We start from the raw sequence: 44,463 nt of genomic DNA on the forward strand, positions 1-44,463 counted from the left end.
TATTCCATTGGGAGTAGGCATCATCATCTCTCCTTGGAACTTCCCGCTTGCGATCATGGCCGGTACAACCGTTGCGGCAATCGTGGCAGGAAATACTGTTCTATTAAAACCAGCTTCTACCACTCCTGTAGTGGCAGCGAAATTCGTTGAAGTGATGGAAGAAGCAGGCCTTCCGAAGGGCGTCCTAAACTTCGTACCGGGCAGCGGTGCAGAAGTGGGCGACTACTTGGTTGACCATAGAGATACCCGCTTTATCTCCTTCACAGGTTCACGTGATGTTGGTCTTCGCATCAACGAGCGCGCATCTAAATTAAACGAAGGGCAAATCTGGCTGAAGCGTGTTATCGCGGAAATGGGCGGTAAGGACACGATCGTTGTTGATAAAGAAGCAGATCTTGAATTGGCAGCTACTTCTATCGTGGCATCTGCATTCGGCTTCTCAGGACAAAAGTGCTCTGCGTGTTCACGTGCCGTAATCGTGGAAGATGTGTACGATCAAGTATTGAACCGTGTTGTCGAGTTAACAAACGAATTAACTCAGGGCAATCCGGAAGATCAAAGCCATTTCATGGGCCCTGTCATCGACCAGGGTGCATTTGACAAAATCATGAGCTACATTGAAATCGGCAAAGAAGAAGGCAAGCTGATGACAGGCGGAGAAGGAGACAATTCCAAAGGCTTCTTCATTAAACCAACTGTATTCGCTGACCTTGCGCCAGATGCACGCTTAATGCAGGAAGAAATTTTTGGACCGGTAGTCGGCTTCACAAAAGCAAAAGATTTCGACCATGCGCTTGAAATTGCGAACAACACGGAGTATGGCTTAACTGGTGCTGTCATCACGAAGAACCGTGAGCACATCCAAAAAGCACGCGAAGATTTCCATGTTGGAAACCTATACTTCAACCGCGGCTGTACAGGTGCGATCGTTGGCTACCAGCCATTCGGCGGCTTCAATATGTCAGGAACTGACTCAAAAGCGGGCGGCCCTGACTACATTCTGCTTCATATGCAGGCGAAGACAACTTCTGAAATGTACTAAGAAAAGCGGAAGCGCCTTGCCCACGAAGGAACACAGACTAAGAGCGCCACGTCCTGTGGCAACGTCAGCATGACCTGCATCCTGCGGGCCTCAGGCATAAGGCGGTTCCTGTAAGAAGGTGTTCTTCCTTCTGAAAGGAAACGGCTTATGACCCCGAGTCCCTAGGAGCCGCAACTAGACAAGCTTGTGACCTCGAGGGGTAGGCGCTGGAGCTAGACAGTTATCGTTCAAAAAATTTATACTTTCTTATTTTGTCATATAAAAAATCCCTCTTCACAAAAAATGAAGAGGGATTTTTTTATGCTTATTTCTTTAAAATGGATTTAAACTGATTGTATTGCTCTTGTACTTCTTTTGAAGGTTCCTTGTCTAGAAGGCTGACGATGATAATCGCTAAACCAGCAAACAAGAAGCCAGGCGCCAATTCATAAAGGTCGAAAATGCCGCCGGTAATTTGTTTCCAGGCAATAACGGTAACAGCACCAACAACAATACCTGCGAGAGCGCCGTTTCGTGTCATGCGCTTCCAGAAAAGGCTCAGGATGATGACTGGCCCGAAGGAAGCACCGAATCCGGCCCAGGCATAACTAACAAGTTCCAATACCTTGCTTTCAGGGTTATACCCTAAAAAGATTGCAATAACTGCAATGCCCAATACAGCAATTCTGCCAACAATCATTTCTTCCTTCTTGGAAGCATTTCTTCTGAAGATAGATTTATAGAAATCCTGTGCCAATGCACTTGAAGAAACGAGCAATTGGGAGTCAACTGTGCTCATGATTGCTGAGAGAATGGCTGCTAATAAAAATCCTGCTACCCATGGATTAAATAAAACTTGAGAAAACATGATAAATACCGTTTCAGAATTCTTCAGTGGGGTATCTGCAAAGTAAGCAATACCTGCGAATCCTACAAAAAGAGCTCCGAAAAGGGAAAGAACCATCCACGTCATTCCAATGAAGCGCGCTTTTGGAACATCATTTGTTGACTTTAATCCCATAAAACGGACAAGGATATGCGGCTGTCCAAAATAGCCAAGTCCCCATGCCAATAGGGAAGCAACGCCAACAAAAGTGGCACCGGATGCAACATCCAGATGAGTTGGATCAATTGTACCGATTTGCTCTAAAGTCTCATTCCATCCGCCAAGTTCCTGGATCGCAACCATTGGAATAATAATCAAAGCAAGGAACATTAAAATACCTTGGATGAAATCTGTCCAGCTGGCAGCCAAAAATCCGCCAAAGAAAGTATAAGACAGAATTACTGCTGCTCCGACCCAAAGTGCAACCGTGTAATCCATTCCAAATGAATTTTCTAATAGAATGGCTCCGCCAACTAGGCTGGAGGAAGTATAGAAAGTGAAAAAGATTAGTATAACAACTGCAGAAACTACACGAAGCATTTTAGAGGTGTCATGGAATCTGTTTTCGAAATAACCGGGAACAGTAATAGAATCATTGGCTACTTCTGTGTAGACACGCAATGGCTTAGCTACAAATTGCCAGTTCAGATAAGCGCCGACTGCTAAACCGATCGGAAGCCAAATTTCGCCCATACCGCCTAAATAAACAGCACCAGGCAAACCAAGCATTAACCAGCCGCTCATATCGGATGCCCCGGCACTTAAGGCTGCAACTCCGGCTCCAAGGCGTCTTCCGCCTAAAACATAATCTGATAAATCTTTGGTCATTCGAGCTGCAAGGAAACCAATAAGCAGCATGCCGACCAGATAAACAATAATCGCAATTAACGTGGGTACATTTATATCCATAATTTATTTATCCTCTCCTCTTTCAGTAAAGTAAGTGATGCCTGATAATACAATCAAAAGTGGCATTGGAATCATAAGCCATAGCCATGTTGCTGTAGTGAAATCCATATGTTCACCTCCATCCTAAAAATCCATCCTAAAAAATGATCCCCCTAAAATACATACGTGGAAAAAGTCCCCTTTATACAGTAACATACAGTTTGGTGTTTGTGAAAAATTTGAATCGGGGTAAGAATCGCAATGAAAAGACGTTAATTATCATAACATAATAAAGTATTAGGGACAAAAAAGCTACGAAGCTATAAATATATAAATGTATAAAAATACATAAAATCGCATTAATTTGCTCTTATACTACTCATATCAACATATCTATTCATTGAAATTTATAAAATTAAGTTGACAAAAAGCAGAGGCTTTTCATGGAAAACCAAAAGAGACCTATCCTTTTTATAGGCCTCTTAAGGGTTAAATATTTAGCTTTTTTATTACTTTTTTTAATGAATTTTCGGTATTTATGTTCTTAAAATCGATCCCAAGCTGGACAGCTGTTTGGGCAACTTCTGGGCGGATTCCGAGCAAAGTTGACTGGACGCCGATGAGTTGCAATGAGCTCATAACCTGGAAAATCTGGTGGGCGACCATTGTGTCGACCATTACCACTCCTGAAAGGTCAATGATTAAATGGGAAATTTCCAATTTCACACTTTGCTGCAGGGTATACTCCAGAATATATTTAGCTCGCTCTGTATCAATATCACCAATCAGCGGCAAAAGCCCGACTTCAGAGGATAGAGGAATAACCGGTGTGCTGAGTTCTTTGATTAATGAAGATTGTGCACTTAATCGGTTCAGTAAGATATCCATAAAGTTCTCCGTAAAGGTTTCCATCACGTAATCTAATGTATAGTCAATCGTTTCCTGCCAATGAAAGATATCTTTTACCTCAATATTCTGATCGGCTTTTTCTGAAAAGAGCTTTATATGTTTCCAATAAACCTTCCGGAACACACCTAAATTTCTCTGGACTTCTACCAATGATGTGCGGGATTTTACACGGTCGGCGGAAGTTTGCTTTGTCCAATTTGAAATCGTTTCTTTCATTTCCTCTTCTGTTTGAAGGAGGGATTTGGCTACAGTCCTTATATATTGTGTATTTTGCTCATCAATCTTTTTTACGGTTTCAAGAGGAGCTTCAGCAGAATAGTCCGATCCGATTTTAACAGCCTGCCAGCTTCTCCAATCTTTTGTCATTTCAGTTGCGTGTTCAACTATATATTCATATAAAGCCCTGGTTTTATCAGCCATAAAATCTCCTTTATTATGGATTTGCGCCTATGAAAGGTCTCTTATTTTCCCTTTATTATACCAGATCCGGTCAGTTGTCAAAAAAAGGGGTGTGCAAAATTAATATTAAATTTTCCGAAAAATTTATAAAAAAAGGGTTCCCATTCTGAAATCTCTGTTATATAATACAAAACATAGATAAATAATTGTTTTATAACAACATAGATTAGTAGTACAACAGAATTAACTTTATTTGTTGTACTATATAACAGAATTATCACCTGGGGGTTTGCTGAAGGATTGATATTTTCTAAATTAAAGGAGGATTTAATCAAATGGCAGATGAAAGAGTGCGTCAATTAGAGGAAAGCTGGGAAATGAATGAACGTTGGAATGGGATTGAAAGGCCGTATACTGCGGAGGATGTAATCAAGTTAAGAGGATCGATCGATATTGAACATACATTAGCCCGCCGTGGTGCAGAGAAGCTTTGGAAGCTGGTGAATGAGGAAGACTTCGTGAATGCATTGGGGGCTTTAACAGGCAACCAGGCTGTCCAGCAGGTGAAGGCCGGACTGAAAGCTATATACTTAAGCGGCTGGCAGGTAGCTGCCGATGCCAATCTTTCTGGAAATATGTATCCGGACCAAAGTTTATATCCGGCAAACAGTGTTCCTAGTGTAGTAAAAAGAATCAATCAGGCGCTGCAGCGTGCAGACCAGATTCATCATATGGAAGGCGATGAGTCTATTGATTGGTTTGCGCCGATCGTGGCAGATGCGGAAGCTGGCTTCGGGGGTCAGCTGAATGTATTCGAGCTTATGAAAGGCATGATTGAATCTGGTGCCGGCGGCGTTCATTTTGAAGATCAGCTGTCCTCTGAGAAAAAATGCGGACACCTTGGCGGAAAAGTACTGCTTCCAACACAGACAGCCGTTAAAAATTTAATTTCTGCGAGATTGGCCGCAGATGTTATGGGCGTTCCGACAGTGATTGTAGCCCGTACGGATGCTAATGCAGCCGACTTGATCACCAGCGATGTTGACCCTTATGACGCACCATTCATTACAGGAGAACGTACTCCTGAGGGATTCTTCCGAACTAAGGCGGGACTCGACCAAGCGATCGCTCGGGGGCTGGCTTACGCTCCTTATGCAGATTTGGTGTGGTGTGAAACATCCGAGCCGGACCTTGAAGAAGCAAGGCGCTTTGCTGAAGCCATCCATGAAAAATTCCCTGGTAAGCTGTTAGCCTATAACTGCTCTCCATCCTTTAACTGGAAAAAGAAGTTGGATGACGAAACAATTGCGAAATTCCAAGTGGAGCTCGGTAAAATGGGCTACAAATTCCAATTCGTTACGTTAGCAGGCTTCCATGCCTTGAACCACAGCATGTTCGAATTGGCTCGAGGTTATAAAGACCGCGGAATGGCTGCGTACTCTGAGCTGCAGCAGGCCGAGTTCACAAGCGAGCAGCATGGATATACAGCAACAAGGCACCAGCGTGAAGTTGGAACCGGATATTTCGACCAGGTTTCCATGGTTATTACAGGCGGGACGTCTTCCACAACCGCTTTAAAAGGGTCCACTGAGGAAGAGCAATTCACAGCTGAAAAGCAGGAAGCTTAGTCCTATTGCTTCATTTTAACCGTTAGCAACTTAATTTTTTTACCTGTATATTCTCCATTTACCCCTCTCTTCATTGAAGAGAGGTTTTTTTTAGTTTAAGAAGGAAAAGATTAAACTAGCACAGCTTATGAAGCAGAAACATACATAATATATAGGCACGATTGGAAGTTTGAAAAGAGGAATGCCTCTATATACAATGGAATCAGGGCAATCAGAGTGAGGACGGAGGTGGTACAGTGGCTGAAAATATAGATGATTATCTCCAGCAGGGGATTTACGGGCAAAAACAGACAAAGCCTGATGAGCGGAGGAAGTTTTTGGGGACACTTCGGGAGCGGATTGTCATTGCGCTGAAGCAGCCGCAGGTACGAGAGGACGGAATTTATCCGCAAGTGGAAGAAGCATTGAAAAATAACAGCCAGGCACATCTTTACCTGAATGGGAATATGAGTTACTCCTACTTATCGAAATATATAAAGGCGGCTTCGAAATATAAGGTCGAATATACAATTGTCACCAACAAAGAACATAACTCAGAAATTGGTTTGGTGCTTGCACATGATTATGCAATTGACAAACCGGACATATATGTCGAGAGGAAAACAGTAAAGGCAGAGACTAAAAAGGCATCAGGAAAAAAAGGCGGTATTTTTGCAAAGATCTTTAAGCGGGGCAAATAGATAAATGAGCAGCGTGATGATAGGCGCCGCACATTTTTAATTAGAAAGGTTGGATTATTGCTTTTTATTAAAATTGGATTTGGTTTTTAAAATTTTACCGGCCGATTTTATTAAAATACCGGCCAAAAACATACATTTACCGGCCAATTTCGATAAAATACCGGCCAAACTGCCTGATTTACCGGCCTATTAGGTTTTAAGATAATAGCAGCTGGCCCGGAATACTTATTTCGATCACTTTTTGATTTTATCAGTTGGAATTTTAATATAACGGTCACTTTCCTAATTTTATCGGTCAAATTTTAACTATATCGGTCAGCTGCTGATACAGCGGGCCTTTAATCGATCCCTGAATTGTTCTGAAGCCTCCTTCAGGGCGAGAAGTCCCCATGCATTCTCTTATTTCAAAGGCTTTAAATATGAACGCGGATCCAGATCAGAGCCCTCGATTACAATCGCTGTCATGCCTAGATATGAACCTGACTCGTGTTCCTCTCCTTCAGTCCAATAAACAGCAGTTCCTTTCTCGACGGCAACTTGCTCGCCGCCGGCTGTTTTGACCCAGCCCTCTCCATCAACAATGAGGAAAAGCTGCGGGCATGTGGCTGGATGCATGCCTAGAACGCTATTGACATTAAGGTGGATACAGCCAATCGTAGCTGTCGTGTTTCTTAGAATCGGATTAATGCTGGCGTTATGGCTGTTGAACTGCGTGATCTCCCTGCTTGACTCTGCATCAAAGCGGAAAAGTTCCATAATATGACCTCCTGTAAAAATAATCACAACCACCATAGTTATTAGGCTTTACTGTTCATTTATCCTGCATGATCACAAGCAAACACACAATTTGTTCAACTCATGGTAAAATAAGCAGAAGATTGTTGAAACAGCTGGCGCGCGTGTTGCTTTAACGCGCGAAAGTTTGGTATGATCATAATTATTGTGCTTTGGCAGAAATTAATTTTTGGAGGTGGCATTTATGTCGAGAATTTCAACCGATCAGGTGAAGCATGTCGCGCACCTAGCGCGACTTGCGATTACTGAGGAAGAGGCTGCTACGTTTACTGAGCAGCTGGACAGGATGATTTCGTTTGCAGAGCTGCTAAATGAGCTGGATACAGATAATGTAGAACCGACATCCCATGTGCTTGATATGAAAAATGTGATGAGAGAAGACAAGGCAGAAAAGGGGCTTCCGCAGGAGGAAGTTCTGAAGAATGCACCGGAACATCAGGATGGCTATATCAAAGTGCCGTCCATTATGGAGTAGGGAGGGGACAATGGTGAGTTTATTTGACCATAAGGTATCGGAGCTTCATCAGCTTTTACATAAAAAAGAAATTACAGTATCCGACCTTGTCAGTGAGTCGTACAAGCGGATCGGCGAAGTAGAGGACAAGGTACAGGCTTTTTTAACGCTGGATGAAGAAAAGGCCCGTGAGAAGGCTAAAAAAATGGATGAAAAGATCGGTACAGACGAGGCAAAAGGTCTTCTGTTCGGCATGCCGATCGGTGTGAAAGATAATATCGTTACAAAAGGGCTGCGCACAACCAGTGCAAGTAAAATCCTTGAGAATTTTGATCCGATCTATGATGCAACTGTTGCTTCCAAATTACATAATGCAGAAACCATTACAATCGGAAAATTAAATATGGATGAATTTGCAATGGGATCATCCAATGAAAACTCCGGTTTTAAAGCGACCCGCAACCCTTGGAACCTGGAAAGGGTTCCTGGCGGTTCTTCAGGCGGTTCGGCAGCTTCTGTTGCAGCGAGAGAGGTTCTATTTTCGCTTGGATCTGACACAGGCGGTTCCATTAGACAGCCTGCTTCCTACTGCGGCGTTGTTGGTTTGAAGCCGACATATGGTCGGGTATCACGCTTTGGCTTGATTGCATTTGCATCTTCACTGGATCAGATTGGACCCATCACTCGCTCAGTTGAAGATAACGCTTATTTGCTTCAAGCGATTTCTGGGTTAGACCCAATGGATTCCACATCAGCGAATGTTGATGTCCCAAGCTATGCAGAAGCGTTGACAGGGGATGTTAAAGGCCTAAAAATTGCTGTACCGAAGGAATATCTGGCGGAAGGCGTAAATGAAGAAGTACGCCAATCTGTTTTGGATGCCTTGAAGGTACTTGAGAAATTGGGAGCTACTTGGGAAGAGGTTTCGCTACCGCATTCGAAATATGCGCTGGCAACCTATTATCTGCTATCTTCTTCGGAGGCGTCTGCTAACCTGGCCCGCTTTGATGGCGTGCGCTACGGCTACCGGACTCCAGAACCTGAGAATTTAATTGATTTGTATAAAAAGACAAGAGCGGAAGGCTTTGGCGATGAAGTAAAGCGACGTATAATGCTTGGAACATTCGCCTTAAGCTCCGGCTATTATGATGCTTATTATAAAAAAGCACAAAAAGCCCGGACGCTTATTAAACAGGACTTTGAAAATGTCTTCGAAAAGTATGATGTTATTATTGGGCCGACAGCACCGACACCTGCCTTTAAAATCGGCGAAAATATGTCTGACCCGCTGACCATGTATGCGAATGATATCTTAACGATTCCGGTTAACCTTGCCGGTGTACCGGGGATTAGCGTTCCGTGCGGATTCTCCAATGGATTGCCGCTTGGCCTGCAAATTATCGGTAAGCATTTTGATGAGAGCACAGTTTATCGTGTAGCGCATGCATTTGAACAGGCAACTGATTATCATAAACAAAAACCGGGACTGTAAGGGGGGGAAATTCATGAAATATGAAACGGTTATCGGACTTGAAGTGCATGTAGAGCTAAAAACAGATTCAAAAATTTTCTCGGCAAGCCCAAACCATTTTGGAGCGGAACCGAACTCAAATACAACTGTGGTTGATCTTGGGTATCCGGGAGTGCTGCCGGTTATTAATAAAAAGGCTGTAGAATTCGGCATGAAGGCGTCAATGGCGTTAAACTGTGAAATTGCGCCAGTTACAAAATTTGACCGGAAGAACTATTTTTACCCTGACAATCCGAAAGCCTATCAGATTTCACAATTTGATAAGCCAATCGGCGAGCATGGCTGGATTGAAATCGAAGTGGACGGCTATAAGAAAAAGATTGGCATTACTCGCATACATCTTGAAGAGGATGCAGGAAAGCTTTCTCATGAAAAAGGATATTCTTTGGTAGACTATAACCGCCAGGGTACGCCATTGGTCGAAATCGTATCTGAACCGGATATCCGCACACCAAATGAAGCATACGCTTATCTGGAAAAACTGAAATCGATTATCCAATATACAGGTGTTTCCGATTGTAAAATGGAAGAAGGCTCACTTCGCTGTGATGCGAATATTTCCCTTCGTCCTATCGGGCAGGAGGAATTCGGTACAAAGACTGAGCTAAAGAACCTGAACTCTTTTAATTTTGTCCGCAAAGGGCTGGAGTATGAGGAGAAACGCCAGGAGCAAATTTTAAGTTCAGGCGGGACAATCCAGCAGGAAACCCTCCGCTATGATGAAGCGACAAATACGACGATTTTGATGAGGGTAAAAGAAGGTTCGGATGATTATCGTTATTTCCCTGAGCCGGATTTGCTTGATATTCATATTGATGAAGAATGGAAGGAGCGCATCCGCGCAGAAATCCCAGAACTTCCGGACCAAAGAAAGAGCCGTTATATTGAAGAGTTAGGATTGCCTGCTTACGATGCCGCAGTCCTGACAGTCACAAAAGAAACATCCGATTTCTTTGAAGCTGCAGTCAATGCAGGCGCAGATGCAAAACAGGCATCCAACTGGGTGATGGGAGAACTGTCAGCCTACTTGAACGCAGAGCAAAAAGAGCTTAGTGATATCGCTCTTACAGCTGAAGGACTCGCCGGCATGATCAAATTGATCGAAAATGGCACCATCTCCTCAAAGATTGCTAAGACTGTGTTCAAAGAGCTGATTGAAAATGGCGGCGAGCCTGAAACAATCGTCAAAGAAAAAGGCCTTGTCCAGATTTCTGACGAAGTTGCTCTTTTGAAGATTATCGGCGAAATACTTGATGCGAACCCGCAATCGATCGAGGATTTCAAAAACGGCAAACAAAAAGCGATTGGTTTCCTTGTCGGCCAGATTATGAAAGCAACAAAAGGCCAGGCAAACCCGCCGCTTGTTAACAAGCTATTGCAAGAGGAAATAAAGAAGAGATAAGGGGAGCTGTAGTTCCTCCATATCGAATTTTATGCAAGTAAGCTGATGGGGACCCATCAGCTTTTTGTTTATAAGCGGTTCGACAAAAGGCTCCCCTATTTCCCAGGAAAAGATTTTGTTTTACAAAGTTTTACAGCAAATGCTTCTAATATGTGTGCAGGAATGAGAGCTAGTGATAAAGAAATAAGATTTAGAGGCAATGAAAAGGAGAGGTAAGCATGGAGTTAAAGGACTGGTTTGCAAAAGGGCTAAGCCCGAAAGAATACATAGAGGGAATGAAAGTAAATAAGGAAGCAATGAAGGGAGTATATAAACGTTTTTCTTTGGCTGATGAAGAAAAAGATAGGCTGGAAAAGGTCAAGGGAACTGGCATGAAGGTAATTGCTATTACAGAGGATTGGTGCGGGGATGCCATGCTGAACAATCCGATTCTTTTAAAAATTTCGGAGGAAATCGGCGCAGAGGTCCGTTTTATTTTACGGGACCAAAACCTTGAGCTAATGGACCAGTACCTCACGAATGGAGTTTCAAGAGCGATACCGATTTTTATTTTTATAGATAAAGAAGGAGAAGAACAGGCGGTTTGGGGACCGCGGGCCATACGTGTCCAGGAAATCGTGGATGACGAACGCAGCAAGCTCCCGGCGCAGGAGGATGAAGATTTTAAGGAAAAGCAGATGAATATGTATAAGAGGCTGACAGCTTCTTATCATCAAGATTCAGAAATCTGGCATACGGTTGCAAATAGCATTATAGATGCTCTAGTTTCGGAAAAATAATCAGGGAAGGGTGTCGGTTAGCAATGGGCTGGAACCGGAATCGTTTAACGGAAAAGCTGGACATACAATATCCTGTTTTTCAGGCGCCAATGGCAGGTGGAATGACAACACCGCGATTAATCAGTGAGGTTTCCAATAGCGGCGGCCTGGGAAATATGGGAGCAGGCTATATGAATTCTGATGAGATAAGAGAAGATATCAGAAAGATTCGGAGTCTGACGGACAAACCATTTGGCGTAAATCTTTTTGTTCCGAATCTGGGGGTCTCCGCACAAAATGAAGAGATTAGCAGAATGGAAGAAGTGCTCACCCAGTATAGCAGTGAGCTGGGGATAAAGGAGAAACTTCTCCTGCCTAAGAAGGATTACGGCACTCTCTATGAAAAACAGCTCGAGGTGGTATTTGAGGAAAGTGTTCCTGTATGCAGCTTTACGTTTGGCATACCTGATTCAAACGTTATACGTGAACTAAATAAACAGGGGACAATTATTATTGGAACAGCCACGAATGTTAATGAAGCAGTGGAGTGGGAGGATGCCGGGGCAGATTTGATTGTTGCCCAGGGAAGTGAGGCTGGCGGACACCGGGGAACTCTTCATAAGGAAGAAAGCGGGTTGATCGGTTCCATGGCTCTTATACCACAGGTGGCGGATGCAGTCAGCAAGCCAGTCGTTGCCGCAGGCGGAATCATGGATGCACGCGGGATTGCTGCAGCCATGATGCTGGGAGCAGCGGGTTTTCAGCTTGGAACCGTGTTTCTAACATGCAGGGAAAGCGGAGCTAATCCGATTTATAAGAACGCCATTTTAAATGCGACTGAAGAGCAAACCGTTTTAACAAAAGCTTTTTCCGGGAAGTTGGCAAGGGGAATTAGCAACAGATTTACGGAAGAGATGGAGGGGCAGCAGTTGTTGCCTTATCCGCTGCAGAACGATATGACAGCATCTCTCAGAAAACAGGCAGCTAAATTGGAGCACCCTGAGTTTATGTCACTATGGGCCGGACAGGGCGTGCGAATGGCAGAAGAAATAACTGTGAAGGAACTGATGCTGAAGCTTGTGAAAGGGACGGAAGCTTTAATAGACGGCAAATAAAAAGCAGTGCCTATTGCGGCACTGCTTTTTATCTTATTTACCAGCCAATACATTTGTAAGTGGCGGTACAATTTGCTTTTTGCGTGATACAACACCTTTAAGAACGGCTTTGTTGTTTTCAAGCGTTACATGGTAGGCCTGCTCGACTGCTTTTGCTTCGTTTCCAAGAGAGATAGCAACTGAATCGTTGTTAAGGATGTCAGTTAAAACAAAAACGAATAAGTCCAGTTCTTTCTTCTTAATGGTTTCGGAAATAACAGCTTCAAGTTCAGCCTGGCGGTCTAAAACGTCATTCAGGTCAACGGCATTTACCTGTGCCACCTCTGTTTTATAGGTGCCCATTTGGAATTCCTTCGCATCAAGGGAAACTAATTCTTCAACTGTTTTTTTGCTAAGATCTGCACCTGCTTTTAGCATTTCCAATCCGTACTCTTCAGGATTTACGCCTGCGATTTCTGCAAGCTCGCGTGCTGCTGCAACATCTTGGTCCGTGCAGGTTGGAGATTTGAATAATAGGGAATCAGAAATAATGGCAGAAAGCATTAAGCCAGCAGTTTCTTTGCTGATTTCCACCCCATTTTCCTTGTACATTTTGTTGAGGATGGTTGCTGTGCAGCCAACCGGTTCCGCACGGTAATAAAGCGGATCGCTTGTTTCAAAGTTCGCGATTCGGTGATGGTCGATAACCTCAAGGATTTTTACATCCCTGATATCATCAGCACTTTGCTGGAACTCGTTATGGTCAACAAGGATGACTTCGCTTGCTTCTTTTGACACGGCCTCAACAAATCGTGGTGCTTCAGCTTTAAAGTAATCTAAAGCATATTGCGTTTCCTCATTTACTTGGCCTAGGCGGATCGGCTCTGCATCAACACCTAATTTGGTTTTTAATTCCGCATATGCAAGAGCTGAACAGATAGAATCTGTGTCTGGGTTTTTGTGTCCGAATATAAATACTTTTGACATTATCCTTACTCCTTCTATATGTAATGTTGGTATTTGCCTGCTGTTATTTTACCATATATCTAATGTAATGGCGGTACTGGGAAAAATCAAATTTTGTTCATAGTGTTGGTTCATTTTAGGAAAGGATAGAGGAAGCATGTGATTTATGGAGAAATAGATAGGTACGGTAAGGAGGAGTCAATAAATGGAGAAAGTTGCAGTGATTTCAGATATTCATGGAAATATGACGGCATTGGAGGCCGTTTTGGAAAATATCCGCGAGCGCGGAATTGATACGATCTTTTGCCTGGGGGATTTAATTGGAAAGGGTCCGAATTCCCGTAAAGCAGTTGAACGGATAAAGGAAACCTGCGAGGTGGTCCTCCTTGGCAACTGGGATGATTTTATGCAGAAGCCGCTGGATTTCGAGGAGGGCCAATGGCATCAAAAGCAGCTTGGAGAAGAAGCGTTAGCCTATTTAAGCACGCTGCCATTCCATCATGATTTTTATATGAGCGGAAAATATGTCAGGCTATATCATGCCTCAGCCAAGAGCATCTATCACCGGGTTGTGCCAATGCGCGATTCTCATGAAGAAAAGCTGGCTATGTTTGAGAATACGGAGAATATCGATGCCGGCGAAAAAGGACGGACACCGGATGTAGTGGGATATGGTGATATTCATGCTGCCCTGATTGAACCCATCCATCCGCAAAAAACGCTCTTTAATACAGGAAGCGTCGGAAATTCACTTGATATTCCGCAGGCAACCTATGCGATTCTGCATGGGAAGTACCTCTCAAAGGAGCCGGCAGCTTTCTCCATAGAAATCGTACGCATCCCTTATGATATTGAAAAAGAAATCGCGATTGCCAGAGAAATGGGGATGCCGAATCTGGAAGCTTATGCGCTTGAACTGCGTGAAGCTAAATATAGAGGAGCCCCGAAGAAGGTTTAAACTTTGGTTATATGCTTTATTTTGCTATACGCAGAGAATCCTAGGCTATACGCAGAGAAAAAAGTTTATATGCAGAGAAACCTGGTTTATATGCAGATCTTAATTGCATATTAAGCGTGCGTATATGCACATAAATAAGTTCTATCCGCAGATAAATCGGGAGTATGCGCAAATAAACGATTATTGGCCGGTTCATTCATAGTTAAAAATAAAATTTGGATAACTATTTTCTTGAATAAACAAAAAAGCTGAGTTCCTAGTGACGGATTCAGCTTTTTCATATGATTAGAATATTTTCTGGCCTTTTTTAGATAGTGCATAATAAATGCCATGCTGCAGGTTGGTGAAGCAGTTGAATTTGGAAAGATTAAAGTTTGTTTCTGTAATCTTTGTGCCAAGTTCGGGTGATATGCCGACCAGGATGGTTTCGGTGCCGATCAGGTTGGCTGCAGCAGCAAGCTTGCTTAGGAACTCAACAGTGTAGGCACTAATGGACTGGTTCAATCCTGTTAAATCAAGGATCAGGCAGTCAGCCTGGTACTTTGGGAGGCTGTGTAAGGTTTTATCAACGAGTTCCTCTGAACGAAATTCATCATATCTGCCTAGTAGCGGAACGACGACGATACCATCCAATACCGGGATTACTGGTGAAGAGATTTCTTTCACAAGCTCTTTAAGGTTTCTGGTCCGGTCTTCCACCAATTTTTCCAGCTCGCTGATTCTCATTGATTCCTCGCGTCTTGCGAGGGCATGGATATTTTCTTCCACAGTAACGGATGAAGGGAAATATTCCAAGTCTGTATAATCATGCTCGCCCAATTGGTCGGTCACTTTTTTGTACCAGAGGCTTGTTCCAAATACGGCAGAAAAGATACCGGCGAAATGTCCCGGCAGAAATGACCCGGATTCGTTTTTCCCTTGCTCTTTGTTTATTTTATATTCCCAGCTATCAACGAGCCTGACTTTGGCCGTTTTTGATTCGGGATCTACCTCGGTTATCGTAAATTTTCCCCACCCGGCTGAAGCATAGATTCTAGGGATAATATTAGCGACATCCTCTACAGGCAGATTCATGTTTTTGAAAAATTCTCCCACTACCATTCCTTGCCTGAAGCCTGTTGTTTCCAGGACAAGACTGGAAGTTTCTTTTCCGGAAATCTCTTCAATGGTATCAAAAAAACTTTTCATGGCTGATTTAATCCAGAAAAGCACTGCATCATCGCCCACGAAATTAAAGGTACCTGAGTCCAGGTCCCAATTAAAATCAAAGCCATCTATCTTTGTTTGTAAAATTAAGCCTTCGTTGGTCATACCATTACCCCCTGATATTGATATGTATATTTAAAGTAAAAATGAATTTCAATATTTGCCTTAACTCATTTCTTATACCCAATATTTTAGATGACAAACCAAAATACGATAAAATTATCTCCGTCTGTTTATATTTAGTTTTTTCGATTTCTCATTTACATACGCATACATAATATCCTTTTCATTAAGATTGTTTTCAAGGAGCTGCTCTATCAGCCATTCCTTTGTTTGGCCAAGCAATTGGAGGTTACGCTGCTGGATTCTCCCATCAACAATAACAGCAATTGGGAGGCCTTCATCCTGTATGGAAATGTTTAAGTGTTCTACTGTTACGGGTGTATTGGCTACTTTTGGGATAATGCTTACTTCACCAATTGGCTCAAGGATGGCGTAGTCCACATCTGCAATTTTCGGAAATCCCTTGCTTCTGAGGATAGAGAGAAGCTGTGACATAGAAAGGTGGGATTTCTCCAGGTTATCCTCCAGGATTTCACCTTTTTTGATCAGCATTGTAGGTTCACCAAGGAAAAAACGGTTGCCGATTTGATTTAAAGTAAGATATGAAAATAAAATATGCAGGCCAACTAGAATCGCTAAAGCCACTAGAGTAGGCAGGTATTCAGTACTAATGAGTGGCTCGGAGGCAACAGTCCCGACAATGATAATGGCAACTAAATCATAGGGGGTCATCTGGATAATGGTCGATTTACCCATCAGTCTCATGATCATGATTGTTATTAAGTAAATACTTAATATTTTTAGTATCAAGAACATATACAAGCTCCTTTAATTAATCATTATTCAAAGGATTTGCTACATCGGAGACTTTCATGTGATAAATCAAAAAAAAGGCCCGGACGCTGAATGCGGCATCAGTCTCCGGACCTTTTTTATGCGCGTTTTTTATGATCCTTCGGAGGAAGGCGGTCATCTTTTAACCGTTTATCGTTTATCTTGGGTTCTTTTTTGTCAATAAAGTTCTTAATATTGGAGCGGTGCAGAAAAATTAAAAGTAAAAGGAAAATAGAAAAGATAAGTTCATGTTTATGCCCTGGTATAAAGAGGGAATAAACCAGTAAAGAAGCACCAACCGATAGGGAGCCGTAAAATACATATTTCGTTATATAGATGACTGCAATAAACGAAATATAAGCAATCAAAAACATCCAAATGTTTGCCACAAGCAAAACGCCTGCCGTGGTGGCAATGGCTTTTCCCCCCCGGAACCCTGCGAAAATAGGATAGCAATGCCCGGCTACAGCAATCAGGCCAACCATAAGCGGATCTGCATCAGCTTGCAATAGAAAAGGCAATGCCGCAGCGAGTGCACCTTTTCCGATATCAACAAGCAAGACCACAATAGCTGCTCTTTTTCCAAGCACCCTCAGTGTATTGGTCGCACCCGGATTATTGCTCCCGTGATTTCGGATGTCGATCTGAAATGCGTACTTACCAACTAATAATGCGGTAGGAATCGATCCAATCAGATACGCTGCTAGAAAAATAAGTAACGTCATCGTATCAATCCTTTTTTATCAATATATTCAATCCTTGTTTAAATTTGTCCTTGCTTAAAAAATAAATTTTTCCGAAGCACCCTCTTTCGTTGTCATTGCATACAGTTTACCATATAATGGTTTTGTTTAAAGTGGAAATCGAAATTATTTGAATAGTTGGCGGTGAGGAATATGGCAAAAGCGAATTTCGGGCAGGCAGCAAAAAGCTATGCGAGGTCGAGAAACGATATCCCGGTGAGCTTTTTTGAAAGCTTAAACCTGCGAGGCATCTCGTTTGGAGGAAAGAAGATTGCAGACATAGGCTCTGGCACAGGAATTTTGACAAGAAAGCTGAAGCTGAGGAAGGCAGAAGTAATTGGTGTGGAACCTTCGGTGGAGATGCTTGATGAAGCCGTACGGATCAATTTGGCAAGATATGAGAATATCCCTTATTTGCACGGAACTGCAGAGGATACAGGGTTGGAGGCGAATCACTTTGATATAGTGACCGTTTTCAGAGCTTGGCACTGGTTCAATCGGGAAGCGGCCTTAAAGGAAATAAAGAGGATATTGAAGCCAAAGGGAAAATTGATAGTGGCTGATTCCGGATTTTTGCCAGGCAGCCTGGCGGTTGAAGCGGCAATTGAAGTATTGGAAGGCCATTTAGGGCAACCTCTCTTGCCAGCTGGCTCGAAGGCAGAGTCAAGGCAGCGGATTAACGGGTTCCCTGTTGAGTGGTTCTCTGAATGGCAGGAGAACGGACTTGAACTTAGAGACTTTTACAAACTGGACTATGAAGTAGTTTTCAGCAACGAGGAGTGGGTGGATCGGATTATGTCGCTATCCAATCTTGCGTGTGCGCCAGCGGAGAAAAGAGAAGAAATTTCTTCAGTTTTATTAAAAAAGCTGCACACCCTATTTGGAGAAAATGTATCTCATACCATTCCGCATGCTTGCCATGTTTGTATTTTTGAAACCTAGTAACCCTCAATTTTTGAGGGTATTTTTTTGTCTAAAAAAGTGTTGAATTGTATGATTCTCTAGATTATGATTATTTCGGCACTCAAAAAGAAAAATTTGAATTCGAAGTTATAAATAGAATAACCTTTACTTGCTGTAAAAAAATTGGCACGCGAATGAGCTACTAAATACCCAGCAGGATATAAAGGGTGCATTGCCGGTGTACGTCTTTTTAGGAAAATTGAAAGGAGATGATTTTTCATGGATCATTACTCACGAGAAGAATGGCATAAATATGTGAAAAATGAGCTGGGAGATGCTGACCGCAAAGCCTATGAAGATCATCTCTATATTTGCGACCATTGTTTGGAAGTTTACCTTGAGGCGATGGAAGAAGAGGAACATGCTCTGCCGGCAATGCCACGAGAAGACGAATTTACTAATCTTGTCATGGCACAAATTACAGTTGATAAAGTAAAAGAACCCCCTGTGCTGAATGTGGCAGAAGAACAAAAGGAAGCATTTGCCCATGGAACCTGGTTTGAACGCTGCTTTCCAATTGCATTTACCTGCCTGCTGCTCATTGGCGGGCTAGTGAAGATGCTTGAAGGCACTAAAAGCGAAGCAGAAAAGCTTGAAAAGGATTAAACTCTTAATAAGTAATTAGGAGTTTTCTTTTTTTGGCTTTGTTCATGCTCATTGCTGATATTTGCACCCTGTTGACAGAGCGGAAAACAACATGCAAATTTAACAGAGCTGTCTTCTAAAATAATTGAAAATTCTAGATAATTATTTTACAATAAAAAAGACCAATCAGTTTATTTTAAAATAATAGTCTTGAGGAGTGAGGAATGTGGGAAGAAAGCAGGTTCCGTATGAAATGCAGAAAAAGAGCAAAAGCGTCCATCTTGAGCAGTGGATTTGGGACTTGGCAGCCCAAATGCAGCCTTGCCGATCAGCAGCAATCAGGGATTTGTTTCTCGATAAAATAAAAGAAGATTTGCTGGAAGCGGGTTTGGTAAAAGAAGATTCCGCAATTACTAAGGAGCATGCCGACCTTTATATAAAAGAAATCCTAAAAGAGGATTCCTTTAACAAAAAATGTTTCTGTGGATGAGAAATTTTACGAAAAGGTTGGGTTTGTCCGTGAGGGTGCATTCCGCGGAGAGCTTTTATATGATGGGGAATACTTTGACAATTACATAATGGGCATTCTGCGCCATGAATTTAAAAGCTTCAGGTAAGCATGGACAAGAGAATGAGAAACTTAATAAAAAGTTAACTTAATTACAACGGGGGGACAAATTTGACGCCTATCGTATCCGAGGAATATAAGCGGAAAAAGAAAAAAGAGATTCTTGCCGGCGCACTTGCCTGCTTTGCCAGGAAGGGCTTCCAGGCTGCTACGATTGATGACATTGTTGCCTATTCGGGAATAAGCAAAGGCGCCATCTATAATTATTTTAAAAGCAAAGAGGATATTTATCTTGAGCTTATGAACGAGCAGACAGAAGCAACGAATGCCAGGCTTGTAGAGAGAATTTCCAACCTATCTACAGCTGAAGAAAAGCTTGAGTATCTTTTTGATTTATACAGGGAAATGAGCCCGTTTAGCCAGGAACGCAAGGATAAAATTGTGGTTCATCTCGAATTTACATTACATTCGTCCAGGGATGAAAATTTAAATCGGATTTTGAATGAAAGAGGAAAGAAGTTCTTTTTAAAACTCATAACCGATATTATGGAAGAAGGGCAGGCTGCAGGAGAATTCCGCCCGGATGCAGATCCGAATTACGTAGCCGGCATGTTTTGGACCATAATGGATGGTGCAATGCTTCATAGCGTTTTAAATAAAGAATATCCATATAGAACAGTCATTGATTATGTAAAAAGCCTTGTCCTGAAGGATCTGAAACAAGTCTAAAGGGCATAGCCTATTATTCTTTTGAGAAATAATGCTTAATCAGGATACTTTTTGCCCGGATGAGGGTATAATTCTTTTGTGCCATCTGCTACTTGTGAAAACAGGCGGAAGTGAATAGAATAGAAACCGGAGTGCAACGTAAAAATTGCTAAGTGCATGTCTATTCGCTATGATGTAAAAAGATGGAATTATATAAACGGATTAAGACAAAGTTGATTAAATAATAGGATGATGGGCTATGAAAAGAGCAAGAATTATTTATAATCCAACCTCAGGCCGTGAAATTTTTAAAAGGCATTTGGCAGAGGTTCTGCAAAAGCTGGAGGGGGCAGGCTATGAAACCTCCTGCCATGCTACAACTTGCGAGGGGGACGCGATCAAAGCAGCACGGGCAGCTGTTGAGCGCCGCTTTGATTTGGTGATTGCAGCCGGCGGCGACGGTACAATCAATGAAGTTGTAAACGGGCTAGCCGAGCAGGATTACCGTCCGCGCCTTGGGATTATCCCGACCGGGACCACAAATGATTTCGCACGGGCACTTCATATTCCAAGGGATATAGAAGCGGCGGCTGATATCATTGTCAAAGGGGATACAATCCCAGTTGATATAGGCCGAATCAATGAAAAATATTTTATTAATATTGCCGGGGGCGGAAGGCTGACAGAGCTGACCTATGAAGTGCCAAGCAAGCTAAAAACAATGATCGGCCAGCTTGCTTACTATTTAAAAGGGATTGAAATGCTTCCTTCCATCCGTTCAACTGAAGTGAGCATCGAGTTTGATGGAAAAATGTTTGAAGGGGAAGTTATGCTTTTCCTTGTGGGGCTAACAAATTCAGTAGGCGGCTTTGAAAAGCTTGCTCCTGATTCCAGCATCAATGACGGGATGTTCTCCCTGCTGATATTAAAGAAAACCAATCTAGCCGACTTTATACGGATTGCTACACTGGCAGTCCGCGGAGAGCATGTCAAAGATCCGAACGTGATCTATACTCAGGCAAACCGGATTAAGGTCCAAGCCAAAGAAAAAGTCCAGCTTAACCTGGACGGCGAATTTGGCGGGCTGCTTCCAGCCGAATTCGTCAACCTCTACAGGCATTTGGAAGTTTTTGTGCCAATTGACCAGATCCGTGAAGAAGACCGCCCGACAGATTGGGAAAGTCCGCATGAATAAGGAAGTCCGCTCTTTGGAGCGGACTTTTTGTTTTTTGGAGAAGAGGATTGCAAGAGTGGGGGCAGGCTGCGGGGGAAATTGTGAACGCTCAATAGCATAATACTCCTTGCAAATAGAACAGCGGATTCTGCAAATAAAAACGCTGAACTTGCAAATAGATTAGCGAGACTGCAAATAGAACATCTGAATTAGCAAATAGGCCTGCTAAGATCTTGGCGAGGCAAAAAAAGTCCTCCACAAACGATAGGTAGTATCCGATTTCGTATTTACTGCTCTTTTGTGATACAATCTCTCTAGTCAAAAAGGTCACGGAATTAAGCTGAAAAGGAAGAAAACAATGAACAGAACATTACCAGTTCAAAAAAATGAATATATAGATGTTACTTTTGAGGATTTGACCCATGAGGGAGCGGGGGTTGCCAAAGTAGACGGCTATCCGCTGTTTGTGCCAAACGGGCTTCCCGGCGAAAAGGCAAAGGTAAAGGTTATTAAGGTCAACAAAGGGTACGGATTCGCCCGTTTAATTGAAACGTACGAAGAAAGTCCATACCGGGTTGAGGCTCCATGTCCGATCTATAAAGAATGCGGGGGCTGCCAGCTTCAGCATTTGAGTTATGAGGGGCAGCTTCTTGCAAAAGAAAAGCAGGTCAGGGATGTGCTGACCCGGATTGGCAAGCTTGAGAATATAAAGGTTCATCCAGTCCTAGGCATGAAGGATCCGTGGCGCTACCGCAATAAAGCACAGGTGCCGATTGGCGAGCAGGAAGGCGGGCTGATCGGCGGATTTTACCAGCAGCGTACTCACCAAATCATTGATATGAAAGAATGCCTCATTCAGCAGGAAAAAAATGATGAGGTGGTCCAGAAGGTAAAGGAAATTTGCGGCCGATACGGTGTTCGTGCTTATGATGAAGGCAGGCACAAAGGTGAACTCCGCCATGTCATGACGCGCTACGGGCTTGTTACTGGTGAAGTGATGATTGTGCTGGTCACGAGAACGAACGAGCTGCCTCATAAGCAGAAGATCGTGGAAGAGATTGTCGGAAGTGTTCAAGGTGTTAAATCAGTTGTCCATAATGTGAATACAAAAAAGACGAACGTAATCATGGGCGATGTTACTAGGGTCTTGTGGGGAGAAGAAGTCATCTATGACTTCATCGGGAATATTAAATTTGCCATTTCTGCACGCTCTTTTTATCAGGTGAATCCTGAGCAAACGAAGGTATTATATGATAAAGCGCTGGAGTATGCGAACTTGAGCGGAGAAGAAAAGGTAATCGATGCGTATTGCGGAATCGGGACGATTTCCCTTTTCTTGGCTCAGAAAGCCAAAGAGGTTTTCGGTGTTGAAATCGTACCTGAAGCAATTGAGGATGCTAAGCGGAATGCAGCCCTAAACGGAATTACTAATGCCGGGTTCGCAGTTGGGAAAGCTGAAGAAGTCATTCCCGACTGGTATAAAAAGGGCAATACAGCGGATGTACTTGTTGTGGATCCGCCGAGAAAAGGCTGTGACGAAGCCCTTTTGCAAACCATCCTAAGAATGAAGCCAAAGAAGGTTGTTTATGTGTCCTGCAACCCCGGAACGCTTGCGAGGGATCTGCGCATCCTGGAGGACGGCGGATACAAGACTGTTGAAGTGCAGCCGGTTGATATGTTTCCGCAGACTATGCATTGTGAGGCGGTTGCGAAAATTGAGTGGAGAGAAGGCAGCTAACCCTAGGGGAGTTGCCTTTTTTACTGTGCATAGCAAAAAGTATTAGGGTAATGGGTATAGAAGTAGTTGAATAGTCCTGATTTCTAGTTTGATTCTTTGTTTTCTGCCACTCTACTCCTAACCTCTTCCAATTTTCACAGAGTTTTTTCCTTAAGAAACCTGGGCTTCTTAAAAATGTAGGTTTTTCCGACGATTTTCATGTTTTTTATCGTAAAATTCTGTAAAATAGATTTAATAAAGTCGGAAAATGGGGTGAGCTCATTGATAAAAGGTTTCCCGATTCTGGGGAATGATGGTGATTCGATCTATTCCAATCCTGATGAATTAATAGATTTGTTCCTGAATTGTACGGCAGATGGGGTTGCCATAATTGATATGGAAAACCGTTTTATAAGAGTAAACCATATGTACACGGTGATTTTTGGCTATACCGAAAAAGAAGTAATCGGAAAAAAGTTTACAGAATTTCAAAATCCTAACGAGGTTAAGGATATTATAAAATTGGTCAAGCTTGGAAAAGTATACAGCAATGTAATGACGCAGCGCTATCATCAGGACGGCTCGGTTTTGGATATTTCAGTGTCCTATTCTCCTTTCCGGAACTCAAAGGGCAAAATCATAGCGGTCCTCGCTATTTTCCGGGATATGACTGATTTAAAAAGCATGGAAAGAGAGTTAAGGAAAACGAGGGAGCTCTATGACTTAATTACGAAAAATACGACAGATATGATTAAGGTTTTTAAAAAGGACCAAACACTTATTTATGCATCCCCTTCACATGAAAAGGTTTTGGGCTATTCTCCAAGGGAGCTCGTTGGCAAAAACTGCTGTGACGTCATGCCGCCAGAGGAAAAAGAAAAATTTCACTGGATGTTTCAAAATCTATTGGAAACCGGTGAGCCTCAGCTGATCGAAACGAAATTATTCACATCCGGCGGCGAAACTGTTTTTGTCGAGACGAGTATTTCTCCGATTTTAAATGAAGAAGGGGAAAATGAGTTATTCGTGGCAGTAGGCAGAAATATTACCGACAGGGTCAATAACGATGCTGCGCTGCGGAATCTGGATCGCCTTTCCATTATTGGCCAGCTGGCTGCGGGCGTTGCCCATGAAATCCGAAATCCGCTCACTTCATTGAAAGGGTTTTCAAAACTTCTCCAGTCAAGTGTTAACCAGGAAAAGCAGGATGACTACTTGTCTATTATTATGGAAGAGCTTGAGAGAATTGACATGATTGTAAATGAATTTATGTCGCTGGCTAAGCCCCAGGCGATCGAGTTCGAGAAAGGAAATTTAATATCTATCCTGGAAAGCACCATTAATGTCCTACACCCGCAGGCTCTGCTTCATAATGTTCAAATCCAGCTTGACTATGTTGAAGATAACATCGTGTTACTATGTTCCCCTCACCAGCTGAAGCAGGTGTTTGTCAACTTCCTGAAAAACGCGATTGAAGCCATGCCTAATGGCGGAAATGTCCGTATTGGCGTTGAAAGAACAAATCATAAGCGTGTGAGAGTTGCTTTTTCAGATGAAGGACCAGGGATTCATGCAGATTTATTAAGCTACCTTGGAACACCATTTTACACGACAAAAGATAAGGGAATCGGTCTTGGGCTCACGGTCAGCAATAAAATCATCCAGGAGCACCATGGCTCGATGAGAATAGAAAGCCAAATTGGGGAAGGCACCACTGTGCTGGTGGAGCTCGATAGCATATAGTTATGATGTGTCTTATCTCTTTGTGGAATGGGTTATTTTATGAAGAATGGGAACCGAGTAAAAGAAGGAAAACTGCGTGTAAAGAGAGGATCCCAGCGACAAAAGAAGAGTCCGGCATCTAAATGATTGAAATGTACATTTAAAGAAAATAAACAACAAAAGGCCCTGCATCTCCGCAAGGCCTTTTCCTTATTTAAGAGTATCCTCGGGCACTTCACCTTCAAGAAAGTCAGGGCGAGGAATGCCTAAAATTTTATACACAGTTGGGGCGATATCAAGTGTAGTAATCGAACCGGTTTTTTCGTCCTTTTTGAACGAAGGACCTTGGGCGATGAATACCGCTTTAAGCTCTTTTCGATCAGGGTCGCTTCCGTGGCTGCCAAGCTCTATTACAGGAAGTTCGGCTTTCGTTAGCCCGCTGCCCATCATAAAGCCCTTGGCTCCAAGCAGGAGGATTTCGCCTTCGTTGGGATGGTCTTTTTCTTGTTCACTTCCATCGGCAACTTGATAGGGATGTTCCTTTTTGCGCAATAAATAATTGAAAAATTGCCTTGTTTTTTGGTCAAAGTCGCTAAAGCGCTTTTGCAGGAGGGTATCGCCCATTTCAACAAAATACTGCTTGAGTGCTGCTTTTTTAAACTCAGGTTTTATTTGATACGTGCTAAAAAGATTTTCAACTTCCCTGGTTACCTTTTCCTTTTCTGGTTCAGAGAGGTCTTTATTAATATAAATCTGTGCAGCGGATCCGCTGGCAACAGCGATAGCTTTTGATTTCTCTGCATCAACCTTTCCTTCCTTATCGGTCTTCAGGTGGCCTGCTTCTTTTAATAACGTGTTTGGGGCCAGGATCGTGTGTACTGGCTCCATTCCGTGATCTGAAACAATCAGCAGGTGGTCATTTTTATTTAAGCTGTCCATTGTTCTCCCGACCACGTCATCAGCAAGCTTATAGGACCATTCAATATATTTCATATGCTTCTTTGACCTTTCCTCTGTATATTCTGGCTGTCTTGGATCTGTCAGGAGGAAATGGTGTGATTCATGGTCAATTTGCGGTGCGTAGAACATCAGCAAGTCGGGCTGGTATTTTTCTTTTATATGAAGAGAGACATCTGTCGTCCAGCTGGCAAAGCGGGAACTGATTTCTTCATATTCCTCTCTTGAAATCCAGCCTTTCCTAAAAGCCTTTGTATCATCCTGGACAGGAAAGAAACCGTATTCCGAGCTGATTTCTTCTTTGAAGCCTGCTGGTCCTTTAATGAGGGCTGAAGTGACAGCCGTCCGGTAAATGCTTGCCTTTTCGAGAGCTGGATCTGCCTTCAGTTTAAACCAGAAGCCTGCCGATTTGCGATCTACCTTCACAGGGAAGGAACCCCATTCATTGGCTTTTACTGCAGAATCATCCTGAGAAGCAGAACGATTATGTGAAAGAATAAAACGGTCATAATTTGTTTTGCCATCATCTGTTGTGTCCATTGCCAAAATATTGATTTCTCTATTTTTGGCTTTTTGCAGGGACAGCTTCATTTTCGCTTCTTTTATAGGACTAAAGCTTTTTTCAGTGTGTTTCCCGCCGTCAGTAATTATGAAGTTTAGCTTGTCCAATGAGCTTTCTGCCCAAGTTTCACCGTAATAGACTGCGTAATCTGCCTGCGAACCGGCATTAGGGTTTGACCCGGGAAACAGGACAGTAGCTGTTGTTTTGCCGTTCTTTTTGGCTTCCTTCCAAAGCGGGCTCTTATCAAGAGGCTGGTGAAAGGCACTCTCTCCGTTTGCCAATTCCTTGTGTGGATCCTGCCACTTATTGCTGACCATGCCGGTTTCGGAAGGAGCTGCACCCGTTGCAATTGCCGCATGGGAGGGAGCAGTTAGTGATGGGGTAACAGTCTTGGAGTCTTTGGCAGCTACTCCATTTTTCATAAGAGACTCGATATGAGGAAGGTTACCGTCCTTCACATATTTCTTTGTCAGATCGTTGCGCATACCATCAAAGGAAATCAAAATAACCTTGTTATTCTGATCCTTAGTTTGTGACGCAAAACCTGTAGCTGGAGAAACAATGGAACCAATAAAAAAAATGATTATATAAAAATAGTGCTTTTTCATTATGTTTTCCTCCGTGATGTATGAAAATTGGTACAAGAGTGTATTCCCTATTAATCTCCCATTTAAACAAAGGTTGAATGATCCCCTTTCATCTATGCACATCATATGTCAATTTTTTTGAATAAAGAGGGTGTATCTTCGGATGCCGATTTTCCTGCATTTATGAAACTAGTTAATCCTTTAGATTCAATAAAATTTTTCCAGTCCCAAAGAGGTAGACTAGCTGTATCTTAACCTATATTTTTAAAATAGTTCGTAAATTCGACATTGTTTGGAGGAGAGAATATGAATAGATTGAAAGGTCGGCCTGGAAAAAGGGCACTATTAAAGGGATCAGTTGCTGCTGCTATTTTGACAGGAGGGGTGTTTTCACCATTGGCTCCATTAAGTTCTAATCAAAGCATGGCAGAAGCAGCTTCTTCAACTTACATCGTTGATGCAACCAATCTTAATGTCCGTTTGGGACCCGGAACAGATTATGAACGGGTAGGAAGCTTGCCTCAAGGCAGCAGTATTCAGGTAATACAGAGGCTGGATAACGGGTGGTACAAGATTACATACAAAGGCCAAACAGGCTATGTCAGCGGCCAATTCGTGAAAACGAATGATAAGCTCTACCGGGTGGATGCAACCGCTTTGAATGTCCGCAAGGGTCCAGGATTGAATTACAGTAAAATCGGCCTCTTGAAGAATGGATCGGTATTGAGCGTTATACATAAGGAAAGCAATGGCTGGTATAAAATTTCATATAATGGCACTTCAGGCTATGTGAGCGGCGAATATGTGACTATAAGTGACACCCGAGTAGCCAAGCTAAATGTCCCGCTTATTGCACAGCGGCCTGAATTGCCAAGCGGCTGTGAAGTGACGTCACTAGCCATGGCGTTAAAATATTACGGTGTAAATATCAGGAAAACTACTCTTGCGAAACAAATGCCTTATGATTCAACTGAGTTAGTGAGAAATACAGACGGATCTATTAAAACTTGGGGAGATCCGGATATCGGGTTTGTTGGAACTCCTTTTGGGAATGGCCACACGATAAACCCGGGACCACTGAAAAAATTACTGGATCAGTACCGTCCAGGCGGAGTGAATATGACAGGAAAAGATTTTTCGGAAATAGAAAAGCATGTTTCTCAAGGCAGCCCCGTGCTGGCATGGTTTACGATCAGCCATGAAATGCCTAATAAAAGAAGCTGGAAAACGCCTGCGGGAAAAACCATTAGTGCCCCGACTCCATTGCACTGTATTGTTGTAACCGGAGTGGATGCTGACTATGTTTATTTTAATGATAGCGAAGCAGTCAAAAAAGACGTGAAAATGCCAAAAGACAAGTTTATTAAAATTTATAATGCTATGGGCAAGCGCGCATTGGCAGTCAAATAGCAAGGCAGCTGCTCAAATTCATGGATAAAATCTTATATAGCTATAAAAGCATTTGCGGGTTTCGGGGCAAATGCTTTTTTATATAGGAAAAACGAAGTAAATACGTCTCAGGTCTTAGATGTCTTTACTTACGTGGTCTATGGCGGGGAGGCGGGGTTTTTTGTATCTTTATACTTGAGAAGTTTTTTAAAAGTGTTTTAATAGGTTTAAGGGCAGGTGCCTGATTTTGGTGAAAGATGCTGTAATTATGTCTGTGGATGAAACTTTATGTTTGCAAGGAACGTATAAATAAGTAGGACTATGAGTCAGGAGTCGATAGAGATGAATTCTTTTTTAGCGTTTGCTTTCCGCATGCTGACGGCGTTTCCGTTGTCGGTCAGTGTTTGGCTGGTAAGTTATTTTGCTTTTGATCAAACCTTTCTCTTGTCAGGTGTATATGGTGTCGGAACCGGACTTCTCACATATTGGGCAGGCGGAGTGATTCAGCGGCACCGATTCTTAAAAAAGCATGGATTGACGAGAAGGGAATACCAATATATAAAGAGAAACCTTGATGAAGCGAAGCGAAAGTTAACCCGTTTGCATAAGGCGATGTTTTCGATTCGCCATTTCCCAACCCTTAAGCAGCGGATGGAGTTCATGAGAGTAACGAGAAGGATCTATAGGCTGACAAGAAAGGAACCGAAGCGCTTTTACCAGGCGGAGCAATTTTATTTTTCACATCTTGATTCCGCAGTGGAATTGGCAGAAAAATATGTTTTTCTGTCGTCTCAGCCTAAAAAGACACGTGAATTGAATCAGTCGCTTGAAGAAACCCGCCGTACACTTGATGCGCTGACCCATCATGTGGAGGAGGACCTTCATCGGGTTATAGAGGAAGATATTGATCAGCTTAACTTTGAAATTGATGTTGCCAAGAATTCTATTGAAAAGATAAAAGATTCGAGAATTCAAGATGAAAGCAGGAGATTAAAATGACTGAAGAAAATTCTCCCCTGTTAAAAAATACAAATAATGCGAACTTGGTGGATGACCTGCTGGCTGACCCATTTGGGGAAAAGGAGGAGCTTGCCTCAGCCCCGTCCCGGGAGGAAAAGCGGACAAGGCTGATTGATGTCATACCAGAAGAAAATCGGGAAAAGGCCTTTCAGCTTGCCAGGCAAATAGACCCGGCCAATCATCAGGCGATGATTTCTTATGGAACGCCGGCCCAGTCAAAGCTATTATCTTTTTCCCATACGATGCTGGAGCATGTTCAAAAAAAGGACGTCGGCGAAGTAGGGGAAATTATTAATGACTTAATGAAGAAATTTAATGATGTAAACCCTGACGAACTAAAGCCAGAGAAAGCCTCTTTTTTTGCACGGATGTTTGGAAAGCTTTCTGGCTCTGTTCAGGAAGTGCTTTCCAAGTACCAGAAAACAGGAGCCCAGATTGACCGGATCAGCGTAAAGCTTGAGCGCAGCAAAAACCTCTTGCTTTCCGATATAGTCATGCTTGATAAGCTCTATGAAAATAATAAAGAGTATTTCCATGCTTTGAATGTGTATATTGCGGCAGGGGAGCTCAAGCTTGAAGAACTCCATGAAAAAACGATTCCGGAGCTTAAGAAAAAGGCAGAGGAAACAAAAGACCAGATGAAGTTCCAGGAAGTAAACGATATGATTCAGTTTGCCGACCGCCTGGATAAGCGTCTTTATGACTTGAAGCTAAGCCGTGAAATCACGATTCAAAGTGCTCCGCAAATCCGCCTGATTCAGAACACGAACCAGGCATTGGTGGAAAAGATTCAATCGTCGATCATGACGTCCATTCCGCTTTGGAAGAACCAGGTGGCGATCGCGTTGACACTGCTCCGGCAGCGCCATGCGGTAGAAGCCCAGAAGAAGGTTTCAAAAACAACGAATGACCTTCTTTTGAAAAATGCTGAAATGCTGAAAATGAATACAATTGAGACGGCGCGTGAGAATGAACGCGGCATTGTAGATATTGAAACATTAAAGAAAACACAGGAGAACCTCATTTCCACTCTTGAAGAGACTTTGAGGATTCAGGAAGAAGGCCGGAACAAACGCCGCCAGGCTGAGCATGATCTCGCCAACATGGAAAGTGATTTAAGGCAGAAGCTGCTGGAGATTAAGGGGAACTAGCGGCTGCAGCCAGGGTGGCAATTTTACGATTCGTCGACATACCGTCCAAATTCGTTGATATAGTGATTTTTTCGTTGATAAAATGGAATTTCCCTCTGATTACATCGCGGATTTCCTTGTTAAAGCCAACGTCAACAACATTTTGGCTTAATAAATATTAAAAAGAGCGATTTTCAATCAAACGTTTGATTGAAATCGCTCTTTTCATGTCTAGATTGTCAATTCTGCTTCCGTAATGGGAGTTTGCTTTTTGACAGGCAGTTTAATGACTGCTTCGGTTCCTTTGCTTTTTTCACTATTGAAATGAATGGAGCCGTTGTGGGATTCAACAATTTTGAAGCTGACAGTAAGACCGAGGCCGGTTCCTTTTTCCTTGGAGGAGTAGAAAGGTTCACCGATTCGGTTAAGCCGTTCTTCTGACATTCCGCATCCATCGTCCTTTACAAGAATGGTAACCTGGTCATCATCAGACATGAGGGTTATGACCACCTTGCCGCCTTCATTAGAAGCCTCAATAGCATTTTTAATAATATTTATAAAGAGCTGTTTTAACTGGTTTGGTTCGCATTCAATCATGAATACATCGGATTTTAACAAAAATTCAATTTCAACGCTATGCATGCTGGCTTCTGTTTTTAGAAGTGAAATAACATTAAACAGAATGGTCTGGATGTCTGCTTTTGTAAAGCAAATATCCTGCGGCTTAGCCAGCAGCAGCAGCTCGCCGACAATATGATTAATCCGATCCAGCTCTTCCTGCATGATCTGATAATAGAATTGATGCTTTTCATCCTCCAGCTGCATTAGCTGCACAAAGCCTTTTAAGGATGTCAGCGGGTTTCTGATTTCATGGGCAACACTTGCAGACAGCTCGCCAACAACGGAAAGTTTTTCGGTCCGGCGCAATCTTTCCTCTGCCTGCCGGAGCTTTGTCACATCCTTTCCATAGCCGATTATTCCTCCAATTTGCCCGTTAACGATAATCGGCAGGGCAGTGCATTGTAACGTTATTTGGCCGCCGTTCTTATGCATAAATTCAAATTCACATGTTCTTGGCTTTTTATATTGGAGGATGGATGTGAAGTCTTCTTTCACTTTCCCTTTATAACGGTCAGGTGAAATATCATAAATATTCTTTCCAAGCGTTTCCTCAGGGCTATAGCCTGTCACAGCCTTAAATTGAGGATTCACCTTCATAATCGTTCCATCAAGGTCGGTCATATAAACAATCTCTGTATTGTATTCAAACAATGATTTGTATTGCTGCTGGCTTTCTTCGAGCAATGTTTCCACTTGTTTTCTTTCCGTGATATCACGTCCGATAATCACGAGGCCTTTCCTTGTTCCGTCTGAATGGAAAAGGGGAACCTTAATCGTGTCAAAGGTCTTTACTGTCCCATCGGGCAAGGGAATGACTTCTTCCAGGCGGGTGATTTTCCCGTTTTTCCATGCCTCTTCATCTGACGCTTCACAGTACCGAAGTGCGTCAGCGTAAAAATCTGTATACTCAGCCAATTCCGAGTCCTTTTTTCCTTTATAGTCAACCTTCTCAAGGTTGAATAACTTCAGGCCAAATTCATTGGATTCAATCCAGCGGCCTTCTCCATCTTTGAAATTTACAAAGTCCACCATGGAATTGATTAAAGTGGACAGCCGCTTTTCATCTTCCCTTGAAGCACTAAGTTCTTCTCTTTTGCTCATAAAGTAATAGAGCAGCCATCCTGTAACCAGAATGTACAGAAATTCTTTACCCCTTTTAAGGTAATAAGCAAGAGAAGAAGGTTCAAGCATGTCTAAGAGATAATTAGTTCCAAATACCCAGATAAGGCTGATGACGATATATAAGCCCAATAGCCTTTTTTTATCCATAGCTTGTTTTCCTCCTGTTCTCTATTTGGCTGAAAGGAGGGCTGGAATTCAGTCAAATAAGTATTTTTTTATTCCTCCATAATAGCTGTATAATAAAAGTGCATAAAATGCGTGAAATCGTATTAACATTTACTATTCTATCTGATTTTAGTAGAGTCATCTAGTGCCAGTAAATTGGAAGATGAAAATAATAGACCGAAAATAAAGAAGGAATGATTAACATGTACCTTACCATTAAAGAAACCGCAGAGTTTTTATCCTATCCGGAAGCATATGTAGAGAGCCTAATTCAGCAAAAAAAAATCCGTGCAATTCATGACGGGGAGCAATATTTGATCTATAAGGAGCAGTTTAACACCCATTTAAAGCAAATGGAGAAATATAAGGATCTTGTTGAAGAGATTTTAAATGAACCTATACCGGAGGACCGTGATATTAAGGATGAGGATTGAATATGGACAATTTTATCTCCAAACACATTATTTTACAATTATTATTAATTTAGATAAACTTTAAGGTAGATAATGTTTAAAGGAGGAAGTGCTGAGATGTATGATATTTTAGTTGTCGGAGCTGGTCCTGCTGGTGCAAGTGCTGCGCTTTTTGCCGCAAAAGCGGGGAAGAAGGTTGCTGTTCTTGATAATGATAAAAGCATTACAAAGCGTGCCTGGGTAGAAAACCATTATGGCATCATGGAAATTACAGGCCCTGAACTGGTGGAAACGGGCAAAAAGCAGGCGGAGAAATTTGGAGCGGAGATCGCAGAGGCTACGGTTGAAAACATCGAGAAAGCAGATGGTGGCTATACGGTTACAGCTGGGGACAACACATATTCTGCGAAGCATGTGATTATTGCGACTGGGCTTCTTACAGATCTTGCAGAAAAAGTCGGTTTAAAAACAAAACCGGGCACAGAGCCGCGCATTAAGACGGTATTGGATGTAGATGCAGACGGCAAAACCAATATGGACGGCATTTGGGCGGCTGGAACGATTGCCGGAGTTAGCGTTCATACAATTATTACAGCAGGCGACGGTGCAAAGGTAGCGATTAACGTGATTAGTGAATTAAACGGCGAGCGCTATGTGGATCATGATTTGATGAAGTAAAAGTTGAAAAAGAAAGATGGCCATCATTCCACTTCGGAATGGTGGCCTTTTTATGTGTATTTTTATGCCTATTATAAAATTACTGTATTTTACATTTAATCCAATAAATAGAATAAATGACCTATGGGATTCTAGTCTCTTCTACCCTTATAAGAGTTTTCTAAACATTATAAAATTTAATAGGCGAACTCTATTAATCTATTGGGAGGTATTCGATGAAAAAACCAATTTTAACAGTGGCATTGGCTTCAACTTTAGCATTTGGTGCGTTTGGAGCACAAGCAACACTAGCAAAACCGGCAGAGGTAAATCAGGTTCAGCCCGTAAAAGTATTTGATCATAAGGTCATTGAAAAGATTAATGTAGAGAATATCTATAAAAATATTGACTATCTTTCGCAAACCCCCCGTGTAGCGGGAACGGAATCAGAAGATAACGCAGTGCAGTATATTAAGGAGCAGTTTGAATCCTACGGATATGAAACAGAAATCCAGCCATTCACTTTCTATGGCTATACGCCTCCAAGTAATATGGAGTTAACAGTTGATGACTATGATGGTGAGCTGCAGCCGAGTTCATTTACATATTCAGTAAATGGGGATGTGACCGGTGAACTGGCATATGCAGGCTTGGGAACTGCTGAGGAGCTTGAAGGCATGGATTTGACTGGAAAAATAGCCCTTATTAAGCGTGGCGAGCTTTCCTTTGCTGAAAAAGTATTGAATGCAGCGGAGAAAGGCGCGGCAGGCGTGATTATTTTCAACAATGCAGATGGAGCATTGAATGGAACGCTTGGTTCTCATAACGATGACTATGTTCCGGCATTGGCTTTGTCAAAGGAAGAGGGGGAAGCGCTTCTGGCCTTGCATAATAGCGGTGAAACCTTGACTGCTTCTATAAAAATTGAAGGGGCAGAGGCGGGTGAAAAAGTTTCCCATAATGTCATTGCAACCAAACAGCCTACGAATAAAACGAAGTCAACAGATGAAATCATTGTCGTCGGATCTCACCATGACTCCGTGGCAGGAGCACCTGGTGCGAATGATGATGCTTCTGGTACAGCGATGACATTGGAACTGGCGCGCGTATTCAAGGATCTTCCGACTGATACGGAAATTCGGTTTGCCACGTTCGGTGCAGAAGAACTGGGCTTACTTGGCTCTTATCATTATGTAGATAGCCTTTCCGAGGACGAAATTAGCAGAACTGTCGCGAATTTTAACCTCGACATGGTAGGAAGCAGGGATGCAGGCGATCTTGTTATGTGGACGTTAGATGGACAGGAAAACCTAGTGACAGAGCTTTCCCAGGCTTCCAGTGAAAGACTGAATGGAGAACAGCCGCAAGTCTACCAGGGCGGTCGAAGTGACCATGTACCATTTGCGGAAGCAGGAATTCCAGCTGCTTTATTTATTCACAGCCCAACGGAGCCGTGGTACCATTCACCGGATGACTCCATCGGTAAGATAAGCAAAGAGAAGCTTCAGGAAGTGGCCGAAATCGTGGGCGCAGCTATTTATGAACAGGCGCGTTTTGATCGTATGGGTCCTAAGCCAAAAAAGACTCCTAAAGTAAAAGCTTCACCAGAAATGATTCATGAGCAGGACGTAAAATAATAAAAAGAGCAGGCGTCTCCTGGTGAACGGGGGCGGCTGCTCTTTTTTATTCTCCTGCTGCTCCCGGTTTTCTTTTTGATTCCCTTCTTTGCATCCACTGAAAAATCCTGGTCAGCCAATAAGCCATCAGGAACAGAATAATATAAATGAAAAAAATATAAATGTAATTAACCCACTTATATTTCTCAAATAAACCATGAGCAACTAATAACGGCTTAAAGCCAAAGCCAAATGCAAGTGCTGTCAGGAAGGCATAGAGATAATAATTTTTTTTGTGTTTCAAGGTCCATTGGTAGACAAGCATAATGAAGACAGGGATAATGGCAGCATCCAAAGAAAAGCTGGGTATAAAGGGAAGAAGCTGATAAGGGTAGCCCCATAGGCCAAAGCGGATTCCCGCTGCATCAACATAGGCAAATAAAATGTGAACAGCAAATCCAAAAAAACCGATTTGAAAAATATGCTTGCGATCAATTTTAAAATAAACAAGGATTAAGGGGCCAATCAGCAGAACGGCTACAGTCCAAAACTGCCAGGTGCCAAGGTGCGAATATATTTCCCAATACTCGATACTCTGCGATGCCAGTTCCTCTTGCAAAGATACGAGCTTCTGAAAAAATTTTTCCTGCTTGGGTGTCAAAAAAGATCCCTCCCTGCAAATCTGCTGAAGTTTATTTTGTCCCCTGGGATATTTTTTCATGCGAACTAATATAATCTCTTTGGAGCTTTAAAAGGCCAAAGTAATTTGAATTGTGATAAAATGGAAGTCAAATTATAAACGCGGATTTTACAGAAAGAAGGATCGTAAGTGAAAAACCTGCAAACTTATTTTATTCTCACTTTGATTATGGTCACATGGGGATTGAATGTCAGCATTATTAAAATTCTTGTCAGTTATTTTCCGCCAGTCACGATCACATCCTTGCGAATAATGGCAGCTGGTTTAAGTGTATTTATCATATTGGGCGTTATGGGAAAAGTGAGAAAGCCGAGTTTCAGGGAAATGATATTTATTGTGTTCGGAGGACTTCTCAGCGTCGTCAGCCATCATCTTCTATTGGCAATTGGGCTGACTGAGACGAGTGCAGTAAATGGAGGGCTTATTTTAGGTGCAGGCCCGCTTTTGACGGCCATTTTGTCCTCGGTCCTGCTGCGCAATAAACCCACGGGGATTCAGGTGCTTGGATTCCTGCTCGGAGGAGCGGGTGTTACGTTTATTGTGCTTTCAGGCAATAGAGGAGTATCGAACTTATCGCATGGAGATTTTTATGTGTTCTTATCGATTCTTTCACAAGCTCTTAGTTTTATTGTGATAAGCAAGGCTACGAAGACATTGGATCCACGGCTGCTGACCGGCTATATGCTGGTATTTGGCGGAGTGATTTTGTTTGTGCTTGGAAACTTTATGGAACCTGGCGGGGTGAAGGGCATGTCCGAAGCTCCGTTATCAGTATGGGCTGCTTTTGCAGTATCTGCTGTAGTGGCAACGGCTGTTGGCCATATGGTTTATAACACAGCCATCAGTAAAATCGGACCAGCGGAAGCGAGCATTTTTCTGAACCTGAATACGTTTTTTTCCTTAGCAGGTTCTGCACTGATTCTTGGCGAGGTCATCACCGTCAACCATATGCTGGGCCTTATCCTGATCGTTGCCGGTGTTTTATTCGGATCGGGGGCTTTGGAGGAATTGGTTATAAGACAACGCCGGAAACGCCATTCCCATCATATGTAAAAGAAAAGCAAGGGCTCGCGCCTTTGCTTTTTTTTTGAAAAGGCTCTTCTCTAAAAGATTGTTGTTTTTAAATGAAATTTTGTAAATGAAAAATTGATAAATAAGGTTGGTTGATTGGAGCGGAAGGTGCGAGACTCCTGCGGGAGGAGTGGGACAGGTGAGACCCCACAGGCGCTGCGCGCCGAGGAGGCTCACCGCCCACCCCGCGGAAAGCGAGCATCCTGGAGCGATAATCAACCTCTCTACAATACCCGTTTAAAAAGCAACAAAGTTTGCGAAAACAGCTTTTGAAAAAAGTGGAACTCGGAATTATGTATGTGAGGAGGAAAAAGGGGAATAGAGAGGCTATAAAGAGAGGAGGAGCTTTTATGTACTTATCTATAACCATAAAAATGGTAGTTGGATTAGTATCACTATTAACTGTAACCCGTCTTCTTGGGAAAAAGGAGCTTTCACAGGTTACTCCATTTGATTTCGTCTATGCGGTTGTCCTTGGAGGAATCATTGAGGAAACCATTTATGATGATAAAGTAACTCCGCTTGAAGTTGCCTATTCGGCTTTACTGTGGGGTGGACTTATTTATATCATAGAAATCCTGGCGAAAAAGAAGAATTTTTTCAGATCCATTTTAAAAGGAAGCGAGTCAATTATCGTTAAAAACGGCAAGCTGAATGTGAAGGAAATGCAGAAGAATCATCTTGAAATGGAACAGCTGCGGACCATGCTGCGGCAAAAAGGGATTTTCAGCATGAATGAAGTGAAATATGCCTATCTTGAGACAAATGGCGGCTTAAGTGTTATGAGGTATCGAAAGGAGGATCCTGTTACCCCTGGAATGATGGAGATGGAAGTGGAGGATAAAGAGCCTTCCATCTTATTGATTGATGAAGGGGAAGTCGTGGAATCTGGCCTTAAGATGGTTGGAAAAGATGGGGGATGGCTAAAGGAATCGATCAGGAAGGAAGGGTTTAACGTTATTAAGGAGATTTTCTGTGCCGAGTGGTCAGAGGAAGAAGGGTTTTATATCGTGACATATAAAAAATAAAAGGCCATGCAGCTCTGCAAGGCCTTTTAGTGTAAGGCTGTTTTCAAACAGCCAATTTTAATAACCTTTTTGGTAATCGACCAAGTTAATGGCAGGAGTCTCCCCGTTTATATAGTTTTTTAAATTGGGAATAAAAATGTCTTCAATCACACGCTGAGTATAGTGCTCTGTAGACCCTGCTGTGTGAGGGGTTACAATCACATTTTCAAGCTCCCAAAGCGGGCTGTCCTCTCCCAGCGGTTCTTTTTCAAAAACATCAAGGCCGGCACCGGCAATTTTGCCGGCCTGCAATGCGGCAATCAGGTCGTTTTCAACGACGATCTCACCGCGACCGATATTGATGAAAAAGGCAGATTCCTTCATTAGCGAGAATTGTTCGGCTCCGAATAATTGCCTTGTTTCGTTTGTAAGCGGCAGGGTGACGGCAACATAATCGCATTGCGGAAGGACATCGTTCAGCTGACTGGATGTATACATTTCATCTACGTATTCTTCCGGCTTTCCAGAGTGACGGACGCCCACAACTTTCATGCCAAAGGCTTTGGCGATTTTGGCCGTTTCTTTGCCAATGGCACCCACACCAATGATGCCGATGGTTTTATTGTGAATTTCAAGCTTCATGCTGGCATGATGCCATGTTTTGGATTGCTGATTTTTAACATATGTATGGATTTTTCGGGTTAAGGCAAGCATTAGGGCAAAAATTGTTTCCGAAATCGGATTGGCATGTACGCCGTTTGCGCTCGTGATTTGGATGCCATTGGCTTCCATTTTAGCTAGAGGCAGGGAGTCAACTCCGGCACTCCAGGATTGGAACCAGCGAAGGTTCGTGCTTCCTTCTTGGATTGGTTCTTTTAGATCCTTCTTCCAGCCGGCGATTACTTCAGCTTCTTTGACGTAATTCAGCCAGTTTACAGGATCTTTTCCCGTGAGCAGCTGCCAATCAGGGATCATTTCTCTTATTTTTTCAAGCTGGGATTGTTCAAGCTCATGTGTGATGATGCAGGTTCTTCTTGTCATGGTCAAGCCTCCATTAATTATTTTTAGAAAAGTCGGTAAATATATCATAGCAAACCAATATATCAACGAGCCACCAATTTTATCGGCCAACCCAAAATAAGTCCCCGGTACGGAACCGGGGACTCGCTGTTATATTAAGGCTGGAAACCTATTAGCTTAGCTTTTTTATCGACGCCAAGCGTTTTAACATCCGGAAACGCGATGACAGAGCTGATATAGTCCCAGCGGATGAGGAAGTGGGTGACACAATCTTCCTCTTTTTGCTCTTCCTCAGGGATGTCTGTACCGTCTTCTTCCTGGATTTTTGTACGTTTAAAGCACGGATTTTCAACCCAGATGCCCATATTTTCCGTTTTGATCAGTTTGACGATGTACCATTCATCAGGCTGGAAAATGCCGGTAGTGGGACCTACCAGGTCATTGGGGAAATTTTTGAATTTTATTTGGATTTTCTGGTCTTTAAAGTTTTCCAGATACATACTCTAGCCTCCTGAACTATTAAAATATCTATTTCCTATACTCTTCCTTTTTTTGATGCTTTTAAACATCATAAAAAAACAAGGTCCACTCCTCAGAAGTGAACCTTGCTTTTTTTAGCGTTCGCCGTCTACATATTTTCCGTGGTCCGGGATGGCGATTTCGTCAAATTCATTAACAAGCTTGGAGAGGCTTTCTCTTAATGTAGCGGCAGCCATTGGAACGCCATGGCCTGTGATTGCAACAGCCGGCTGCAGTGCCTCAAGTTTCTGGACAGAGGTGCGGGCTGATTCCCAGTCAGTTGTTAAGTAGCGTGGCGGGCCGCTGATTTCCTGTTCCTGAGTCAGTACGCTGTATAGTGATTCCTGCTTCACCGTTACAAAAGCGTCGCCTGCAATCAGCACGCGATCGGCCTCTCTGAACAAGGAAACATGGCCTGGAGTATGACCCGGTGTATGGATCCATTTCCATCCTTCCATATGCGGAACGCTCCCGTCCTCGGGCAAAGATTGAACATGGGTGCCCAGGTCAATGCCTTCATGCGGAAAAGCGGGGGACATTTTAGCAACCAGTCCGCCTTCTACACTGGCATCCGGCTTGGGATAATCTTGCTGTCCGGTTAAAAATGGCAACTCGAGCGGGTGGGCGTAAACAGGAACCTGCCAGCGCTCGACTAAGTCTATTATCGCACCTACATGGTCAAAATGACCATGCGTTAATAGGATGGCTCGCGGTTTTGCATTTTCTCCGTAAAGCTCCTCGGCTGCCTCTATTATTTTGTCAGCTGACTTCGGCATGCCGGCATCGATGAGTACCCAATCACCGGGCTCCTCGGACACCCTAACAAAACAAACATTTACAATCTGCACTGTCAGGCAATAGACTCCGTCTGCTTCATTTACAATCATTCCGCTTGTGGAGGAAGTCATGGGCATATAACGTTCAGTTGATGAGCTTTCCTTCAAGGATATTACCTCCTTTATAGCTTTAAGTGTAGCCCTTCCAGTAAGAGGGCTGACGGGCTTCTGCAACCCGAATGTTCTTGCTGAGACTCGTAAAGGCGTAATTGGTTTTATCTTTTTGAGTATACCCGCATATGGAGTTTGTATGCGGCATATCTAGGAGGAGGAGGGAATAATTGCAAAAAAGCCCTGCCGATTTCCGGCAGAGCTTGGCTGGCTAGTAGCTTTTTAAGATAAGAATTCCTGCGGGTTCAAACCGAGTTCCATGCAGATTTCAGTGACGGCTTGCTTTTCATTTTGATCAAAGTGGCCGTCCGCATAGCCGATTGCGATACAGTAACGAGCGACAAGACGGGCAATTTCAGGCTTGTTTCTTACCCGGCCTACAGCTTTGAAGGCTTCTGCCCGGCCGATGATCGGATCCATTTCAATCCGCTGCACGAACATATTGAATTGCTGGATGACTTTTTGTGTATCAAATACTTTTAATTCCTGGCTGCTGTTAACAAACTCAATCATTTTTTCGCGTTCAGAAGGATCAAGTCTCCCATCGGCCATGCCAACAAGTGCACATGAGGCGACAACAGCATCGAGGACATCCTGGCTCTTGAAGCGCGTGAACAGTTCCTGAGCTCTGCGTTTCTGGTCATTGGCCCATTGCATGTAGTCAGTCTGGTTGGGTGACCAGGAATTGCCGCAGGCATTGCAGGTAAGCTTAAGCTGATTTTTTCCAATAAAGCCGCCAAGAAGTCCGACTGGTCCGAGAATAAGTCCGCCAATAGCTGCTTTTCCTAGTCCGAATCCTTTTTGTCCAGTGCGGATGTTAGTAGAACCGCAGCGGGTGCAGGAGATGTTGCCATCTGTATAGGATTGAGCTTGCGCTGGCTGTCCGGATCCAGATTGGCCGCCGAACGATGACGGCTGGGGTGCAGGGCTATTATAGGCTGTTTGATTATAAGAAGACTGGCTATAGGCTGGCTGATTGTAACCTGTCTGTGCCGGCTGGCTGTATGATGGACTTGGCTGGCTCTGAGGAGAGCTGTATCCTTGAGAAGGCTGCCCAAAGCTGCCCGGCTGCTGGTATTGGTTTTGACTGTATGCCGGCTGCGGGCTTGGAGCAGGTTCATCATCAACAGAAACTCCAAAGTTACGGCAAAGAGCAGCCAATCCGCCCTGGAATCCGCTTGCGATGGCATTGAATTTCCACTCGCCATTATGGCGGTACAGCTCTGCGGCCACGATGGCTGTTTCAACGGTAAAATCACGGCCAAGGTCGAAGCGCAGCAGTTCTTCATTTGTAAGAGCATTAAACACTCTCACATAGGCATTGGATACTTGTCCAAAGTTTTGGCCTTTTGCCTGGGCATCGTGGATGGTGATGGTAAAAGCAATGCGGTGAATATGCTGCGGAACCTTATTTAATTCAATCCGGATTTGTTCGTCATCGCCAGCTCCAGCACCAGTCCGGTTATCGCTGCTGTATAAAATCGACCCGTTCCCGCCTGAAGGGTTATTATAGAAAACAAAATCACTATCGCTTTGGACTTTTCCGGATGCGCCGGTTAAAAATGCTGAAGCATCCAGGTCATATTGAGATTGATTTTGACTGACATCCCATCCCAATCCTGCCACAACAACCTGCAAACCGGGATGCGTCTTTGTTAAATCTACTTTTTGTCCCTTGCTTAATCGAACTCCCATAGATTTCACTCCTTTTTATAATTGGCAACTATGTATCGTTATAGTGTTATACGAACTGAGCAGTAAGAAGTTTCATAGTTTTCATTATAAGGGAATCGGCGCGGAAGTGAAACTTGAGGGACTTTTTGCACGATCAAAAAATGGTTTTTTTATAGGGGAATAGAATAATACTAGAAATAGTATGACCATGCTGGCAGAGGAGGAACTCAATTGAAGAATAATGCAAAGATTTTTGCCCATCGGGGTGTAAGCGGCCATTATCCTGAAAATACGATGGCTGCCTTCCAAGCTGCATTGGAAGCAGGAGCGGATGGTATAGAACTGGATGTACAGATAGCAAAAGACGGGAAGCTGGTGATTATTCATGATGAAACGGTAGACCGGACTACAAATGGAACTGGCTGCATAAAGGATTTAACTTATGATGAGATTATGCAGCTTGATGCAGGCGGCTGGTTTGCTGCTGCGAACGCTGGCGAAACCATTCCGGAACTTGAAACGGTTTTTCAATGGGCTATCAGGGATGGCAATGGGTTGATGATTAATGTTGAATTGAAAAATGATCGAATTGAATATCAGGGTCTGGAAGAAAAAGTCATTGAACTGATCCAGCGCTACGGATTGGAGGATAGGGTTATTCTATCTTCTTTTAATGCGGAGAGTTTGAAAAGAGTGCGGGAGGTGCATCCAGCCTTGCAGACTGGCTATTTGATTACAGGGGTGCCGGAAGATGCAATGAGAGTGGCGAAAAAGATTGGCGCTGACAGCATTCATTGCGAAGAAGCCTTTGCGCTATCTGAATACGGCAGAGAAGCTAGGAGAGCGGGCTTTCCATTGCGGGTTTATACCGTAAATGACGAAACGCGCAGTGATTTCCTGGCCAAAGCCGGAGTTGAGGTGATAATGACTGATTTTCCGGAGAGATTTTTGAAGAATTAATCTTGTGATTGGATTTAACCGTGAAAAATCAATTAAATACAAAAAAACAAGCGCAGTCATTCTGCGCTTGCTCCATAACCTCCTACCAAAGCACAGGCTTGGCCACCATGAACCAGAGCATGAGCATTAATAGAAAAAGGTAGATCCAGACGGAGCGGGTGAGTTTTTTAACCAGAAAGTGGTGGTCCGCTCCAGGCTCATCGAATTTTTTCAGGACAGGTGTAAAGGCCCGTGCGAGAAAAAAGACAGATCCCCCCATTACCATCAGGGTTGCGACGATCCAGGATGTCGTCCATGCCCAATGGCTGTTCACAATAAGAAGGACACCCGAGCCGACCAGCACATGTCCTGCATGCTTGACGAGGCGGACGGATGTCCTGAATATGCCTATATATGCCTGCTGGACTCCGGGCTGAGCTGATTCCAGTTTTGTGACGATCGGAATCAGGACAAAGAACGGGCCAACAGAGAGAATGGCGCTGCTGACATGGATGTACAGCAGCACGCGGTACAGAAGTTCCATCCCGTAAGATTACTTCTTCACAGGGCTAAATTCATGAACCCATACACGCATTTGCGGCATCCAAGGCATACCAGGGTGCATGGATAAAATGGATTGCTTGTAGTCCTCCAAGCTTTCAAAGCCTTCCTGGCGGGCGTGCTCATCTGTTAATTCTCCAAGTGACTGGGAATAGACGTTTTCAACGACAAAGTCCTGGCCTTCAAGCGTCATGATTTCCCCGACATCGGCATATCTGCCATTGCGGCGTGTAGCGGTTTTCTTTCCTGCAAGTACCTTTTCAACATCCTCTTTAACCGTAATCATACGGTCAACTGAACAGGTTTTTGGCGGTAATGTATTTGGATCATGCTGGTTTGACATTATGTAATTCCTCCTTATGTAAATGCTTACTTTAAAACATTAACATATTTTTTATCCGGAAGGTAGTTTCGGTGTGAAAATCTGAAACCAGGAAAGGCAGTAAAAAAGATTTTGGATTCCTTTGACCCTGGTTTCGGTTCTCTAGGGATAAGGGCAATTGGGATCGATTGGTCCGGTTTTTGAACAGGATACTGGCAGGGCGTGGTATACAATCCATGTATCCTTCTTTCCTAAAGAAAGGGCTGCTTTTTAAACAAATAGCGAGGAGAGGTTGATTTCCGCTCCAGGATGCGCAGCGAACCGCGGGGCGGGCGGTGAGCCTCCTCGGCGCGCAGCGCCTGTGGGGTCTCACCTGTCCCACTCCTCCCGCTGGACTTTGAATAAGCATCCTCGAATCATCACCGCACGAAGGAAATGCGGATGCATTTTCGAGGATCTCGCACCTTCCGCTCCAATCAACCAACCTTATTTATCCATGTTTCTATTTTATTTAAGGCTGTTTTCATAAAGTTTGTTGCTTTTCAATAACTCAGTTTAATTCGCTGAGTTGATTGGAGCGGAGGGCAATTGACTCCTGCGGGAGGAGAGGGAGCGGGAGACCCCGCAGGTGAAACCGAGGAGGCTCCCGTTCCTCCCCGCGGGTTCGCTGCGTGCCTGCAGCGGAAATCAACGGGCGTAATTCATAAGAAAAAACAACATTCTATACGAAAAGAGCCTTATTTAAAAACAAAAACCTTTTAGAAACCCTAAAAAAAAGCTTGAGGAAATATTAGACTAACCTAGATAAATGA

The 44,463-nt window shown here is 43.2% G+C and carries 41 protein-coding genes; 25 read left to right on the forward strand and 16 right to left on the reverse strand.

Translation table 11 applies throughout. From position 1 onward, the window contains the following. Window positions 1–1,042, forward strand: a 1,042-nt coding sequence (locus tag J7I93_RS11760) for an L-glutamate gamma-semialdehyde dehydrogenase (RefSeq protein ID WP_214726049.1), incomplete at its 5' end; no start/stop codon positions are given. A gap of 304 nt (window positions 1,043–1,346) precedes the next feature. Here J7I93_RS11760 and putP read toward each other — a convergent pair. Together putP and J7I93_RS11770 are read right to left on the reverse strand one after the other, a co-directional pair. After that, window positions 1,347–2,816 (reverse strand): sodium/proline symporter PutP, encoded by a 1,470-nt coding sequence (gene putP, locus J7I93_RS11765; protein WP_251025814.1) that lies wholly within the window; start codon window positions 2,814–2,816, stop codon window positions 1,347–1,349. Window positions 2,817–3,284: 468 nt separating this feature from the next. Further along, on the reverse strand, window positions 3,285–4,124 hold the full coding sequence (locus tag J7I93_RS11770) for an STAS domain-containing protein (protein ID WP_214726050.1): 840 nt from the start codon (window positions 4,122–4,124) through the stop codon (window positions 3,285–3,287). A gap of 314 nt (window positions 4,125–4,438) precedes the next feature. Between J7I93_RS11770 and aceA the strand changes: the two genes are divergently transcribed. Continuing rightward, complete coding sequence (gene aceA, locus J7I93_RS11775; RefSeq protein WP_214726051.1) at window positions 4,439–5,731, forward strand: isocitrate lyase; 1,293 nt, start codon at window positions 4,439–4,441, stop codon at window positions 5,729–5,731. Between the two features lie 236 nt (window positions 5,732–5,967). Further along, the gene (locus tag J7I93_RS11780; RefSeq protein ID WP_214726052.1) at window positions 5,968–6,411 is read left to right on the forward strand and encodes a YueI family protein; all 444 of its coding nucleotides are present in this window, start codon (window positions 5,968–5,970) and stop codon (window positions 6,409–6,411) included. A gap of 399 nt (window positions 6,412–6,810) precedes the next feature. Here J7I93_RS11780 and J7I93_RS11785 read toward each other — a convergent pair whose 3' ends face one another. After that, a complete protein-coding gene (locus tag J7I93_RS11785) occupies window positions 6,811–7,167 on the reverse strand; it encodes a cupin domain-containing protein (RefSeq protein WP_214726053.1) in 357 nt (118 codons plus the stop codon). Between the two features lie 223 nt (window positions 7,168–7,390). On the opposite strand from J7I93_RS11785, the gene gatC reads away from it, so the two are divergent. The 5 genes from gatC to J7I93_RS11810 all read left to right on the forward strand — a co-directional run bounded on the left by gatC (window position 7,391) and on the right by J7I93_RS11810 (window position 12,466). Beyond that, window positions 7,391–7,681, forward strand: coding sequence for an Asp-tRNA(Asn)/Glu-tRNA(Gln) amidotransferase subunit GatC (gene gatC, locus J7I93_RS11790; protein WP_214726054.1), 291 nt, complete (start codon window positions 7,391–7,393; stop codon window positions 7,679–7,681). A gap of 13 nt (window positions 7,682–7,694) precedes the next feature. Next, window positions 7,695–9,152, forward strand: coding sequence for an Asp-tRNA(Asn)/Glu-tRNA(Gln) amidotransferase subunit GatA (gatA, locus tag J7I93_RS11795; protein WP_214726092.1), 1,458 nt, complete (start codon window positions 7,695–7,697; stop codon window positions 9,150–9,152). A gap of 13 nt (window positions 9,153–9,165) precedes the next feature. Then, the gene (gatB, locus tag J7I93_RS11800; protein WP_214726055.1) at window positions 9,166–10,593 is read left to right on the forward strand and encodes an Asp-tRNA(Asn)/Glu-tRNA(Gln) amidotransferase subunit GatB; all 1,428 of its coding nucleotides are present in this window, start codon (window positions 9,166–9,168) and stop codon (window positions 10,591–10,593) included. Window positions 10,594–10,811: 218 nt separating this feature from the next. Next, a complete protein-coding gene (locus J7I93_RS11805) occupies window positions 10,812–11,372 on the forward strand; it encodes a thioredoxin family protein (protein ID WP_214726056.1) in 561 nt (186 codons plus the stop codon). A gap of 23 nt (window positions 11,373–11,395) precedes the next feature. Continuing rightward, the gene (locus tag J7I93_RS11810; protein ID WP_214726057.1) at window positions 11,396–12,466 is read left to right on the forward strand and encodes an NAD(P)H-dependent flavin oxidoreductase; all 1,071 of its coding nucleotides are present in this window, start codon (window positions 11,396–11,398) and stop codon (window positions 12,464–12,466) included. A gap of 33 nt (window positions 12,467–12,499) precedes the next feature. Here J7I93_RS11810 and J7I93_RS11815 read toward each other — a convergent pair whose 3' ends face one another. Further along, complete coding sequence (locus tag J7I93_RS11815) at window positions 12,500–13,432, reverse strand: manganese-dependent inorganic pyrophosphatase (RefSeq protein ID WP_214726059.1); 933 nt, start codon at window positions 13,430–13,432, stop codon at window positions 12,500–12,502. A 184-nt stretch (window positions 13,433–13,616) separates the two neighbouring features. Here J7I93_RS11815 and J7I93_RS11820 point away from each other — a divergent pair, with 184 nt between their 5' ends. Beyond that, the gene (locus tag J7I93_RS11820; protein ID WP_214726061.1) at window positions 13,617–14,369 is read left to right on the forward strand and encodes a metallophosphoesterase family protein; all 753 of its coding nucleotides are present in this window, start codon (window positions 13,617–13,619) and stop codon (window positions 14,367–14,369) included. Between the two features lie 285 nt (window positions 14,370–14,654). On the opposite strand, the gene J7I93_RS11825 is transcribed toward J7I93_RS11820, so the two are convergent. The 3 genes from J7I93_RS11825 to plsY all read right to left on the reverse strand — a co-directional run bounded on the left by J7I93_RS11825 (window position 14,655) and on the right by plsY (window position 17,197). Continuing rightward, the gene (locus J7I93_RS11825; protein WP_214726063.1) at window positions 14,655–15,680 is read right to left on the reverse strand and encodes an STAS domain-containing protein; all 1,026 of its coding nucleotides are present in this window, start codon (window positions 15,678–15,680) and stop codon (window positions 14,655–14,657) included. A 114-nt stretch (window positions 15,681–15,794) separates the two neighbouring features. Then, window positions 15,795–16,454, reverse strand: coding sequence for a DUF421 domain-containing protein (locus tag J7I93_RS11830; RefSeq protein WP_214726064.1), 660 nt, complete (start codon window positions 16,452–16,454; stop codon window positions 15,795–15,797). Between the two features lie 116 nt (window positions 16,455–16,570). Then, window positions 16,571–17,197 carry a glycerol-3-phosphate 1-O-acyltransferase PlsY gene (gene plsY, locus J7I93_RS11835; protein WP_214726065.1) on the reverse strand — a complete coding sequence of 209 codons (627 nt, stop codon included), beginning with the start codon at window positions 17,195–17,197 and terminating at the stop codon, window positions 16,571–16,573. Between the two features lie 171 nt (window positions 17,198–17,368). Here plsY and J7I93_RS11840 point away from each other — a divergent pair, with 171 nt between their 5' ends. The 7 genes from J7I93_RS11840 to J7I93_RS11870 all read left to right on the forward strand — a co-directional run bounded on the left by J7I93_RS11840 (window position 17,369) and on the right by J7I93_RS11870 (window position 24,673). Continuing rightward, on the forward strand, window positions 17,369–18,157 hold the full coding sequence (locus J7I93_RS11840) for a class I SAM-dependent methyltransferase (RefSeq protein ID WP_214726066.1): 789 nt from the start codon (window positions 17,369–17,371) through the stop codon (window positions 18,155–18,157). Between the two features lie 240 nt (window positions 18,158–18,397). Then, window positions 18,398–18,784: an anti-sigma factor family protein gene (locus tag J7I93_RS11845; RefSeq protein ID WP_214726067.1), complete on the forward strand. Its 387-nt coding sequence runs from the start codon at window positions 18,398–18,400 to the stop codon at window positions 18,782–18,784. A gap of 205 nt (window positions 18,785–18,989) precedes the next feature. Continuing rightward, the gene (locus J7I93_RS11850) at window positions 18,990–19,253 is read left to right on the forward strand and encodes a hypothetical protein (RefSeq protein ID WP_214726068.1); all 264 of its coding nucleotides are present in this window, start codon (window positions 18,990–18,992) and stop codon (window positions 19,251–19,253) included. Between the two features lie 189 nt (window positions 19,254–19,442). Then, a complete protein-coding gene (locus J7I93_RS11855; protein ID WP_214726069.1) occupies window positions 19,443–20,060 on the forward strand; it encodes a TetR/AcrR family transcriptional regulator in 618 nt (205 codons plus the stop codon). A 238-nt stretch (window positions 20,061–20,298) separates the two neighbouring features. After that, window positions 20,299–21,234, forward strand: coding sequence for a diacylglycerol kinase (locus J7I93_RS11860; protein ID WP_214726070.1), 936 nt, complete (start codon window positions 20,299–20,301; stop codon window positions 21,232–21,234). Window positions 21,235–21,571: 337 nt separating this feature from the next. Then, window positions 21,572–22,951, forward strand: coding sequence for a 23S rRNA (uracil(1939)-C(5))-methyltransferase RlmD (rlmD, locus tag J7I93_RS11865; RefSeq protein ID WP_214726071.1), 1,380 nt, complete (start codon window positions 21,572–21,574; stop codon window positions 22,949–22,951). Window positions 22,952–23,203: 252 nt separating this feature from the next. Beyond that, the gene (locus J7I93_RS11870) at window positions 23,204–24,673 is read left to right on the forward strand and encodes a PAS domain-containing sensor histidine kinase (protein WP_353050270.1); all 1,470 of its coding nucleotides are present in this window, start codon (window positions 23,204–23,206) and stop codon (window positions 24,671–24,673) included. Window positions 24,674–24,862: 189 nt separating this feature from the next. Here the strand turns inward: J7I93_RS11870 and J7I93_RS11875 are convergent, their stop codons facing one another. Then, on the reverse strand, window positions 24,863–26,779 hold the full coding sequence (locus J7I93_RS11875) for an alkaline phosphatase family protein (RefSeq protein ID WP_214726073.1): 1,917 nt from the start codon (window positions 26,777–26,779) through the stop codon (window positions 24,863–24,865). A 285-nt stretch (window positions 26,780–27,064) separates the two neighbouring features. Between J7I93_RS11875 and J7I93_RS11880 the strand changes: the two genes are divergently transcribed. From J7I93_RS11880 to J7I93_RS11890, 3 genes are all read left to right on the forward strand, one after another. After that, window positions 27,065–28,168, forward strand: coding sequence for an SH3 domain-containing protein (locus J7I93_RS11880; RefSeq protein ID WP_214726074.1), 1,104 nt, complete (start codon window positions 27,065–27,067; stop codon window positions 28,166–28,168). Between the two features lie 321 nt (window positions 28,169–28,489). Next, on the forward strand, window positions 28,490–29,146 hold the full coding sequence (locus J7I93_RS11885; RefSeq protein WP_214726075.1) for a 5-bromo-4-chloroindolyl phosphate hydrolysis family protein: 657 nt from the start codon (window positions 28,490–28,492) through the stop codon (window positions 29,144–29,146). Beyond that, window positions 29,143–30,318 (forward strand): toxic anion resistance protein, encoded by a 1,176-nt coding sequence (locus J7I93_RS11890; protein ID WP_214726076.1) that lies wholly within the window; start codon window positions 29,143–29,145, stop codon window positions 30,316–30,318. Before J7I93_RS11885 ends, J7I93_RS11890 begins: the two co-directional genes overlap by 4 nt. A 210-nt stretch (window positions 30,319–30,528) precedes the next feature. On the opposite strand, the gene J7I93_RS11895 is transcribed toward J7I93_RS11890, so the two are convergent. Then, window positions 30,529–32,187 carry a PAS domain-containing sensor histidine kinase gene (locus tag J7I93_RS11895; RefSeq protein ID WP_214726077.1) on the reverse strand — a complete coding sequence of 553 codons (1,659 nt, stop codon included), beginning with the start codon at window positions 32,185–32,187 and terminating at the stop codon, window positions 30,529–30,531. A gap of 221 nt (window positions 32,188–32,408) precedes the next feature. Here J7I93_RS11895 and J7I93_RS11900 point away from each other — a divergent pair, with 221 nt between their 5' ends. The 3 genes from J7I93_RS11900 (at window position 32,409) to J7I93_RS11910 (ending at window position 34,912) form a co-directional block, all read left to right on the forward strand. Next, the gene (locus tag J7I93_RS11900; protein ID WP_214726078.1) at window positions 32,409–32,639 is read left to right on the forward strand and encodes an excisionase family DNA-binding protein; all 231 of its coding nucleotides are present in this window, start codon (window positions 32,409–32,411) and stop codon (window positions 32,637–32,639) included. 96 nt (window positions 32,640–32,735) lie between these two features. After that, window positions 32,736–33,296: an FAD-dependent oxidoreductase gene (locus J7I93_RS11905; protein WP_214726079.1), complete on the forward strand. Its 561-nt coding sequence runs from the start codon at window positions 32,736–32,738 to the stop codon at window positions 33,294–33,296. 215 nt (window positions 33,297–33,511) lie between these two features. Beyond that, on the forward strand, window positions 33,512–34,912 hold the full coding sequence (locus tag J7I93_RS11910) for a M20/M25/M40 family metallo-hydrolase (RefSeq protein ID WP_214726080.1): 1,401 nt from the start codon (window positions 33,512–33,514) through the stop codon (window positions 34,910–34,912). 46 nt (window positions 34,913–34,958) lie between these two features. On the opposite strand, the gene J7I93_RS11915 is transcribed toward J7I93_RS11910, so the two are convergent. Beyond that, complete coding sequence (locus J7I93_RS11915; RefSeq protein ID WP_214726081.1) at window positions 34,959–35,552, reverse strand: CBO0543 family protein; 594 nt, start codon at window positions 35,550–35,552, stop codon at window positions 34,959–34,961. A 168-nt stretch (window positions 35,553–35,720) separates the two neighbouring features. On the opposite strand from J7I93_RS11915, the gene J7I93_RS11920 reads away from it, so the two are divergent. Together J7I93_RS11920 and J7I93_RS11925 are read left to right on the forward strand one after the other, a co-directional pair. Next, window positions 35,721–36,644 carry a DMT family transporter gene (locus tag J7I93_RS11920; RefSeq protein WP_214726082.1) on the forward strand — a complete coding sequence of 308 codons (924 nt, stop codon included), beginning with the start codon at window positions 35,721–35,723 and terminating at the stop codon, window positions 36,642–36,644. A gap of 368 nt (window positions 36,645–37,012) precedes the next feature. Then, window positions 37,013–37,690: a DUF421 domain-containing protein gene (locus J7I93_RS11925; RefSeq protein ID WP_214726083.1), complete on the forward strand. Its 678-nt coding sequence runs from the start codon at window positions 37,013–37,015 to the stop codon at window positions 37,688–37,690. 57 nt (window positions 37,691–37,747) lie between these two features. Here J7I93_RS11925 and J7I93_RS11930 read toward each other — a convergent pair whose 3' ends face one another. The 4 genes from J7I93_RS11930 to J7I93_RS25410 all read right to left on the reverse strand — a co-directional run bounded on the left by J7I93_RS11930 (window position 37,748) and on the right by J7I93_RS25410 (window position 41,850). Beyond that, entirely contained in the window at window positions 37,748–38,710 is a 963-nt protein-coding gene (locus J7I93_RS11930; RefSeq protein WP_214726084.1) for a D-2-hydroxyacid dehydrogenase, read from the reverse strand. A gap of 134 nt (window positions 38,711–38,844) precedes the next feature. Beyond that, entirely contained in the window at window positions 38,845–39,189 is a 345-nt protein-coding gene (locus tag J7I93_RS11935) for a hypothetical protein (RefSeq protein WP_214726085.1), read from the reverse strand. A 114-nt stretch (window positions 39,190–39,303) separates the two neighbouring features. Further along, window positions 39,304–40,122 carry an MBL fold metallo-hydrolase gene (locus J7I93_RS11940; protein WP_214726093.1) on the reverse strand — a complete coding sequence of 273 codons (819 nt, stop codon included), beginning with the start codon at window positions 40,120–40,122 and terminating at the stop codon, window positions 39,304–39,306. A 255-nt stretch (window positions 40,123–40,377) separates the two neighbouring features. Beyond that, window positions 40,378–41,850 (reverse strand): TerD family protein, encoded by a 1,473-nt coding sequence (locus J7I93_RS25410; RefSeq protein ID WP_214726086.1) that lies wholly within the window; start codon window positions 41,848–41,850, stop codon window positions 40,378–40,380. 210 nt (window positions 41,851–42,060) lie between these two features. On the opposite strand from J7I93_RS25410, the gene J7I93_RS11950 reads away from it, so the two are divergent. After that, window positions 42,061–42,789, forward strand: a complete 729-nt coding sequence (locus tag J7I93_RS11950; RefSeq protein WP_214726087.1) for a glycerophosphodiester phosphodiesterase — start codon at window positions 42,061–42,063, stop codon at window positions 42,787–42,789. Window positions 42,790–42,871: 82 nt separating this feature from the next. Here J7I93_RS11950 and J7I93_RS11955 read toward each other — a convergent pair whose 3' ends face one another. After that, window positions 42,872–43,312, reverse strand: coding sequence for a hypothetical protein (locus tag J7I93_RS11955; protein ID WP_214726088.1), 441 nt, complete (start codon window positions 43,310–43,312; stop codon window positions 42,872–42,874). 9 nt (window positions 43,313–43,321) lie between these two features. Next, entirely contained in the window at window positions 43,322–43,672 is a 351-nt protein-coding gene (locus J7I93_RS11960; RefSeq protein ID WP_214726090.1) for an ASCH domain-containing protein, read from the reverse strand. Window positions 43,673–44,463: the final 791 nt, after the last annotated feature.

It is taken from the genome of Bacillus sp. ISL-47 (assembly GCF_018613175.1).
Taxonomy (GTDB): domain Bacteria; phylum Bacillota; class Bacilli; order Bacillales; family Cytobacillaceae; genus Cytobacillus.

Bases quoted from the DNA above. Each gene is read 5' to 3' on its own strand.
- putP (WP_251025814.1), bottom strand. From the start codon at position 2,816: ATGGATATAAATGTACCCACGTTAATTGCGATTATTGTTTATCTGGTC.
- J7I93_RS11770 (WP_214726050.1), bottom strand. From the start codon at position 4,124: ATGGCTGATAAAACCAGGGCTTTATATGAATATATAGTTGAACACGCA.
- aceA (WP_214726051.1), top strand. From the start codon at position 4,439: ATGGCAGATGAAAGAGTGCGTCAATTAGAGGAAAGCTGGGAAATGAAT.
- J7I93_RS11785 (WP_214726053.1), bottom strand. From the start codon at position 7,167: ATGGAACTTTTCCGCTTTGATGCAGAGTCAAGCAGGGAGATCACGCAG.
- gatC (WP_214726054.1), top strand. From the start codon at position 7,391: ATGTCGAGAATTTCAACCGATCAGGTGAAGCATGTCGCGCACCTAGCG.
- gatB (WP_214726055.1), top strand. From the start codon at position 9,166: ATGAAATATGAAACGGTTATCGGACTTGAAGTGCATGTAGAGCTAAAA.
- J7I93_RS11805 (WP_214726056.1), top strand. From the start codon at position 10,812: ATGGAGTTAAAGGACTGGTTTGCAAAAGGGCTAAGCCCGAAAGAATAC.
- J7I93_RS11810 (WP_214726057.1), top strand. From the start codon at position 11,396: ATGGGCTGGAACCGGAATCGTTTAACGGAAAAGCTGGACATACAATAT.
- J7I93_RS11815 (WP_214726059.1), bottom strand. From the start codon at position 13,432: ATGTCAAAAGTATTTATATTCGGACACAAAAACCCAGACACAGATTCT.
- J7I93_RS11820 (WP_214726061.1), top strand. From the start codon at position 13,617: ATGGAGAAAGTTGCAGTGATTTCAGATATTCATGGAAATATGACGGCA.
- J7I93_RS11825 (WP_214726063.1), bottom strand. From the start codon at position 15,680: ATGACCAACGAAGGCTTAATTTTACAAACAAAGATAGATGGCTTTGAT.
- J7I93_RS11830 (WP_214726064.1), bottom strand. From the start codon at position 16,454: ATGTTCTTGATACTAAAAATATTAAGTATTTACTTAATAACAATCATG.
- plsY (WP_214726065.1), bottom strand. From the start codon at position 17,197: ATGACGTTACTTATTTTTCTAGCAGCGTATCTGATTGGATCGATTCCT.
- J7I93_RS11840 (WP_214726066.1), top strand. From the start codon at position 17,369: ATGGCAAAAGCGAATTTCGGGCAGGCAGCAAAAAGCTATGCGAGGTCG.
- J7I93_RS11845 (WP_214726067.1), top strand. From the start codon at position 18,398: ATGGATCATTACTCACGAGAAGAATGGCATAAATATGTGAAAAATGAG.
- J7I93_RS11860 (WP_214726070.1), top strand. From the start codon at position 20,299: ATGAAAAGAGCAAGAATTATTTATAATCCAACCTCAGGCCGTGAAATT.
- rlmD (WP_214726071.1), top strand. From the start codon at position 21,572: ATGAACAGAACATTACCAGTTCAAAAAAATGAATATATAGATGTTACT.
- J7I93_RS11875 (WP_214726073.1), bottom strand. From the start codon at position 26,779: ATGAAAAAGCACTATTTTTATATAATCATTTTTTTTATTGGTTCCATT.
- J7I93_RS11880 (WP_214726074.1), top strand. From the start codon at position 27,065: ATGAATAGATTGAAAGGTCGGCCTGGAAAAAGGGCACTATTAAAGGGA.
- J7I93_RS11885 (WP_214726075.1), top strand. From the start codon at position 28,490: ATGAATTCTTTTTTAGCGTTTGCTTTCCGCATGCTGACGGCGTTTCCG.
- J7I93_RS11890 (WP_214726076.1), top strand. From the start codon at position 29,143: ATGACTGAAGAAAATTCTCCCCTGTTAAAAAATACAAATAATGCGAAC.
- J7I93_RS11895 (WP_214726077.1), bottom strand. From the start codon at position 32,187: ATGGATAAAAAAAGGCTATTGGGCTTATATATCGTCATCAGCCTTATC.
- J7I93_RS11900 (WP_214726078.1), top strand. From the start codon at position 32,409: ATGTACCTTACCATTAAAGAAACCGCAGAGTTTTTATCCTATCCGGAA.
- J7I93_RS11905 (WP_214726079.1), top strand. From the start codon at position 32,736: ATGTATGATATTTTAGTTGTCGGAGCTGGTCCTGCTGGTGCAAGTGCT.
- J7I93_RS11910 (WP_214726080.1), top strand. From the start codon at position 33,512: ATGAAAAAACCAATTTTAACAGTGGCATTGGCTTCAACTTTAGCATTT.
- J7I93_RS11925 (WP_214726083.1), top strand. From the start codon at position 37,013: ATGTACTTATCTATAACCATAAAAATGGTAGTTGGATTAGTATCACTA.
- J7I93_RS11930 (WP_214726084.1), bottom strand. From the start codon at position 38,710: ATGACAAGAAGAACCTGCATCATCACACATGAGCTTGAACAATCCCAG.
- J7I93_RS11935 (WP_214726085.1), bottom strand. From the start codon at position 39,189: ATGTATCTGGAAAACTTTAAAGACCAGAAAATCCAAATAAAATTCAAA.
- J7I93_RS11940 (WP_214726093.1), bottom strand. From the start codon at position 40,122: ATGCCCATGACTTCCTCCACAAGCGGAATGATTGTAAATGAAGCAGAC.
- J7I93_RS25410 (WP_214726086.1), bottom strand. From the start codon at position 41,850: ATGGGAGTTCGATTAAGCAAGGGACAAAAAGTAGATTTAACAAAGACG.
- J7I93_RS11955 (WP_214726088.1), bottom strand. From the start codon at position 43,312: ATGGAACTTCTGTACCGCGTGCTGCTGTACATCCATGTCAGCAGCGCC.
- J7I93_RS11960 (WP_214726090.1), bottom strand. From the start codon at position 43,672: ATGTCAAACCAGCATGATCCAAATACATTACCGCCAAAAACCTGTTCA.